Here is a 40,766-nt window from a genome sequence, read left to right on the forward strand (position 1 = left end):
GCACTGTATCCCCGGTGTGCAAGCTAAAGCCGTTATGAGCCGTTTCTTGCCGGTGAAGCCGGTAATTCAACGTGCTGCCGTCTTCTTTAACTACATGCAGCCTCAAGCCGTCATAGGACCCAACGACCGCTTCATACGGCTCCTTGCTCGGCGTCATCATATCCAGAACAATGGCGCCTGTAACGATGACAGACAAGATCGTGGTCAGAGTTCCTGTGACGAATAAGGGTACAGCAGTCGCACCCCCGCCAATCAGCAGCAGTACCGATAGAAATAACCCGAACATGGCATTTCCAAACGACAACATGAGGGGATGCCGCACTTTTACCTTGTGCAAGTTGAATGTCTCCTTTCCCTTCCTCCATTCATTCTTCCAATCAATCAGACCCGGCTCCGTAAGACCACAGGTCCGGTTACTCCAGTCCTCATTTAAATCGAATCGAACATTCTTTTTCCAGTTTAACGGATACTTTATGGAAAATACATACAAATCCGAGATTTTGAGTAGTACTACTTTCTGAATCCCTCTCGTCCAAACCTTCTCCACCTGCCCTCCTATGTGCAAAAAAACCTCCGCACCTTAAGGCGCGAAGGTTTAATGATCTTACAGCTGAGCGGTCAGCTCCGCAACGAATCTCTCCAGCATGCTGCGGTCCACGGAATCGAACCGGGCCAGCTGAGGGCTGTCGATGTCAAGAACACCGAGCAGCTCATCGTCCTTCACGATCGGCACGACGATCTCTGACCGGGAAGCAGCATCACAGGCGATATGGCCCGGGAACTGCTCCACGTCTTCGATCACCAGCGTCTCGCGGCGCTCGGCAGCCGTTCCGCATACGCCTCTGCCGAGGGGAATGCGGACGCAGGCCGGCAGGCCCTGGAAGGGTCCGAGCACGAGCTGCTCCCCTTCCAGCAAATAAAAACCAACCCAATTTATATCGCGGAGAAATTGGCCGAGCAGCGCCGAAGCGTTCGCCAAGTTCGCTGTGCGGCTCGTCTCTCCGTCAATGAGTGCTTTCAACTGCGCGATGACCAGATGATACTGCTCTTCGCGGGTTCCTTCATAAGTTGCGGTTTGAAACAAGAGGATCGCCTGCTTTCGGATGAACTTTGAATCTGGTACTAATTATAGCATACCCGATTCCCCGCCGGCCGGCTTATCTCCAATCTCCTCTTCGCCGCGGATATCGGCGCTTTTACGGCGGGCGACTCCCGTCTCGAAAGCAGCCGCTATTACGGCTTCGCGTACTTTCTTGGCTACGTTCGTATTGAATACGCTCGGTATGATGTAGAATTCGTTCAGCTCATCGTCCGAAACGACCGAAGCGATCGCTTTGGCCGCAGCCAGCTTCATCTGCTCATTCACCCGCGACGCGCGGCAGTCCAGCAAACCGCGGAAGAGACCCGGGAAGCAGAGTACGTTATTGATCTGGTTCGGATAATCGGAGCGTCCCGTCGCCATTACCCTTACGTAAGGTTCTGCTTCCTCGGGAGAGATTTCCGGCGTCGGGTTCGCCATAGCAAAGACGATCGGATCTGCAGCCATGCTGCGAATATCGTCCACTTTCAGGACACCCGGACCGGACAGCCCGATGAAGATATCCGCATTCACGATAACTTCGGAGAGCTCACCTTTCTCCCCATGAGGATTCGTGTGCCCGGCATACCAGTTCCACGGCTCGTAAGGATACTCTTCTCCGCGGACCAGTGCTCCTATCCGATCCACGCCGATCACATTCTTCACTCCGGCCGCAAGGAGAATCTTGGTGCAAGCGATCCCTGCGGCTCCGATGCCGCAGACGACCACCTTGCAATCCTCCAGCTTCTTCCCGGCAACTTTGACCGCGTTTAGAATTCCGGCGAGCAGGACGACCGCCGTGCCATGCTGATCATCATGGAAAACCGGAATATCGAGCTCTTCAATTAACCTTTGTTCAATTTCAAAGCAGCGAGGAGACGAGATATCTTCCAAATTGATACCGCCGAACCCCGGTGCAATCGCTTTCACAATAGAAATGATTTCTTCCGTATCCTGTGTGTTGAGACAGATCGGAAAAGCGTCCACCCCAGCCAATTGCTTGAATAGCATAGCTTTACCTTCCATCACCGGCATAGCGGCTTCAGGTCCGATATTCCCCAGACCCAGCACAGCGGTTCCATCCGATACAACCGCTACCGTATTTCTTTTGATAGTGAGAGAATAAGCCTTGGAAGGATCTTCATGAATAGCCATGCACACATTCGCGACTCCAGGCGTGTATACACGGGACAGATCATCGCGGTTTTTGATCGGTATTTTGGGCGTGGTCTCGATTTTACCGCCCAGATGCAGCAGGAATGTCTGATCGGACACGTTAACTACCTTCACACCGTCCAGCGCGTTCAACGCCTTGATGATCGCGTCGTGCTGAGTCTGGTCGCTTACATTAACGGTTACATCCCGGACCGTAGTCGTCTTCGTGGACCGGTTTACGTCGATTGCCACTACATCTCCGCCTGCATCGCCTATCGTGGTTGCAATTTGCCCAAAATTCGTACGTTCTTTGACGATTTCAAGACGCAAAATAATACTGGTGCCTCCAATAAAACCTGCCATAATCGTATCACTCCTACGGTAGTTTCTTTTAGACTAAACCATAATCGACAAGACCCTGCAGGCCTGTCTCTATTTCTCATCATAGCATAATTTAGAAGAGATTCCTTCCGGCTTACCTTTCTGTTCTTAAAAAGTCCGGAGCACTTCGGCCATCAAAGCCGTCCCTCTGCTAATTTCAGCAGCACTCAAATGACTGAACCCAAGGCAGGCTGCAGCTCCGTTACCATTGCCTATATAAGACGCCGCATCTCGCCAGATCACGCCCCGCCGACCGCACTCCGCCATAAAGGCTGCATAGTCGGAGGGGGCGCCCTTCCACCATCCGAATATGTGGATACCCGCCTCATTGGGCAGCCACTCGAACGCAGCCGACAAGGGCTCCAGCTCTAAGCGGAGCTGTGCCGCTTTGGCTCCGTAGATCCGCTGCATACGCCGCAAATGCCTTTCATAGGAGCCGCTGTTCATGAAAACCGCCAGTGCGCGCTGCTCCAGAAGAGCTGCCGGATGAGGCTCATACAGCTTCTTGGCCACTCTGAAAGGCTCTGCCAGCCAGTGCGGCAGCACCACGTAGCCGAGACGGAGCCCGTCGTACATCGTCCGCGAGAACGTGCCGATGAAGACGACGCGGTCCTCCCGGTCGAGCGCCTTCAGCGGCTCGATCGGCCGTCCCGCGTAGCGGAATTCGGTGTCATAATCATCTTCGATGATGATGCCCCCGCGCCTGCCCGCCCAGCGCAGCAGCTCCTGCCTGCGCGCAAGCGGCAGCTGGACCCCGGTCGGGAACTGCCGGCCGGGAGTGACGAACAGCAGCCGGGCTTCCCACGGCTGCGGTACAATCCCCTGTTCGTCGATAACGGCATCGACGGGCACCCCTCCCGCGGCCGCCGCAGCCCGCCGCGCTCCGCCGTACCCGGGCGATTCCACGATGACGGGATCGCCCGGGTTCACAAGCAGCTGCATCGTCAGCGCGATCGCCTGCATCGAGCCGTTCACGATCGCGATGCGATCCGGATCGGCATCGATGCTGCGGGAGCGCCGCAGATGCAGCGAGACCGCCGCGCGCAGCGCAGGATCTCCCAGCGGGTCCTGCAGAGGCCTGCTCGTGTAATCGCTGCTGCGCACCTGCTCGTGCAGGCAGCGGTTCCACGCCTGCCGCGGGAAGACAGCCGCGTCCGCGCCCGCCAGCTCGAACTCGATGCGCTCTGCGGGAGCAGCACCCATCTCTTGCAGGCTAGCGCCGACCGGTGCACCTGCATCGCCTGCATGTGCCTTACCCGGCTCACGAATCGCCTCGCCCAGCTTACTTCCCCAAACGGACAGATCTACCTTACTATTAGAAATAGAAGGAATTTTGCTCGGTCCACTCCGGTAAGCAACGAACGTGCCTTTACCCGGGACCGCTTCCACAAACCCTTCTGAAATTAACATTTCATACACTTGCGTTACCAGTCCCCGGGATACGCCATAAGTGCTTGCCGCTTCTCGGCTGGAAGGGAGTTTGGTCCCGTAAGTGAGCTTCCCCTCCATCATACTGTCCCGGAGCGCATGATAAAGAGCTTCGTTTTTATAAGAAAATTGTTGTGCATCCGGGTTAAATGGAATTAAAATTTTCACAGAAACCTCCAATGTCCCATACATTCCTCTCTGCAGCAGGAACCGGTTATCTCCTCATTGCCTGTTCTTACCTTCTCACAGCTTCCAGTCAGAAATCAACGCTGAATTGCCAAAGTCCCTGCAAATGCCTTATACTGTGGTCTGATTTGGGGTTCTGAGTACGAATCTTATAAAGAACAGCCAATGCTCCTAGCTTACATAGCTTGATTCGATCAGGTCTGCTCGCGGGTAAAGAGATACGACCGTCTGCCCGGCTTACTTCTTCTTAGTTTCCGGGGTGGCGGTTTCTGTCTGGAAACGGCTGCAAAGAAAGGAAATACGCCTGATGATTTTCTCTGGGTTACGGTTTAAAATACGATCGGCTGCGGACAGAATCCTTCTCTTATGGAGAAAGAACATCACAAAATCTCCGCGTCTTATACAAATGTATTCCCTGCTTGCCTGGGTGGCGCTTGCCGCCTTCATTCTCTCTTTCTTCTTAATGAAGGAGAGCCGGCTTTTGCTTTTTCAGGCACTCGCCGCTTTCTACGTCATTTGGCAGCTGTGGATCTTAGCACGCTCCAAAACACTCAGCTGGGGTGCCTACACAGGCTTCCTGCTTATAGGAGCATGGATTATCGCCCCGCTGAACACGATGCTCGTCTCCGTCATCTTCATGCCGCTGGATGCGGCCGCATTCGCCAGATGGAATGCAGCGCTCGTTGCGCCGATAACGGAGGAGATCATGAAGCTGGCTCCGCTTCTGCTTTTCCTGTGGATTTCCCGCAGAGCCACGTCTTTAAGCCTGACCGATTTTGCACTGATCGGCGGAGCCACCGGAGCTGGTTTTCAATGGGCCGAGGAAACCTTGATGAGACTGCAAGCCAATGCCGGACTGCTTAATCAGGACGAAGCTTCCGGCGGCTACCTGGTCTGGAAGCTCCTGCGCTTTCTTCCTTCCACCGATCAGGAGCTTGCCCTGTCCTGGGCCGGACACGCGGCGGCTACAGCGCTGTGCGCGCTGGGCATCGGTTTTGCCATCCGGCTGCGCCGGACCATCGGCTCATCGGCTTATGCGCTGCCCGTATTTCTGCTGCTATGGGCCATTGCCGATCACGCCGTACATAACGGCAGCCAGACGATATGGCTGAACGGACTGCACACGACACTCGGCAGCGGGTCCTCCATGAAAATCCTGTTCATACTCATGTTTATTGCCGCAATTATCCGGGATTACTATGACCTCAACCGTGTCCGAAACGGCCTGACACTCCTTCCTGATGAGACACGGCTGAAGCCGTCCGGTGAAATTTACCGCTCGGTGAAGGCTTTTCTTAACGGACCGGAACGTTATATCAGCCTCATCCGTTTCTACCGGACCCGCCGCAGAGTAGCTTTCACGCTGCTCTATGGCAAAAAAGAAGCCAAGAGGCGCCTCGGTAAGCTTCAAGACCGGATGAATACGCTGCAGTCCCTCGCTTCTGTCACCGGGGTCACGCTCTTAGGCGTGCTTAGTCTTACAGCGGTTGGTATGACGATCTTGGAAGCGGCGGCCGCCGGAGCGGGCACTGCAGGAACAGCTTGTGTGTCCTGCCTGCACAGCTCAGGCTCCATCTGGTGGAACAGTCAGTCGGGATGGGCCAAGTTAGCTTTCTTCTTCGGCGCGTTCATCCTATCCTGCTCCTTCTTCCCTTTCTGGAGTACGGCGGGAAGAGCATTCGCAGGAGAAAGGACAACTGCTGTTCAGAGCACCGGGGATGCGGATGGCGTTGCTTCTTCACTTACAGGCGGGATTGACTACATGCTGAATCATCCCCCGGCGCATGCAGCCGCGCTGGCTCTTAAGCAGGGAATGAAGCGTCTCCAGCAGTCTCTTCATCGTGATGAGACTGCCGGTACAGCCTCTTCCATGAGCAGTGAATTCGAAGAGGATCAGAGAGATCAAATGGAAGAACCTCTGGAAGATAACGGGACCTCCTCGACTAAAGAAAAGGAGAACGCATCGCCCGCTCCTGCACATGTTCTCCGCTTCACAACAGATCTTACCCGCAGTCATGTCCATGATGGCGGTATCACGCCTCCTGAGTCCGCTTCTCCTTTCCGAGGGAAATGGAATTTTCAAGGCCTGCACAACTGGGCGGAACTGATTCACGTGCTTGAGCGCGACAACTACACGCTTCTTACAGTAGAGGAATTACCGGAGAACGGGATTCGCAGGGTAGCGGTCCAGAGGACCGCGGATAATCCGGTGACGGGCGAAATTTTCACATCCGTCACTTACGGCAAAACGATCTATCCCAAGCATTACACCCCTGCTGAGATTGACCTGCTTGGTGAACGCGCTCTTAACAAATCTATTCTGGGCAATCGGCTGGAAGCTATAACCGACCCCAAGGGACAACTTCTCACCTATCTCTTCCGGGAAGAAGTTGTCGGGCCGGACGGGAAGATCATCGGTGTTGCAGGCAGAGTTCAGCCGGATACGCAGGGAAATCTGGCCGCGATTCATTCTCACTGCCCGTACAACCACCGCAAATCCGTGTCGTTCCGGGAAATCTCTAGTACGGATTATTAATGGACTGCGGCTGCTGCACGATAGCCGGACGTCCAATCGTCAAGTTTGATGCTTACAGCAATCAGCCCTGCCCGTGTTAATGGAAAGGAGTGTAACGGATGGAAATGAACATAGAGCTGCTTCGTCATCTTGCTCAAATCCACCGCCCCATTGATCCAGAAGCGGATGAAATGTGGCATTATATGATCCTCAACATGGAAGAAGATGCTCTGGACCCTGACGCTCTCCGCTCTGTAGCTGATGCTATGGAGCGTGAGTCTAACCGCGGAATCGGCTTTCGCGAGATCCAGTTCGAGCGCGTCACCGAACATCCCGAACTGATCGAGATGGAATACTACGAAGTGAATCTGGTCTGCTCACGAGAATCGCTTGCTGCGCATATCCGTAAAGTTCTTCTGCTCTACGATGCAGCAATGGAGTCCTGAGCGGCCTAAGCAAGGATTATAGAATCCTCTTATCCTAACGCGTCCGGCCTTCATTTCAGCATTTCCCCGCTGCCTGTAACCAGGCAGCGATTTTTTTAATTAACGAAGTGACGCAATCGGGCTATCAGTGCTATAATAGTTGCTAAAAGAAATTCCAAAACCCCGGAAGGATGGAACGGAATGAATCCCCTTGCTAAGCAGTTAAATGAAACGATCGAGAATGAAAATCCTTATGTGTACGCTATGCTGTCTTCACTGGGCAAGCAGATCTATTTCCCTAAAGTAGGCATTCTGAGCCAATCGGCCGAAGCCAAAGCCAAAGCCGGGAAATACAACGCGACAATCGGCACCGCCATTGAGAACGGCCAGCCCATGCACTTGAAGGTTATTCAGGACACGCTGTCCGCGTACGACCCCAAAGACATTTACGAATATGCGCCCCCAGCCGGCAAACCGGCTTTGCGTACCGCTTGGCGCAGCAAAATGATAGATGAAAACCCTTCGCTCGCCGGTAAAACATTCGGTGTGCCGATTGTGACCAATGCGCTGACACACGGTCTGAGCATTGCAGCCGACCTGTTCGTAGACGCTGGCGACAGCGTTATCATCCCGGATAAGAACTGGGAGAATTACGAGCTGACTTTCGGAATCCGCCGCGGCGCCGAAATGGTCTATTACCCGCTCTACAACGAGGAAGGCACTTTCAACGCCGACGGTCTCCGCGCGGCTCTCTTTGCCCAGCAGGGCAAAGGCAAAGCATTTGTCGTACTGAACTTCCCGAACAATCCGACGGGCTACACACCGAACCGGCAAGAAGGCAATGAGATCGTGTCTGCCATCCGCGAAGCGGCAGAAGCGGGCATCAACGTGGTCGTCGTAACGGACGATGCGTATTTCGGCCTATTCTTCGAGGATTCCCTGCAGGAATCTCTGTTCGGCCAGCTTTCCGACCTGCATGAGCGGGTGCTCGCTGTCAAAGTCGACGGCGCCACCAAAGAAGAGTATGTCTGGGGCTTCCGCGTCGGCTTCATCACTTACGCAGGTAAGAATGAAGCCATCCTGAGCTCTCTGGAGCAGAAGACGATGGGCATTATCCGTGCGGCCATCTCCTCCTGCTCGCACCCTGCTCAAACCTTCGTTCTGCGTGCGCTGAACTCCCCTGAGTTCCATGAGCAGAAGATGGAGAAATTCGAGATCATGAAGGGCCGCGCCAATAAAGTCAAAACTGTACTCGACAGCGGCAAATTCGACGAGTCCTGGGGCTATTACCCGTTCAATTCCGGCTACTTCATGTGCCTGAAGCTCAAGACCGTTCATGCGGAAGAACTCCGCCAGCGCCTGCTTGAGGCTTACGGAGTAGGCACGATTGCGCTGAGCGATACAGACCTGCGTGTAGCGTTCTCCTGTATCGAGGAAGAGAATATCGAAGATTTGTTTAACCTGATCCACCAAGGCGTCAAAGATTTGGAGAAAGCCGCGGTTAAATAAACAGCTCATCATACAAGGAGCACGTCATCTGGTTTTCATACCCGATGACGTGCTCCTGCTCTTTTACGGGAGGCCTGGCGTGCCTGCCACTACTATTAATTGAAACAAATTCGCAGCTGCCTGCCCTCTTTTATGGAAATGATATCCTGTTTGCCTACAGTTCATGCACGTTCACTTCACTGCGGATCAAAAAGCGGGCATTGGGCCCTGCCTGGCCGATCCCACGGGAGATATAGAACATTCCGCCCTCTCCTGTATGAAGTCCTTTGTAAATGCCGCTGGCAGCCAGCGGACCTTTATCGATAAACCGGAACAGAAAAGGGACATTAAACTGCATCCCGTGGAAATGCCCTGCCATCAAATACGTGTACTTGCGTTTCATGGCAAGAACCAGATTCGGATCGTGCGTCAGTACGAGAACGGGTTTCGTCCGGTCTGTTACGTGCCTGAAGGCTTGGGACACCCTGCTTTTCCTGCTGTCATAATCATCAATGCCCACGATATAGAAGCTTCCGGCATTCACCGATTCGTTGCAGAGCACGCGGATCCCTGCTTGCTCCAGAATCTCCACAAGTTTCTGGAGCTCTTCTCTGCGCAGCCGGTGATCGTGGTTGCCCAGCACGGCAAAAGTCGGAATGCCATGTGATCCGATGGCCTCCGCATAGCGCCGCACCTTGTTCAAATGCACGGCTCTTCTCGTAAAATCGCCCGTCAGAACCAGGAGATCCGGCTGTTCTTCATGAATGACCCTGCAAATTCTACCCGGGCGAATCCGGAGCTTCTCCACATGAAGATCACTAATTTGAAGCACCTTAATTCCCAGGCGCTGATCACAACGAACACGCTCTACTTTGAGCCACTGCGTAGGAAAAATCAGCAAGAAGTACATTGCGGCGGCGGTTAAAAGGAACCCTGCATATACATACACCATTTCCGTCATCCTGTTCATAAGGGGATTCCTTCACCATAGAACACGTTCAGGCAAACGTCAACTGTGAAGCCGCTGCCGGCATCATTCATGCAGCCTTGTCCAGACACGGGAATGCCATCCCCGCCTGCCTTGTACATTTAACTATTCGCGGCTATAATGAAAGAACATAATGGTAGTTTGTACCTACTTGATAGAGGGAAGGAGGATATAGAGATGAAACGTTGGGTTTTTGCTATCATAACGGTTGCGGCATTGGTATACTCATCTGGATTGGCCTACCCATGGGGTCCATGAGTCACTAAGAGGAGCGAGGCGGAGCCTGGTTCCTTTTTTTATTTTTGGAGGATACTATGATTACTTTCATCTTGTTGGCCGTCATTCTGACGGTCTTACTGCGAAGAAACCCTCTTACCCTTGTTGAAAATGTCAGCTTCAAATGGCCTTACCTGCTGCTGGGAAGCTTTGCCGCCCAACTGTTGATTTTCTTCATCACAACGCAGACAAACCGGACTTACCCCTACTTGACCGAAATCGCCATCGGGGCTGCCGTTGTATTTCTATGGCTGAACCGGCGCATTCCCGGAGTCGCTTTTATTTTCATTGGCGCCCTGTGGAACTTGACGGCACTTGTGATTCACGGCGGCCTCATGCCTGTGTCAGAGTCGGCACTTCAAATCGCGGGCTTGTCCGGGTTACCTGAACTTGAGCCCAGGCATCAGCTCATGTCTACTTCTTCTTTCGGATGGATGGGCGATTGGATTCCTTTCATCCGCAGAGTATTCAGCATCGGAGATCTCTGGATTGGAGCCGGCATTATCTGGTTCCTGGCCGGTAATTCGTTAAAGAGGGAAAAGAATGAAGGATAAAAATACCTATACTTCCCTGCTCGCAGTTGTCGGAGTCGCTGCGCTCGTCCTGGCGGCTGTTTTTATGGCAGAAGGAGCTTATGACCTGAAAATCCTGCTGCCGGTCGCCTTTATGGTCATCGCGTTCGAGCTCATGCCGATCAAGATGCCCAGCGGTGCTTATTACAGCGGCGTCACCATCGGCTTTACCATCGCATTGTTCAAAATGGGTTTATGCGCCGGTTCCTTCTTTATTACACTGAACACGGCTACCTTTTTCGTTATGCAGACAAGGCCTTTTCTGAGAATCCGCTGGTTCCGTTTTTTCACAACGCTTGGCATGTATTTCATCAGTTTGCTGGCCGCGTGGGGAGTAATAGCCCTGACGGAGCGTATGCCGCTGCTGGTCTCTATCATTTGTACGTTCCTCGCCTTCGAGGGCGTCAATCTGCTGCTGCGCACCGGTATTATCCGGTCGATCACACAGGCTCCCATTCCTGCCGGCAAAATGATTTATGAAGCAAGGAGCCTTCAGCTCGGGATTATCATTGCCTCCATTGTGCTTTATAAAATGCTGCTGCAGACCACTTATGAACTTTTTATCGTTGAACTCGTATTCACCGTCGTCGCGATTAAAATCATCCATTATTTTGTAGCCGGTTACGTCAAGCAAATTGACATCATCGAAGAGAGCAACCAGCGTTACAAAAGGATGGCCTATTATGATTCGGTAACCGGACTGCCCAACCGCGCGCTTTTCAACGAACGGCTGACAGACCACATTAACGAGGCAGAGCTTAACAACTCCAAGGTCGGACTTCTATTCCTCGATTTGGACCAGTTTAAAACGATTAATGACACCATGGGCCACTTAAGCGGGGACGTACTGCTCACTCAGGTTGCAGACAGATTACGGACTTGCATCGATGAAAGATATACCGTATCCAGGCTGGGGGGCGATGAATTTACGATAATCATTCAGGATATTGAAGAGTCGGAGGCATGCAAATGCATTCATGCGGCTGAAACGATTTTAAAATCCCTGAAGAAGAGGTTCTTGTTAAATGGAAAAGAAACCTTTATGACCCCGAGCATCGGAATCAGTTTGTACCCTGATCACGGAACTGACGCGGAGCAGCTGCTCAAAAATGCAGATACCGCTATGTATAAAGCCAAAGAATTCGGCGGAAACACCTATACCGTTTTCGTCCCGGATCACCAGGAAGCTGTCGAGAAAAAGCTGGTCTTGCAGAGAAACTTGCGCACTGCGCTGGAAAGGGACGAATTCTATGTCCTGTATCAGCCTCAGCTGGACTTAAGAAGCGGTACAGTGCAAGGGATTGAAGCACTAATCCGCTGGAAGAATGAAGAACTTGGCGAGGTTGCGCCTGCGGAGTTTATCCCGCTTGCCGAAGGAAGCCGGCTCATTCTATCGATCGGAGAGTGGGTTCTGCGTACCGCATGCGCCCAGAATAAGGCTTGGCAGGAGGAGGGATTTCCTCCTGTTAACATCTCTGTGAATTTGTCCTCTGTTCAATTCCAGAGCGAAGAACTGCCGGCAACGATCCAGCGTATTCTCCGGGAAACCGCACTGGATCCTAAGTGGGTCACGCTTGAAATTACCGAGAGCCTGCTCCTGCAGAGCAAATCGCGCACCATGCGGATGTTAAACGAACTGAAAGCGACGGGAGTCAGCATTGCTATCGACGATTTCGGAGTGGGATATTCTTCTCTGAGCTATTTGAAGGATTATCCCTTCGACTGTCTTAAGATCGACAAATCGTTTATACAGCACATGAACGAAGAACAAGGAGACGAGCTGATTGTCCGCACGGTCATCGGTTTGGCACACGGTCTGAATATGACCGTTATCGCGGAAGGAGTCGAGAATGAAGAACAGCTCCATTACCTTCATCAGCAGAGCTGTGACAGCATTCAAGGCTTTCTGATCAGCAAGCCGATTTCTCCCGATCAGCTCAGTAAACAATTATGGGTGGATCAGTCACTGGGCCGCAAGCTGCATTAAGCCGGTGCAGTCAAGTCATTAAGCCTTTGGCAACTAAACCCATAGCGGCATTAAGGTATAAGCAGGCAAAGAAGCCCTCCCGGATACAAGAATCATCCGGGAGGGCTTCTCTGTGCTGCTTGCCGGGTTATTCAACCTGACTTACCAGCCGTGCAAACCTGATTAATACAATGAGGATCCCGGCAGTAAATAAGCAGCTGCGGCTACAAGAGATGAAGCCCGCTGCCTGTTACTGCTACGATGGGATCGTTTACTTGATAACGATAGATTGGACGGTTTTGTCTTTGCCTTTCAGTTCAACCACGGTTGGCGGAACCAGCTTGTTGACATCACCTTGGATGGAGACGTTCGAGGCCACCTGATAAGTTGATTTCTGAACGGTTCCGTTCACATTCGTTGTGATCGTAATCGTCGCAATCCGCCCGTCTTTATTCAGGGTCATCGAATCAAAGAATCCGGTTGTAAGCAGCGTCCGGTCGGCCTCGGCCGCTTTGGTCACCTCAATGAATACAACCGTATTGTTATAAGAGCGCAGCTTAACCGTATCGCCACTCTGCAGTGCAGAGGCGTTTACTTTCGCTCCGTTGCGGTATACAAAAGCGTCGGGATGAAGCGCATACGTCTTCAGCGTCCCGTTCTGGTCAAGGACCAGCGTGTTCTGACTTACCGTCCCCGCTACTTTACCGACAGCAGTGTTCGGGTCCTTGTCAGGAATCTGAGTATCCGTACGGTCCAGAAGTGCGGCAAGCTGAGCGCGCGTTACAGGTGTGTTCGGGCGGAATGTGTTGTCTTCGAATCCGTCAATCAGCCCTTTCTCGACCGCTACGGCCACATAGCCGACGGCTCCTGCCGGAATCTGCTTCGCATCTTTGAAAGAAAGCTTCGTGTTTACTTTGGCTTTGGCCTCTGCATCAAGCTTCATAGCTTTGACGAGCAGAATCGTTGCCCAGAGGCGGTCAGCAGGCTTCGATGGCTGAACCATATCGTCACTTTCGGTAAACAAATCGTTCTCCAGTGCAACCGATACATATCCTACTGCCCAGCCGGGAATTTTATCCGCATCCTTGAAATTCAGCTTAGTGTTCTTCTCTTGATCGGATTCCGCCTGATCACGCAGCCCCATTAAACGAACGGCTGCTGTAATCGCCTCAATGCGGGTGATCGTATTGCGCGGCTTGAAAGAACCGTCTTCGTAGCCTTCAAATACACGCTTGGAAGCCAAGCTGGCGATATATTTGAGCGCCCATTCCACGTCACTTCCCTTGAGATCGTCGAAGTCCAGCTTGAGATCGCCGTCATCATACTTATCCCCGCGCTTATCGTCTTTCCAATCTTTGTTCCAGTCTTTGCTGCGGTCCTTATCTTTCTCTCTATTTTCATATTTCTCATGTCCGCCGTCACGGTCTTTCCCATCGGCAAATGCAGCCGAGCCTCCTCCAAGCGCAACCGCCAGTACAAGCGTCGAGGCAACCGTTTGTTTCAACTTCAACTTTTTCATCCGTAAAACACTCCTTTGTTGTTAGTAGATCCCGGCCCTGGCCTGGACCGGAAGAACCGTTTAACGCTTCGCGAAGTTGTTCGGTTTATACTATAGCAATTCTGCCGGGATCTCCGATTTGTGGGGGTCAAGAGGACATGCTTGGTAAAAATAAGCAACCCTCCCCTTTCTGCGCATAAAAAAAGCCTCACTCTACAAAAGAGTGAGACCGATAATGACATAAGCCGGATCAAACCGGACACCGCTAATATGAACGGCCCGGGGCAAATAAGATTCAAGCGGAAGATCTATCGGGGATACGGTAACAAGACTCAACGGCACGTTGATATCACGTATCTTGGTGCCCTTATGGGTTACACGGAGCTGGCTTCCCGTCCAATCCAGCTTAAACAGCATCGCCGCTCCAACCGGAACCCGGTCCTTCCATACTAAATTAACATTGGCTGTCAGGTCCTGCCCGTTCAATCGGAATTCCGCGCCTGTTATCTTAACATCCGGATTCGGAAGCGTTGCTTCTGCAATTCCTTTCTTGCCTAGTTGATTAATTTCATATTCGGATAGCCGTACTTCCGGCTTTTTGGTTCGCAGCAGGTCAATCGCCTGACTTTCAAGCGAGATTTCCTTGTAATTCAAATTAAGCGGCTGCTGCGGCTTTATATACGTAAGCAGCCCCCATCCCGCAAGCGCGAGCAATAAGGCCAGAATCAGCAGGGTAATCACGGTCCGCCGGATAACTTTCATAGTAACCCTCCTTGGAGTATGGAGTCTGCTAGCTTTACTTACCCCCAGTAAAGGAAATCAAAAAGCCGGTTCTTCATGAACCGGCTGTTGTCTGATCTAGGATGTGTTTACCGGTTTGCAGCGGTAAACGGGTCAGCCTTCGCCGCCCTCTTCCTGCTGCTTTGCTTTCAGCCACTTAGGCGCGCCCTTGTTCTTGCGCTCCTTCGCAGTTTCCGGCTTCCGTCCGCCAGCCTTCTTGGACGGCTGCTGCGCGTTGGACGGCGCACCAGGCTTGTCCTGGCGGCGCTGCGCTCCTCCGCTTCCAGCAGCTGCGCCCGCGCCGCGCCCTGCGACGCTGCGGCTTTCACCGGCGCGTCCGCTGCCGCCCGTACGGGCCGGACCGCGGCTTGCTTCACTGCCGCTCGTACGGGCCGGACCGCGGCTTGCTTCACTGCCGCCCGTACGAGCCGGACCGCGGCTTGCTTCACTGCTGCCGCGGCCCGGACGCTCGCCTTCGGCGGGGCTCCGGCGTCCGGCATCACGCGCGCCGGACGTACGGGCGCCGAAGCCGCCGCTGCGCGGCGCATCCGGGCTCTCGCTGCGGCGGAAACCTCCGCCGCGCGGTGCTTCGCCCGCGTCTACGACCTTGCCCTCATACATCTCCTTCTCGTCGATGGAGATGCGGAGCGACTTGCGGAACTTGCTGATGATGAAGCGTTCCTTCGGCGCTACGATCGAAATAACCGTGCCGCTGCGTCCCATCCGTCCGGTACGTCCGGCGCGGTGCAGATAAGATTCCGCATTCAGGGGCATATCCAGGTTAATGACGTGAGTGACCTGGTCAATATCCAGTCCCCGTGCCGCTACGTCCGTCGCAAGCAGCAGCTGGAACTTGCCGTCGCGGAAAGACTGCATCACATTCGCCCGCTGCTGCTTACCCGCTTCGCCGTACAGGGCATCTACGGACAAGCCGAGATGCTGCAGTTTGGACACGACGTCGGAGACATCCGCGGTTGCGTTGACAAACACCATTGCCTTCGGCGGGTTGTACAGACGCACAATTCTTCGCAGCGTATCGATCTTATCCCTCGCTTCGCAGTTAAACGCCAGATGCTCCAGCGTCGAAGCCGTCCGCTGATCCGGATTAATACGGATTTCAACGGGATCTGTCATCCAGGCATCTGCGGCTTCCGTAATCTCTGACGGAATAGTTGCCGAGAAGAAGAGGGATTGAGTGGAGCGCTGCAGAGCTTTAAAGATCGAGTATACTTCCTTCATAGAACCGAGCTCGAACACATGATCCACTTCATCCACGACAAGCGTAGCTACCTTATGCACGTTTAACTTCCGCGCTTTAATCAGCTCATTGATTCTGCCCGGCGTCCCCACCACAAGGTGCGGAGAGCTCTGCTTCAGCTTCTCGAGCTGACGCGAGAGCGCCGCACCTCCAATGAGAGCCTGGCAGCGGATCGGACCATCGCCGATCAGATCTTCGGCAACTCTCATGATCTGCATCCCGAGTTCCCGCGTTGGCACGATGATCATGGCCTGTACATGCTTAGCTGCAGGATCTATCTTCTGCAGGATGGGCAGCAGGAATGCCAGTGTCTTGCCCGTACCTGTCTGCGACTGCACGATAGCGTCCCGGCCCCCGAGAATAACCGGAATCGATTCGGCCTGCACAGCAGTCGGCTGGCCGATTCCCCGTTCTCCCAATTTTACCGTCCAAGCGGGGTCTATCTGCAGTTGTTCAAAAGTGTCGTACATGAAAAACCTCTTTTCTGTTCACCGTTGTTGTTTGTCTTCATTATACGTTACGAAGCGTTCTTGAACAAATTCCTTTCACTCAAACGCCAAAAGGATGGACTCTTACGGCTTAATTGCAGCCTGGCCCATCCCCTTATCCGGGATCAAAATTCAGTCTCTGTCACTTTGAAAATCCCATTCCTCCAGCAGCTTCTGCCGGATCGCTTCCCTCGCCCTGTATAGACGCTGCCGGATTACACCCTCCGTTACATTCATCTCCTCCGCCATTTCTTTGTAAGACATATTCTGAAGCCATTTCATAGCCAGAATCTGCCGATAAGCAGGTGTGAGCTGATTAACGTAATGGATGATCGCTTCCTGCATGAGCTTCAGCTCAACTTCTTTCTCAAGCGGGGTTGCTCCCGTTTCATAGGCCGGCGCGCTTTCTCGGACCGTGAGCGTAATTTCCGAATCGAGTTCATTGCGGTTGCGCTTATGCTTCTGCAAGTAGTTCAGCGTCACATTGCGGGTCAGCTTCTTCAGCCAGCTCTCATACTTATCGGTTTCTTTAAGCTGCGGAGCTTTGCGGATCGCCCTCAGGAACGACTCCTGAATAATATCTTCCACCAAATTGTGATCCTGCAAAATGAAATAAATGGATGGATATACCATGACGTGAAATTCCTTATATATTTTCTCCTGGAGAGCGTTATCCAGTTCATAGTAGTTCGATGTAAACAAATGAATCATGTGCTTGGACATGAGACATCCCCCTTATGTAAACCAATATTTCCTAAAACTCATATTAGGCTATCACAGGGGAGTTAACAATATTAAACTGCAAAATAATTGATTATTATCACAGAAAATAATAAAAAACTGCGATTTGGTGGGTTTCCTCCACGAAAATCGCTCAAAACGGAACTTCGACAGGAACATGAACCCTTTACGGCAGTTGTTTTTGAAGATTCATTCCTTCACATAAGAAAATAAAGGAAATTATTTCCCGTATTTATCCACTACTAATTTTTACATTTTCTTACGTTTTTCTTGAATCCACTGAAAAACTTCATCCAGCGCTTTTTCGTCCATTTCTCTCGGGAAACGGTGCTCCAATCCTTCGTAGAATAACTGCTTGTAATCTTTATCCGCCCTTTGGAGCGCATCCGCAAGCTTATGGGCATGCGAAATAAGGACCATCGGGTCCGCAGTGCCGTGCACAATCAGCACCGGCGAATCGATACGATCAGCCCAGCGGGACGGGGAGCGCCTGATGTATTCATCCGCCTGCTTAAGAGGGTGACCCACCACGCGTTTGAGCATACGCCGTAAATCTACCCGCTCCTCGTAGGTGTCGTGGAGATCGCTGACCCCGCCCCATACCACGACCGGACCGACATCCTCGCAGTCTCTTGCGGTGAGAAGCGCCATGATCGCTCCGCGTGAAAACCCGATCAGCGCGATCCGGTCTGATGCCACTTCCGGGAGCTTCCTCAGCATCAGCAGCGCATGGTATACATCATAGCGGTCTTCGCCCGCGAAGTCTTCCCGTCCCTCGCCTCCTTCGTTGCCTCGATAGAACGGGGCAAAGACAACATGCCCCCTCCGTGCCATCGAGATCACACGGCGGATCCGGACCATCCCGACGCCCCGGATCCCTCCGCGGCAATAAATAACGGCAGGAAGCGGCCCCTTCCCTTCAGGTACGGCGAGATAGCCTTTTACACGGAGTCCTTGCGCCGCATAAGTTACGACGTAGAGTGACACATTCCGCGCATGGCAAGACAGCAGCTGGCGGTCCAGCAGTTGTCCGTCTTTGAGCTTCTCCGACTTCGGTGCCGGCGTGCGCGCTGCCGGGGAAAGCGTACTTATTTGGTTGCCGGATTGGATGGAATCAGACATAATGACCTTGACCTCCTTGTGCCTGGAATCGGACCCTGCTTGGCCTCTTCTCTTATTTTCATTCCAAAAGGAAATTAATATGAATGTGAAATAGGTAACCACGGTTCTTTGCTGCCTGAACGTCAAACTCTGTAACAGCCTTCTGTATTAACATAAAGCCTGCAGTCCTCCTGCGAATCATACGAAGCGGACGTTAAGTGTGTTACAAGATCTGACAAACCACACAGATGACTTGAATAAAATGTCCGCCCCTCAGCCACAATAAACCGGAAATCCCTAATTAAGGAGCGAAGCACAAATGGCTAAAATCGCAGTTGAGGAAAGTTTAACGAGCATTAAACAGGCACTGGCGGACAACGGGTATGAGGTTACTTCCATCGAGCAGTCCCAAGATGCAGCCTGTCTGGTGATTTCCGGGCAGGACCAGAACATTATGGGCATTACCGCTGCCACTACCCCCGCACCCGTCATTAGCGCTCACGGACTAACGGACGAGGAAATCGTACAGGCTGTCAATAAGCAAACCGGTCTGCAGAGCTACTGAAGCGGGGCGGGCGGAGGATTCTTAAACCTCTGCGGGATATACAAAAAAAGCGATTCTCCGGACTTACGGGGAGCCGCTTTTTTATTTTTATTTTTTGTTCAGCAGACGTTGTGCGGACTTGTCCAGCAATCTGGGAAATAACGAGTACAGCTTCGTTCCCAGTCCCGCGATGAAGGGCAGGTCGATCTCCGCCCTGTTCTTCTCAACGGCCCGGACAATAGCTGCCGCAACGCGCTCAGGTTTGAGCATGAACCAGCTCACGTTCTTAACATAGGTTCCGCTGGGGTCCGCACGGTCGAAGAACGGCGTATCGATCGGTCCGGGATTAACCGCGCTTATATTCACTCCGCTTCCTGCAAGCTCTTGCCTTAGCGAGTTGGTCATGCCGAGGACGGCGTGCTTGGTGGCGGAGTACCCCGAAGATTTGGCGGAACCCATCTTGCCTGCCATAGAGGCTATATTGACAATATGACCGGAACGGGCTTGCAGCATCGCAGGCAGCACGGCTTTGGTGCAGCGGACAATTCCGAAGTAATTCACGTCCATCATCTCTTCGAAGCTGCTCAGAGGTGCATCGGTGAATTTCTCAAACAGGCCGAAACCCGCATTATTGATGAGGACATGAATTTGTCCGTACGTGTGCTCCACTTCGGCGAATACACGCCGGACAGCTTCCGCGTCCGTTACATCGAGACTGTACGCCCTGCAGCCGCCTCCCAGCTCTTCTGCCAGCTTCTCCAGCTTATCCGTCGAACGGGCCATAAGAACAGGCACAGCTCCGCGCTGTGACAGCAGACGCGCCGTCTGGGCACCGATGCCGCTTGACGCTCCCGTAATGACGACGACTTTCCCCTGAATGTTCATCTTATCCGCTCCATCCGTAATTATTCATAGATCCAGTATACCTTACCTCTGTAATGCGATTCAAAATGCGGGAGGCGGAACATCCGGACGATATTCCATCTTCTCTTCCGGTATAATGAATGGTGCTGGCGGCAGCCGTTTCCTTCCTACAAAAGAAAAAAACGGAGTGCTTCCCCTTGAAGCGTTCCGTTTTGCCTTTTTTACCAGCCCTCAGACATCGACATCATGCGAGGAGCACTTGAATATCCAGTTCGCCGATCCCGTCCATCAATAGAGGAACGGTAAGAGCCTTAGCTGCATCTGTGAGCTGAGGATCGGTGTCCCGGATGACCTTGGGCGGGGTGATATCTACCCGGATTCCCTGGTTGTACAAGATCGTGCTCGCATTGCCGCTGATCATGTTACCGAGTTCGGAGATCGCACTCTGGCCCATCTCGTCCATTTCGGTAAGCACGAACCCTCCCATCATGGCGGACACCATGCGTAAAGCGGTGCTTTCCTCTAATCCAAACCGGATGTCCCCCTGCATTTGACCGGTCATCCCGATATGAATCCATACGTAGCGTTCGATGAAGATAACTTCTTTGACTGACAGTTTGCCGGTAGTCGGACGAACATTCGCGACCTGCTCAATAACGATGAGCGCGGACTCCAAAAAAGGATTGATGTACTCCGCTTTCATGTGTCATTTATCCCCTTTGTTTACGAGTAGTAACGAAATGGATACTGGGTGCCTTCCAGGAAAATCAGGAGACATTGTCGATGGCTACGCCTTCCAGATTATCTTCCAGAACCGACCATTTACATGTTTCTACATTATAGCGAAAAAACCCGCCGGCGTATACTTCTTTCGTCCTATACTGCAAACAAAAGTACAACTAAGGTCCTAACAGCTTCTTGAATACCCGCCGCATACAAAGCACTCAGGACACGGGCCAAACTCCCCCTTCTACTTGTAGGCCAAAAGTTCGTTTGATACGATAGATCATGAGGTGAACACACACATGACTGCATTTTTGATTGATCTGGATGGAACGCTTTACAAAGGCCGCCAGCGGATTGAAGGGGCCGCCGCTTTTCTCGGCATGCTGGACAAGAAAGAAATTCCCTATCTGCTCGTTACGAATAACTCTACCCGTTCCCCGGTTCAAGTAGCCGGGCATTTGTCGGACATGGGAATCCGGGTACAGCCTGAGCGGATCTACACAACGGCCATGGCTTCCGTGAAGTATCTGCAGGAGCACGCTCCCGGCAGCCGGGTATACTGCATTGGCGAAGAGGGTTTGAGATTATCTCTGACCGAAGCGGGATTCGAACTGACGGAAGAACGGCCCGATTATGTCGTACAGGGGCTTGACCGTCACCTTACATATGACAAGCTGGCGGTTGCCGTCCAATCGATCCAGAGCGGAGCCCGTTACCTCCTGACAAATCCCGATCATCTTCTTCCAACAGACGGCGGATTTATTCCAGGCGCCGGGTCCATCAGCGCCTTAATCTGCAAAGCTTCCGGAGCCGTACCGGTCGTGATCGGCAAGCCTTCACCGATCATTATGAACTTCGCTCTCGAAAAGCTTGGCACACCGGCGCAAGAAACCTGGGCGGTCGGCGACAATGTCGTCACCGATATCGGCGGCGGAATAGCGGCCGGGTGCCGGACGGCGCTTGTCCTTACAGGTCTGGCAACCGCAGGCAACGTGAAGGAGCAGATTGCGGCCTCCGGCAATGAACCCGATTATATCAGTCAAGACCTTCTCCAGCTGTGGGAACATATTGTTTCGCTCTAAAGAATAAGCGGGCTCAATCGAGCCCGCTGTTTTTTATCCGTACACTCCTTGTGTGCATTCCTCTTCCGTTTCCTGCTATTGGAATCTCTCTCATGTTAAACTCCTGTAAAAGTCATCCTCCAGCATGGTTTTATTGGAATTTACTAGCAAGCATTCATTGATCTCTGATTACGCATCCTTTATAATATAAGAAACTATCTTTATCCGGATTCAAGTTATGATAAATTTTACTTATGATCGGAGACTGCTTAATGAATCTCAACCAATTGGAGACACTACTGACGATTTCCAAGACGATGAGCTTCCGCAAGGCAGGTGAACTGCTTAACTTGACGCAGCCAGCCGTATCCGCGCAGATCAGAAGCCTTGAAGAAGAATTCGGCACCATTCTAATCGACCGTAATCAGCCTGTTACGCTGACGGACAGCGGGAAGCTCTTTCTCGAGCATGCCGAGAGAATTCTGCGGACCGTCGAAGATCTCAAGCAGCGTCTTGCCGATTTGAGTCAGACCCCCCAGGGGCACATTCATATCGGGACGACCACTTCGATCGCGATGCAGATCCTGCCGCGGGTCCTGTTTTATTTTCAAGATCAGTTCCCGCTCATTAAAACAACGATTCACTCTATGACCTCTTCTCAAATTATGACAAGTGTGGACAACGGCAGCATTGATATCGGCATTTCTTATTTGTATGAGAAATACCCTTCCCTCGAAACGTCCGTTCTTTATTACGACACCTTTGAACTGATTGTAGCAAGCAGCCACCCACTCAGCCGTTACTCTCACATCTCGATCGAGAAACTCCGCAACCTGCCTTTTATTATGTTATCGCCTGAAACAGCAGGGCGGAGATTCGTAGATCAGGTGTTTAGGACATTCGATATCAACCCTCAAATCGTCATGGAACTGTCGAGCAGTGAGGAAGTGAAGCGGATGGTCGAACTTAATCTGGGTGCCGCTATTATTTCCAAACTCTCCGCCGTAAATGATCTTCACCATGGAACGCTCAAAATGGTCAAAGTCGATGAACTGGAAATGACGCACCCGGTCGGGGTCGTGTATAAGTCCGGGCGTTATCTGAATTCCGCCATGCATCAGTTTCTGCAAGATTTAAAAGGAATGCCTGAAACTCAATTTCTCGGTTCCGAATAGGAGGTTATTTATGAAATTTGATCTTCATACTCACAATGAACGATGCGGACACGCTACGGGTACCATCCGTCTTTATGTTGAAGCCGCCGTAGAGGCAGGGTTATCCGTCATCGGCATCTCCGATCATTCTCCTTACTTCTACAGCGAGCAGGATCAATTATTTCCAGGCATCGCGATGGCGCGCAGCGCTTTTGCCGGATATGTAGAGGAAGTACTGCGCCTCAAACGTGAATATGAAGGTACAATCGAAGTCCTGCTCGGGGTCGAGTCCGATTTTTTCCCCGAACATCTGGAGCTCTACCGTTCTTCCTTTGAACCTTATCCCTTTGATTACATCATCGGTTCCGTTCATCAGTCCAGCGGCGTCAGCATTTTCAACAAAAACCGCTGGAAGGGACTGGACGAGGCCGCACATATTCTACATAAAGAAACGTATTATGATTTGATTCAGCAGTCTGCCAGAGCCGGGTTGTTCCAGATCCTCGGGCATATTGACGCGATGAAAGGGTTCTACCCCGCTTTTTCCGAAATTCCTACTCCCAAAGTCGATGAAACGTTAAAAGTTATCGGTGAAGAAGACATCGCCATCGAAATCAATACGTCCGGAAAAACGAAAACAGTCGGCGGCTGGTACCCCTCGGATCTTATTCTCGAGAGAGCGCTCCATTACGGTGTAGCCGTTACCTTCGGTTCTGATGCCCATGTTCCCGAGCGTGTCGGAGATGAGTTCGAGCTGGTCAGTAAGCGGTTGAAAGAAATCGGATACAAAGAATGGTGCTATTTCCGCCAAAAAGAACGGATTAACGTCCCTCTCTAAAGCTGGAACCTGCCGGAACTTATTAAAGATAAAATAAACCGACCGGAATGAACCGGACGGTTTATTTGAGTTGACGATCAAAGTCCTATTGATAACGGTAACTGTTCACATGGTTTTGCTGTTGAGGGATGAAGGCGGTACCGTTGGTTTCCTGGGCGATCTGCCCGCAGATCTGAGTAACATGATGCATCTGCTGCACAGCATGCTGGTGCCCCTGCAAAGCCGTCTGAATGATCTGGACAGCGGCACGTTCCCGCTGGGCCAGCTGCTCCAGCTGTGCGGAGTTCTGCTGCTCCTGCTGGAGCAATTGCTGGTATACGGAACTGGCCTGCTGAGTTTGCACGATAAGCTGCTGTATCGTTTGCTGGCACTGTTGAAGTTGCTGGTTTATTTGATTGTTGTTCATCTTAGACCTCCATTAAGGTTATGTCGGAAAACGGACCCGTCATAGAATGCCCCGGGTCGGCCGAATTCATACAGGAGGTTATGAAATAAAAGGAAGGAACTATGTTTCCAGACAAAAAAAGCAGGCTTACCAACGGGGTAAGCCTGAAACGTTGTATATTAAAAAGGGGGTCTTGCTTATTATAATACCTCCCTTACATTATGAAATCGTAACAGGAATGTTTCATTTATGTAACAAAAATGAAAGCGCTATACTAAATTGATTATAAAGATGATTCCCCCGAAAGCCCACTTCCCCCATTGCGTGTTAGGGACAGTTGACGTATAATTCCAACAAACCGATTTCGAGAACACTGGAAAAATCGATTATCCCGTCTATGAAAGCAGGTAGCCCATGTACGATTATCATCATCTCCACCATGTCAAAGAACAGTCCACCTCCAAACGAACGCTTTGGATTACGCTTATGCTCACGTTATTCTTCACCATCGTTGAAATAGTCGGCGGCATTATGTCCAATTCTCTTGCGCTGTTATCCGACTCTGCACATATGGTATCCGATGTCATTGCGCTCGGTCTAAGTATGACAGCTATCTATTTGGCTACACGGGAACCGAACCCGCAATATACTTTCGGCTATTTGCGGTTTGAGATTATCGCGTCGTTCCTGAACGGCCTTGCGCTTGCGATTATTGCGGTCGGAATCTTTGTGGAAGGAATCCGCAGATTCCTGAACCCGGAACCGATCGATTTCAAGCTTATGCTGATCATCGCTTCCATCGGTTTCGTCGTGAATCTCGTCCTCACTCTCGTTCTGCATCACAGCGTTAAGGAAGAAGAAAATTTGAACGTCCAGAGTGCGCTGTGGCATTTTATCGGAGACCTTCTAAGCTCCGCGGGTGTCATTATATCTGCCATTCTGATTTATTTCACGGGACTGCTCTGGTTCGACCCCCTTATCTCCATGGTCATTGGCGGAATTATTTTTATCGGCGGGAGTAAAATCATTAAAGAGTCGTATCTGATTCTCATGGAATCCGTACCGCGCAAATTCGATCTCGAAGAAATCCGCAAAGATATCGGAGCGGTCGAAGGCGTCGAGGATGTCCACGAAATGCATTTGTGGGCGATTTCTACGGATCATTATTCACTGACCGCGCATGTATTTATTGATGATAATATTCAGCCGTTCTGCATTATCCTCGCCATTAATGAAACGTTAAAAGATAAGTACGGGATCTCGCACTCCACGATCCAAATGGAGCATGCGGGGATTCATCCCCACGGGGAATATGGCAGGGAATTTTTAAAGCACAAAGAAGAACAGCAGCTAATCGAATCGGATAACAAAGCTTAGGACCAACAATAATGGATGCTGACATTGGCAGACCGCGTCCCCCGGCCATTCAGACAGAGCTCAAAAAAGCAACCGTTTCTCGGGAACTTCGCCCCGGAGGCGGTTGCTTTTTTGGTCCGGGCCAGATAACGAGCCGGATGTTCCTCCCTCTCCTGTTTTTACAAGAATACGGATGCTCCCTTATAATAAAAGCAGTTCGAAGAAGAGATCTCACTTCACGGAGGTGCTTATATATGAATATGAAAGCTGTCGTTATCGAATCGTTCGGTGCACCGGATATGTTTACCGTTCAAGAAGTCTCTAAGCCGGCCGTTAAGCCCGGCCATCTGTTGATCCGCGTGGCTGCGAGCGGAGTGAACCCTATCGACACGCGCATCCGGCAGGGCCTGATGCCCAGTGTGGCTCCGGATACGCCGGCAATCCTGCACGGCGACGTCGCAGGCACCGTCGAGGCCATCGGAGACGGCGTGACGCGCTTCTCCCCCGGCGACGAAGTCTACGGCCTCGCAGGAGGCTTCAAGGGCTTCGGCGGCGCCCTCGCCGAATATATGCTTGCGGACGCCGATCTCGTCGCCCTCAAGCCCGCCTCGCTCTCCATGAGCGAGGCGGCGGCCCTGCCCGTCGTGGCGTTAACCGCCTGGCAGGGCCTCTTCGACCGCGCCCGGCTGCAGCCCGGGCAGCGGGTGCTGGTACATGCCGCGGCGGGCGGAGTCGGCCACATCGCAATCCAGCTCGCGAAGTGGGGCGGCGCCGAAGTGTTCGCGACAGCATCGAGCGAAACGAAGCTCGCGATCGCTGCGAAGCTCGGCGCGGACGGAGTGATCAACTACCGGTCGGAAGCGGTAGAGGACTACGTCCGCAGATGCACGGGCGGCAGCGGCTTCGACGTCGTGTTCGATACGGTTGGCCGTGAGAACCTCGACCGCTCCTTCGCTGCCGCAGGGACAGGCGGCCATGTCGTCGCCATTGCCGCACGTTCGACGCATGATCTGAGCCCTCTTCATGCGAAGGGGTTGACGCTGCACGTCGTGTTCACCGTGCTGCCCCTCCTTACCGGCGCCGGCCGCAAGCACCATGGCGAGACACTCGCGCGCCTCGCCAAACTGGCCGACGAAGGGCTTCTGCGCCCGCTGCTCGATGAGCGCAGATTCACGTTCACCGGTGCGGCCGATGCACACCGCCTCCTCGAATCAGGCGAAGCGATCGGCAAGGTCGTGCTCACGAACGATCTCTGACCAAAAAAGCGTCAGGACTATCCCGGGATAATCCTGACGCGTTTTATTTTTCTCTAGAGAATAGCTTAAAGCTTCACTTTCCCGTAATTGTACCCGGCTTTCGTCTCAAATGTGGGTATGCGATACCAAACAGGATTACAAGCACACCAGCCCACTGCAGCGCCGAGACACCCTCATGAAGCAGCACCGCCGACATAATAACCGCAACAGGAAGCTCTGCAGCTCCGATAATAGCTCCCAGACCCGTACCCAATTTAGGTATGCCATAATTAAAGCATAGCGTCGGGACCACAACACCCAGAATCCCTACAAGGAGCGCATATTTCCATAAACCTTCCCCAAGAGCCCCGTTCCATAGAAAGCTTGGTGTATGGTAAATGGATACGAGTATAAACCCGCCTAGGTTCATCAGGAAGGTCCGATTGAGTGCAGGAACCTCCGTGCTGACTTTACCGCTGAAATAAATGAAGCCCGTGTAGGTCACCGCAGACAGCAAACCAAGAACAACCCCCATAACCGGTAAATCCAAGGTGCCGACTCCGGCAATCCCCGAAGCCAGCACCGTCCCCAGGAGCAGCAGGACAATGGAGATCGCTTTCTCACGGCTGGGTCTCTTCCGGTTCAGAACCGCTTCAAGAATAACCCCCATCCAGGTAAACTGGAACAGCAATACGATGGCAATAGAAGCCGGAACTGTCTGCAAGGAATTATAATAGAAGATCCCCGTGAAGCCAGTCGTCAGGCCGACAAGCAGCAGCGCAATCCATTGGCGGGGGCTCATCTTCTTCCTGGATATCAACAGCACCAGCGCCAAGGAGATGAGAGTACCGAATAAATTCTGCGCTCCGACAACTTCTCCCGGTTCAAAGCCGGCCTCATAAGCAAATTTCACAATCGTAGAGAGCATTCCATAACTACAGGAGCCCAGAAATACAAGCAGAATCGCTTTCCACATTTTTTCTCCTCCTTTCTCTATCTAGTTGCAGTCGGAGAAAATAACTTCCCGCCAAGTCTAACCGGTTAACAGTTCCAAAACAAAAGCACTCCCACGCCTTAAACAGACGAGGAAGTGCCGTATTCTTTTTAAAGCGGCTAAGAACAGTCAGGCTTATCTGCCCAGCCATTTCTTAAACAGGTGCTTCGTCGTATCTTTATTCATTTCCGCAATGGAAGTGGTAAGCGGAATACCTTTTGGACAAGAGCGTACGCAGTTCTGTGAGTTACCACAGCCTTCGATACCGCCATCTTCCATCAGGGTATCCAGACGGTCATCCTTGTTCATTTCACCGGTCGGGTGAGAGTTGAACAAGCGCACTTGGGAAATGGCTGCAGGACCGATAAAGCTTGTCTTGTCGTTGACGTTCGGACATACTTCCAGACATACGCCGCAAGTCATGCATTTCGACAGCTCATAAGCCCACTGGCGTTTGGATTCCGCCATACGCGGCCCGGGACCCAGGTCATACGTACCGTCAATCGGAATCCATGCTTTCACTTTCTTCAAAGCGTTGAACATCCGGGTACGGTCGATAACCAAGTCTCTTACAACCGGGAAAGTACGCATAGGTTCTACGCGGATCGGCTGCTCAAGCTTGTCGATCAGAGCAGAACAGGCCTGGCGGGCTTTCCCGTTGATCACCATCGAGCAAGCGCCGCACACTTCCTCGAGACAGTTGGATTCCCAGCATACAGGAGTTGTATCCTGTCCGTCAGATTTCTTCGGGTTCCGCTGAACTTCCATCAGAGCGCTAATCACGTTCATGTTTGGACGGTAAGGAATCTCAAATTCCTCTTTATATGGCGCGGACTCGGGATTATCTTGGCGGGTGACGATAAACTTGACCGTTTTGCTAGCTGTTTGCACTTCGGCCATGATCAGTTCCCTCCCTCTTTCGCTTCTTTCTTTTTCTTCTTGTCCGTCGTGTAATCGCGTTTACGCGGCGGGATAAGCGATACGTCTACATCCTCATACTCGATAACCGGACCTTCAGGGGTCCACTTCGCTTTGGTCGTTTTCAGGAAGTTCTGGTCATCACGTTCAGGGAACTCCGGCTTGTAGTGAGCACCGCGGCTCTCGTTACGCAGAAGAGCGCCCAGCGTCATCGCTTCAGCCAGCTCAAGCATGTTCCACAGTTGTCTGGTGAAAGCTACGGTCGGGTTGTTCCAGCGGGCTTTGTCCATCATGCCGATGTTCATGTAACGCGCTTTAAGATCTTTGATCTTGGTAATCGTCTCTTCGAGCGTTTTATTATAACGGACAACAGTCATGGTAGAGTTCATCAGGTCGCCCAGTTCTTTGTGAATCACATAAGGATTCTCCGTACCGTTCATATTCAGCAGGCTCTCGTATTTCTCCTCGTGTCTTTTCTTCTCACGGTCAAAGATTGCGGAAGACATATCTTCAACGTGCTGGTCAAGACCTTGGATATACTCGATTGCTTTAGGACCCGCCACCATACCGCCGTAAATAGCGGATACGAGGGAGTTCGCGCCGAGACGGTTTGCACCGTGAACGGTGTAATCGCACTCACCGGCAGCGAATAATCCCGGTACGTTCGTCATCTGGTTGTAATCGACCCATAGACCGCCCATGGAATAGTGGACTGCTGGGAAGATTTGCATCGGAAGCTTACGAGGATCGTCGCCTGTAAATTTCTCATAAATTTCGATAATGCCGCCCAATTTAACATCGAGCTCTTTGGGATCTTTATGGGAAAGGTCCAGATATACCTTGTTCTCACCGTCGATGCCGAGCTTCAAGTCGTTACACACATGGAAAATTTCCCGCGTTGCGATATCACGCGGTACCAGGTTTCCGTATGCCGGATACTTCTCTTCAAGGAAATACCAAGGCTTACCGTCTTTATAAGTCCATACCCGGCCGCCTTCACCACGCGCAGACTCAGACATCAGGCGCAGCTTGTCGTCACCCGGGATAGCTGTCGGGTGAATCTGGATAAACTCACCGTTGGCATAATACACGCCCTGCTGGTAAACAGCACTTGCAGCGGTACCTGTGTTAATAACGGAGTTGGTTGTTTTGCCGAAGATAATACCGGGACCGCCGGTTGCCATAATAACCGCATCCGAAGAAAACGTCTGGATTTCCATGTTGCGCAGATCTTGAGCGGCGATACCGCGGCATGTGCCATCCTCGTCAATGACAGCGCCCAGGAATTCCCAGTGTTCGAATTTCGTTACGAGGCCCGCTGTCTCGAAGCGGCGTACCTGCTCGTCTAACGCGTAGAGCAGCTGCTGACCTGTCGTAGCACCTGCAAATGCCGTACGGTGATACTTCGTGCCCCCGAAACGGCGGAAGTCAAGAAGTCCTTCCGGTGTCCGGTTGAACATAACGCCCATCCGGTCCATCAAGTGAATGATACCGGGAGCGGCATCACACATCGCTTTGACCGGAGGCTGGTTAGCCAGGAAGTCACCGCCGTAAACTGTATCATCAAAGTGCTCCCATGTGGAGTCACCTTCACCTTTTGTATTAACCGCTCCGTTAATACCGCCTTGCGCACATACGGAGTGGGAACGTTTAACAGGAACCAGGGAGAAAAGCTGAACGGGCACCCCAGCTTCCGCTGCCTTGATCGTTGCCATGAGTCCGGCCAGACCGCCGCCTACGACAATTACTTTTGAATTAGCCATTGCTGTTCATCCTCCCAATCAATTTTCGCTCAGTACAGGAAGCTCCTGGAACTGCGGATCCATAAACGCCACGAGCGAAGCAATAAACATTGCTGCCATTGCTACAAACAGTACCATCCAAACAATAGATGAAATACGCTGCGCACGAGGTCCTACCGTAATACCCCAGCTTACAAGGAACGACCACATGCCGTTTGTAAAGTGGAAGGACGCCGCCAGTACGCCAATTACATACACAGTAAGCAGAACGGGATCCGTAACGATGTCGTGCATCGTTTGACCCAGACGCTCATGCTCGACGTTGCCGATCGCCACTTGAAAACGGGTCTCGAAGAAATGCCAGGCTACGAACAGGAATGTAAGAACTCCGGTAATACGCTGCCACAAGAACATCTGATTACGGAAATATCCATATTGACTGACATTGTTGCGGGCTGTGAACGCTACGTACAGGCCGTAAATGGCATGATACAGAAGCGGAATCCAAATGCCGAAGATCTCGAGTAAAAGTACGAGCGGCAAACTGTTCAGCCAGTTAATTTGGTCCACAAACGCTGCAGGTCCCTTAGTTGCTTCAAAGTTGGTCAGCAAGTGCTCAATCAAGAAAAAACCAACCGGAATAACACCAAGCAAGGAATGCAATTTGCGGTTAAAATAAGAATTCTTGCCCATTGGTAATGCGTCCCCCCTCAAATAATTCGCCTAGACATATATGTCTCGACAATTCCAGACAAAACCAAATTCAATTGTACTCCCCTGTCCGGGGACCGTCAACCGCCAAAAAGGCGCTTCCATCGCATAATCCTGCTTTCTTTTAGCGACAAAGACCTGAAATTTGTGTGAACAAGTGGTGACATATACATCGTACCTCTTTATCGCTTATAATGGAATTGCTGTTTTCTTATATTCATTATAATTTTTTTGCATATAGAGATGAAATTCGATCAACGGAGGTCAATCATGGAACATCTCGACGTCTTTGCGATTGTTGTCGAACAAGCCAGCCTCAATAAAGCGTCGCAAGTTCTGAACTTGTCTCAGCCCGCGTTGTCCCGCAAAATCATGAAGCTGGAAGAGCAGCTCGGAATAAAGCTCTTTACCCGCAAAGGCAAGCGCCTTGACCTCACCCGTGCCGGGGAGATCACCTATGAATACGCCTTGGAGCAGCGCCAGGACGAGCGCCGCTTCCTCCAGACACTGCACGAGCACAAGACGGCGGGGAGGCATATGAGCCTGACCATCGGAGCCAGCCTGACGACTCTGCAGACTACCCTGCCTGAGCTCATTACAATGTATTTGGCCGACTACCCCTATACCGATATGAAAGCTCTGACCGGTAAAACCCATGAAATCGTCATGATGGTCAAAGAAAAAAAAGTCGATATCGGACTTGTCGCTTCCTCAATCGACCAGCCCGGCCTGGCCTGTGAGCCGCTGTTCGATGACCATTTGTGCCTGGTCCTCCCCCAGGGGCATCCTTATTTGGAGCGGGACTCCTTAACAATTGCGGACTTGAACGGACTTTCTATGATTCTGTTCTCCAAAGGGACGTGGTACAGGGTCCTCACGGACGAACTGTTCCACCGTTATTTTATTTTCCCGGATGTCAAAATGGAGATCGATTCCTTCGAGGCGATCATGCGCCTTGTCGTCACCTGCCAGGCCGCTACCCTGCTGCCCAAATCCTATTTGCACGACAAGCATCAGGATCACAGCGGGCTATGTGTGCGCGAGCTTCCTGAACTGTTGCAGACGCCCAGGACGACTTCGCTTATTTTCGTAAAAGAAACCCATCAGAATGACGCAGTCACTCATTTTATACAAAAAGCCAAAGGGCATTTCTCCGGTGAAATATAAAACCGCGCCCATCCATTCAATTCTCATTGCATTGAGAATCCCCTATATAGATGAAGGAAAAATTCACCGTTCCTGAAAAACAAGAAAATTATCACACATTAAACTCAAGTAACGTAAATCTCCACCTGCATACCTGTCAAAAAGCCGTCTTCCCGTATGCATCGGGAAAACGGCTTTTCTAACGAATGGCCTCGCTCTCGAAATCATCAATCTGGTCTTTGCGTCCGATAACGACCATCACATCGTTCTCTTGCAGAATGTCGTCCGCGGTTGGCGCAATAATCATATCTTCCGATTTATTAATCGCGACAATACTGCAGCCGTATCTGGCTCTGGGATCAAGCTCTTTGAGCGTAAGCCCGGCAATCCGCTTCGATACGACAAGCTCCGCAATGGTGTAATTCTTCGACAGCTCGATAAAATCGAGGAGATTCGGGGATACGAGCTGGTGAGCGACGCGGATGCCCATATCTCTCTCCGGGAAAATAATCCGGTCCACGCCGATTTTCTCGAGCACTTTGCCGTGCTGATCGGTCAGAGCTTTGGCCACAACAGTTTTGACCCCAAGCTCTTTGAGCAGGATCGCTGCCATGATGCTTGCCTGGATGTTGTCGCCGATCGCCACAACGGCACAATCGAAATTGCGGACGCCAAGCGAGCGGAGCACCTCTTCATCGGTAGCATCCGCCACCACACTATGAGTGAGAATGTCACTCATCTCATCGACCTTCTCCTCGTCTCTGTCGATGCCGAGCACTTCATGGCCTAGTTCTGTTAGTTCTTTGGACAAGCTGGAGCCGAATCGTCCGAGCCCGATAACTGCGTATTGAATAGATGATGCCATCTTCTTTTATCCCCTAACCTATCGTGATTTTACCTTCCGGATACCGGTACAATTCTTTTTCTTTCTTTGGCTGTAATGCATAAGCAAGCGTGAGCAAGCCCAGCCGGCCTGCGAACATCGTCAGCGCGATCGTGACCTTCCCGAAAATCGTCAGCTGTGTCGTTAATCCAAGTGATAAACCCACCGTGCCGAATGCGGAAACGACTTCAAACAAGATCATCAGAAAATCGTGATCCTCCGTCGTCGATAAGAGCATCGTAACGAGAATTACGAATAACAGGGCGAACATCGTCAAGGTAATGGCTTTGAAAATCCGGTCTTTACCGAGCCGGTTACGGAAAAACACAATATCCTGTTTGCCCCGGACCATGGCGATAATCGCTCCTACAAGTGTAGTGAACGTCGTTGTCTTGATACCGCCCCCCGTAGAACCCGGCGAAGCTCCGATAAACATGAGAACAATAATAAAAAATTGCGTAGCCTGACGCAGTGCGGGCAAATCCAGGGTATTCGCTCCCGCCGTACGGGGCGTAACGGACTGGAACAGGGAGGCGAGCAGCTTTCCTCCGAGTCCAAGAGATCCCAGTGTCTTTGCATTCGAATACTCGAAGATAAAAATGACGAGAGTGCCCAGTGCGATTAAGATTCCCGTTGCGCTGAGCACAAGCTTGGAGTGAAGCGAGAGTCTTTTCTTACTGGGGTATTCGATCAGATCCGAAATGACAATAAATCCGATGCCGCCGAGTATAATAAGAGAAACAGAGACCATATTGATGACAAAATCATCGGCATAGGCGGTGAGGGAACTAAACTTGCCCGTGACCGGGCCGAACAAATCAAATCCCGCATTGTTAAAAAACGAGACGGCATGCCAGATGCCGTAGTAAAGCCCTTTGGCGAAGCCCAGGTCCTGCGACCACCGCAGCGTAAATAACACAGCGGCGATTCCTTCAATCGTCATGGAATAAATCAGTACCTTGCGGAACAGGCGGACAATGCCCTCTACACTCCCCTGGTTAAGCGCCTCCTGCAGCAGCAGCCTTTCCTTCAGTGAAATTTTCTTGCGCAGAATAAATGCAAACAGCGTGGCCATACTCATAAATCCGAGTCCGCCTATCTGGATCAATAAGATGATGACGATCTGCCCGAAGAGTGTAAAATGGGTCCCGGTATCCACAACGACGAGTCCGGTCACGCAAGTTGCCGAGGTCGCTGTAAAAAACGCATCAATGAAAGACAGGGCCTGTCCGTTCACTGAGGATACAGGCAGCATGAGCAGCAGCGTGCCAATCAGGATAATACCCGCAAAACCAAGCACGAGAACTTGGGGCGGCTTGAATTTCACCTTTTTCAACAAGACGGGTTCCTCCTAAAAATGCTAACGCAAAAAAGACACTGGAAACCCACTGCCTTTCGGTATGGTTCCTGCTCTTCGCCTACGAGGTTAGCTGTCGGATTCGGATGTACAGGCACCCTATTCGCCCCGGCCCTTTCGGGCTTCCCGGCAAAATTCACCCCATGGATATGGTTCCCCCGCTTTCCTATGGAAATTCGGCGTATGAAATTATCGAGCTTGAGAATCATCAGAATTATATATCTGTTATTCAACGAATACAATTCGCTTTTATCCTGGTTTTGGAGGGGGAAAAGGCCTGAATCTACTTACAGCTAACTGGCAGACATCATTTGGCATCCTTGCATAAACTATGTTACGTTTAGAAAAACACGAGATTGCGGAGGCTTGCCTATGAGAAAAACAAGAGTTGACAGGTCCCTGCTGCTGTTAGCCGGAATCGGTATCATTCTGTATATCGCCGCTTTACTGGCATACAACCTCAGCTCAGATCCTTCGGAAACCGCTCCGGCAGATGCAATGAAGAGAATAACCAAAGCCCAGGCGGCGGAATCCGCGGCACACTGGCTGCAGCAGCAGGAATTAGCAGCGCCCGGAACCTCGTTAGATACCTTCGTCGTCTATCAATCAAATAAAGACATGAGCGGGTATCTGGAGAAGGAGAAGCTTCAGAAGACCTACAAAGATACATACGGCAGCAAGCTGCCGCTGGATTTCTACCGCGTTGAAGCCGCGGAGAAATCACCGGGGAGCAAACGGTGGGCGGTGGATATCCATCGCGAGACTAAAGCCGTACTCGGGTGGAAACAGCTTCAGGCGGGCACAGCGGTGCAGCAGGGCTCGCTCTCTGAGGCGGAACGGCTCTCCCTTGCGCGCAGTGCCATATCTTCGCTCGGCTATGAGCCGCAAGGATTCCGGCAGCTTCCGGGGGAAGCGGGCTCTCCCGGCCAGCTGGTATTCAAGCGGACTCAAGACCCCGTCGGCAAGGCTGCGATGGAGATCACCATACAGCTGGAAGGCAGCCGCGTTACCGCACTCCAGCAAGGCTTCGATCTTCCCCAGTCGTATTCTTCCTGGCTTAAACAGCAGAATGATGCCGCTGCCTTCATGACAAAGATTTCACTATGGGGAAACGGCCTCATGGCACTGGCCGCCCTGGCCTATACAATCGTAAGGCGCAGAACGGTTCAATTTGGCCGGGGAGTGCTGTTAACGGCTGTTTTTATCGTCATTTACGTGATGAATAATATCAACTCGTACCCGGCATACAAAACAATGAGTCCCATGACGTCAGACGGTCAGGACACGATGGCGGCCTTGCTTCTCATGAACTTCGTGACGCTGCTGATGGGCGCAGCCGTCTACTTCTCCTTTGTTGCCGGAGAAGGCTTGTGGCGGCGTGCAGGGAAGAGCCTGTGGCCCCGCTGGAGCGAAGAAGACTTTGGCCCGCACGTCAAACGAAGCATGCTCCAGGGTTATCTTCTCTGCCTGTTCCTGCTGGGGCTTCAGCAGGTGCTCTTCCTGATCTTCGAGAGAGGACTCGGGGTCTGGTCCATCAACGATCCGTCCACCTCGCCCGAGAATCTGCTCCAGCCCGGCTTTCTGCCTCTCATGGCATGGGCGGCGGCCATCTCGGAAGAAGCGACATTCCGGCTGCTCGGAATCGCTCTCTTCCTGACGCTATTCCGCTTCCGGCTGCAATGGCTGGCGGTGCTGATTCCCAGCCTGATCTGGGCCGCCGGGCACACGGCCTATCCGATCTATCCGGTATACACCCGGCTGATCGAGGTAACTCTGCTCGGCGTGGTTTTCGGAATGGCTTTCCTGAGATACGGCCTGCTCACCGTAGTGTTCGCCCATACCGCAATGAACAGCATTCTCATGGGCTTGACCCTGCTGACGCTTGGTCCGGAGAGTGAGCCCCTGCTGGGCATCGTCTACATCTGGCTGCCCGCTTTAATCGGCTATGCCGCTTCCTGGCTGCACAGCAAAAAAAAGAAGCCGCCTAGTTCTGCGGCTCCCCCTCCACTTCTCCCCTGAGGGATTGAAGAATAACTTCGGCAAGCTTCTCGCCGATTCCAAGAGGCCTAAAGTCTTCGACTGCGGCCTCTTTTATTTTTTTAACCGAACCGAAATGCTTCAGGAGCAGCTTCCTGCGCTTCTCTCCGATTCCCGGAATAGCGTCCAGCTGGGAGACGACCATCGACTTCGCGCGGCTTTCCCTATGGAACGTAATGGCGTAGCGGTGGACCTCATCCTGAATCCGGTGGAGCAGGTAGAACTCCTGGCTGTCGCGCGGAATCGGCACTACCTCCGGAGGATCGCCTGCCAGAAGCATCGCCGTCTTATGCTTGACGTCCTTGGAGAGGCCGCATACGGGCACGAACAAGCCCAGCTCGTTCTCCAAGACGTCGACTGCGACGGATATTTGCCCCTTCCCTCCGTCGACGATGATCAGATCGGGAAGCGGAAGATTCTCCTTCAGCACCCGCTCGTAGCGGCGGCGTATCACTTCACGCATGGACTGGTAATCGTCCGGTCCCTTCACGGTCTTGATCTTGAACTTGCGGTACTCCTTGCGGTCAGGCTTGCCGTCGGTGAAGACGACCATCCCCGCAACCGGGTCGGAACCCTGGATGTTCGAGTTGTCAAACGCCTCAATCCGGCGCACCGGACCGGTCCCCAGCCAGCTGCCGAGCTGCTCGACAGCCAGTACGGTCCGCTGGGCGTCACGCTCGATCAGCCGGAATTTCTCTTCCAGACCGACACGCGCATTGTCGGTCGCCATCTCGATCATCTGCTTCTTCAGCCCGCGCTGAGGGAAGTAGACCTTCACCTTCAGCCAGCTCTCCAGAGCCGCCTTGACGTCCTTCTGGTCGCTGTCGGAAGGCCCGGCCGCGGTGTGCAGATCCGCCTCATTCTCGGCAGCTGCATGATCTGCGAGCTTCGCGAGGGCCGCTTCCCGGCCGCTTCTTCGCCCAGCGTCTTCCAAGCTGCGACCCAATACTCCTGACGCAGGTGGAATGCCTTGCCCGGCACCCTCAGCGGCTTCTGGCAGCGCCGCGGCATCCGAAGAATCCGCAGGTTGTACGGCTGCTGATTCCACCGGCAGAAGAGCGTCTGCAGCGGCTTGCGAGCGACCCGGCAGGAAGATCTCCTTGGGCAGCGCCGGGTTCTCGCTGTACACTTGCATGACGTACGACACGAAGTCGTCGTACTCGTCCCCGTAGAACGGGAACATCGTCACATGCCGTTCGATCAGCTTCCCCTGCCTCATGTACAGAATCTGTACGCACATCCAGCCCTTATCCACGGCATAGCCGAAAATATCCCGGTCGACCACGTCGGTCGTCGTGATTTTCTGCTTCTCCATCACCGCATCGATGTTAATCAGAAGATCGCGCAGTTCCTTGGCGCGCTCGAAGTTCAGTTCTTCAGCCGCGGCATGCATTTTGGAGGAAAGCTCCTTCTTGACCTGATCGTGCCCTCCGCTCAGGAAACGCACGATTCCCTGCACCATCTCTTCGTTCTGCTCCCTGGTTATATCATGCACACAAGGAGCGAGACACTGCCCCAAATGATAGTAAAGACAGACCCGGTCCGGAATCGTCTTGCACTTGCGAAGCGGATACAGACGATCCAGCAGTTTCTTCGTTTCCTGGGCCGCAAAAGCATTCGGATAAGGTCCGAAATATTTCCCTTTGTCCTTAATGATTTTGCGTGTAACTTCCAGACGCGGCTGCTCTTCACTTGTGATTTTGATATAAGGAAACGACTTGTCGTCTTTGAGCAGCACATTATAGCGGGGATAGTGCTGCTTGATCAAGTTGCACTCCAGAATGAGCGCCTCGATGTTGCTGGACGTTACGATATATTCGAAATCGCGTATTTCCGATACGAGCCTCTGCGTCTTACCGTCATGGCTCCCGGTGAAATAAGAACGTACGCGGTTTTTAAGTACCTTGGCTTTCCCTACATAAATGATTTTACCTTCGGTATTCTTCATGAGGTAGCATCCGGGTTTATCCGGCAGCAGCGCGAGTTTATTGCGGATAAGCTCCTCGCTTTCCTCACGGGTCCTGATGTGGAGAGGTCCCTCTCCCCGTTCTTCCGTCACAGCCTCTCCCTCCCTTACTTAACGGCTTCCTTGCCTGCTAACGACAAAAAAAGCTCTTTTCCAGCATAGCAGAAAAAGAGCTTTTTCTCATTCATTATCCCATCAAATCTTATTGATGGCGGGAAAGTACATTCTTGAGCGCGTCTTTGGACTGGAAGCCCACGACTTTATCAACCGGCTGGCCGTTCTTGAATACGATCAGGGTCGGGATGCTCATTACGCCAAAACGGGAAGCGGATTCCGGATTGTCATCCACGTTCACTTTTGCAATTTTGAGGTTAGTATCTTCCTTGGACAGCTCTTCAAGCACAGGTGCTATCATCTTACAAGGTCCGCACCATGGTGCCCAGAAATCAACAAGAACCGTTCCTTCTGCTTCTACTTCACCTTTAAAGGATTGGTCCGTTACGTTTACGATCGCCATGATTTCTTCCTCCTTAATAATCTAAAAGTTCATCGAAATCCTCAGCGGATCCGGATATGTCAACATGTAAAGTATACCACAATACGAGTCTTTTTCAAACGAAGCCACCCCCCAGTAAAAAATGGCAGTTCACTTTTATGTTACAAGTTTGTCACGGATTCCAGTTTAGGATGCTTTACAAGTTTCTTGAAAAATGGGTATACTGGATCATAAGCCTAAATCTGCACTTTTAAGCGGATAAGCAAGGAGGAACATGCGTGAGTGATCCTAGAATTCATGTAAATGAAGAGCCCCGCAACGATTTTATGGATGTCGCCCTTGGTTTTGGCGGATTCTTCATCGTTCTGATGGGTATCTTCACCATTGGAGTCATTATCAAATTGCTGGTGGGCTGATACAGAGCTAAGAAGGAAACCTGCTGCTATGCGGACAGGTTTTTTTCTTGCGTTTTGCACGCTATCGCGCGCCTGTATTGAACATCAACTCACAATGGAAAGCATCATTTGGGACCTAAGCTCCCTTTAAGAAGGATTTTCCAATAGACATGTAGAAGAATAGCTGGGGGCAACATGTCCCATAACAGATAGCAGCAAACTCGAAGAAAATGGGGTGCCCTTCTTGATTCAATTGTCTGACAAAAGATCACAGCAGGTTTGTTTTACCGGGATTACCGAGAAAGATTTGCAGTTGCTGAAGTCGCATGAAACGGCTTTCAGAGAAATTGTGGATGTCATGGTCGAAGAACTTTACGATCAGTTGGTTAAAGAGCCTGCCTTAAAACAAATTATTGAGCGCCACAGCACACTGGACCGTCTGAAGAAAACGCAAGCCGACTATTTTCTTTCAATGACAGCCGGTGTGATTAACGAACGATACATTGAAGATCGTCTGATTGTCGGAAGGGTGCATTCGCGCATCGGTCTCACTACAGACTGGTATCTCGGCACTTATATGTTATATCTGGATCTGTCCCTGGTTCATTTCCGCCGGATTATGCCTGATGGGCCCTGGATGGAGATCGTACATGCCTTGACCAAGATGTTCAACCTTGATTCCCAGCTCGTCCTCGAAGCTTACGAGAAAGACGAGAAGGCTCAAGTCCAGAAGCTCGCGGATGATCAGGCTTTGATGCTGACCGGCATCAACAAAGCGGTACAAGACCTCGCTTCTATGATGGTCGAACTGAGCAGCAGCAGCCAGATGGTAGCGGAGACAGCTATCTCCACCGCCGAATCCCAGGACAAATCCCATCAACTGCTCCAGCAGCTGAATGAAGAAGTAACCCATATTGAAGGCATGGGATCCCTGATGAAGGAAATTTCGGATCAGACCCATCTGCTCGGCCTTAATGCGGCGATCGAAGCTGCACACTCCGGCGAATACGGCCGCGGATTCGAAGTCGTCGCCAACGAAGTGCGTAAGCTGGCCTCGCGTTCGCGGGAATCTCTGGAGCTTATCCAAGACAAGCTCGAAGCCATCAACGCGATTCTGGATAAAGTTCACTCCGAGTCGGAGCAAACGACCAACTATGCGCGTACGCAAGCGGCAAGCTCAGAGGAGCTGACTTCCTTCGCCCAAATGGTGGAGCGTGTCACCCATGAACTTGAACAGCTCAAGAAGTAATTCTTCTACACATACAAATATACTGGCCGCATGCCGGACACATACAGTCTGCCCGCCGAACGATCCGGTGCGGGTGGACTGTTTTAGTTGGACGGATTTAATTCCGCCCGGCCGCATTCAACAAAGAACCGCCGGGAGCACCCCGGCGGTTCCAGCCTGTAGACAAAGTTCCGTAAGGAGCAGGGTCTACAGGCTTTTTTATCGAATTAGTAAGTAAAACGGTGAGCCGAGGTGTAAAAAATGCTGAGTAAGAGCAATAACGAAGGTCGCTTTCAAGTTTCCGTTCATTCCTTGGACGAGTTAGTCCCTAAGCATCATTTAGTACGTAAAATCGAGAATGCCATCGACTTCTCTTTCATCTACGATCTGGTTCGAGACAAATATA

The 40,766-nt window shown here is 51.9% G+C and carries 36 protein-coding genes and 1 riboswitch (1 of these 37 only partly in view); of the genes, 15 read left to right on the forward strand and 21 right to left on the reverse strand.

The annotated features are described in order from the left end of the window. From EDM21_RS00280 to pdxR, 4 genes are all read right to left on the reverse strand, one after another. Positions 1-337: the 5' portion of a hypothetical protein gene (locus EDM21_RS00280; RefSeq protein WP_157331809.1), read on the reverse strand. Its footprint begins 134 nt before the window's first position; 337 of the gene's 471 nt are visible here — the first part of the coding sequence; it begins with the start codon at positions 335-337; its stop codon lies off the left edge, out of view. 267 nt (positions 338-604) lie between these two features. After that, positions 605-1,084: a GAF domain-containing protein gene (locus EDM21_RS00285; protein WP_157331811.1), complete on the reverse strand. Its 480-nt coding sequence runs from the start codon at positions 1,082-1,084 to the stop codon at positions 605-607. Between the two features lie 42 nt (positions 1,085-1,126). Then, positions 1,127-2,596 carry an NAD-dependent malic enzyme gene (locus EDM21_RS00290; RefSeq protein ID WP_157331813.1) on the reverse strand — a complete coding sequence of 490 codons (1,470 nt, stop codon included), beginning with the start codon at positions 2,594-2,596 and terminating at the stop codon, positions 1,127-1,129. 126 nt (positions 2,597-2,722) lie between these two features. Further along, complete coding sequence (gene pdxR / locus EDM21_RS00295; RefSeq protein ID WP_166541752.1) at positions 2,723-4,210, reverse strand: MocR-like pyridoxine biosynthesis transcription factor PdxR; 1,488 nt, start codon at positions 4,208-4,210, stop codon at positions 2,723-2,725. 499 nt (positions 4,211-4,709) lie between these two features. On the opposite strand from pdxR, the gene EDM21_RS00300 reads away from it, so the two are divergent. The 3 genes from EDM21_RS00300 to EDM21_RS00310 all read left to right on the forward strand — a co-directional run bounded on the left by EDM21_RS00300 (position 4,710) and on the right by EDM21_RS00310 (position 8,677). Further along, the gene (locus EDM21_RS00300; RefSeq protein ID WP_235917955.1) at positions 4,710-6,764 is read left to right on the forward strand and encodes a PrsW family glutamic-type intramembrane protease; all 2,055 of its coding nucleotides are present in this window, start codon (positions 4,710-4,712) and stop codon (positions 6,762-6,764) included. Positions 6,765-6,862: 98 nt separating this feature from the next. Continuing rightward, complete coding sequence (locus EDM21_RS00305) at positions 6,863-7,189, forward strand: hypothetical protein (protein ID WP_157331819.1); 327 nt, start codon at positions 6,863-6,865, stop codon at positions 7,187-7,189. Between the two features lie 180 nt (positions 7,190-7,369). Beyond that, on the forward strand, positions 7,370-8,677 hold the full coding sequence (locus EDM21_RS00310) for an aminotransferase class I/II-fold pyridoxal phosphate-dependent enzyme (RefSeq protein WP_157331821.1): 1,308 nt from the start codon (positions 7,370-7,372) through the stop codon (positions 8,675-8,677). A gap of 154 nt (positions 8,678-8,831) precedes the next feature. Here EDM21_RS00310 and EDM21_RS00315 read toward each other — a convergent pair whose 3' ends face one another. Next, positions 8,832-9,626 carry a metallophosphoesterase gene (locus EDM21_RS00315; protein WP_235917957.1) on the reverse strand — a complete coding sequence of 265 codons (795 nt, stop codon included), beginning with the start codon at positions 9,624-9,626 and terminating at the stop codon, positions 8,832-8,834. A 332-nt stretch (positions 9,627-9,958) separates the two neighbouring features. Between EDM21_RS00315 and EDM21_RS00320 the strand changes: the two genes are divergently transcribed. Then, positions 9,959-10,474: a DUF5317 domain-containing protein gene (locus EDM21_RS00320; protein ID WP_157331823.1), complete on the forward strand. Its 516-nt coding sequence runs from the start codon at positions 9,959-9,961 to the stop codon at positions 10,472-10,474. Further along, positions 10,464-12,479, forward strand: coding sequence for a putative bifunctional diguanylate cyclase/phosphodiesterase (locus tag EDM21_RS00325; protein ID WP_157331825.1), 2,016 nt, complete (start codon positions 10,464-10,466; stop codon positions 12,477-12,479). Before EDM21_RS00320 ends, EDM21_RS00325 begins: the two co-directional genes overlap by 11 nt. Positions 12,480-12,729: 250 nt before the next feature. Here the strand turns inward: EDM21_RS00325 and EDM21_RS00330 are convergent, their stop codons facing one another. The 5 genes from EDM21_RS00330 to EDM21_RS00350 form a co-directional block, all read right to left on the reverse strand. Continuing rightward, complete coding sequence (locus EDM21_RS00330) at positions 12,730-13,977, reverse strand: S-layer homology domain-containing protein (protein ID WP_157331827.1); 1,248 nt, start codon at positions 13,975-13,977, stop codon at positions 12,730-12,732. Positions 13,978-14,169: 192 nt separating this feature from the next. Continuing rightward, positions 14,170-14,718 carry a hypothetical protein gene (locus EDM21_RS00335; protein ID WP_157331829.1) on the reverse strand — a complete coding sequence of 183 codons (549 nt, stop codon included), beginning with the start codon at positions 14,716-14,718 and terminating at the stop codon, positions 14,170-14,172. A 132-nt stretch (positions 14,719-14,850) separates the two neighbouring features. Next, the gene (locus EDM21_RS00340) at positions 14,851-16,464 is read right to left on the reverse strand and encodes a DEAD/DEAH box helicase (protein WP_157331831.1); all 1,614 of its coding nucleotides are present in this window, start codon (positions 16,462-16,464) and stop codon (positions 14,851-14,853) included. Between the two features lie 150 nt (positions 16,465-16,614). Continuing rightward, positions 16,615-17,205, reverse strand: a complete 591-nt coding sequence (locus EDM21_RS00345) for an RNA polymerase sigma factor (protein WP_068773961.1) — start codon at positions 17,203-17,205, stop codon at positions 16,615-16,617. A gap of 267 nt (positions 17,206-17,472) precedes the next feature. Next, a complete protein-coding gene (locus tag EDM21_RS00350) occupies positions 17,473-18,345 on the reverse strand; it encodes an alpha/beta hydrolase family protein (RefSeq protein ID WP_157331833.1) in 873 nt (290 codons plus the stop codon). Between the two features lie 298 nt (positions 18,346-18,643). Here EDM21_RS00350 and EDM21_RS00355 point away from each other — a divergent pair, with 298 nt between their 5' ends. Next, entirely contained in the window at positions 18,644-18,889 is a 246-nt protein-coding gene (locus tag EDM21_RS00355) for a YkuS family protein (protein WP_068773959.1), read from the forward strand. A gap of 87 nt (positions 18,890-18,976) precedes the next feature. Here EDM21_RS00355 and EDM21_RS00360 read toward each other — a convergent pair whose 3' ends face one another. Together EDM21_RS00360 and EDM21_RS00365 are read right to left on the reverse strand one after the other, a co-directional pair. Further along, positions 18,977-19,753: an SDR family NAD(P)-dependent oxidoreductase gene (locus EDM21_RS00360; RefSeq protein WP_157331835.1), complete on the reverse strand. Its 777-nt coding sequence runs from the start codon at positions 19,751-19,753 to the stop codon at positions 18,977-18,979. Positions 19,754-19,976: 223 nt separating this feature from the next. Further along, positions 19,977-20,435, reverse strand: a complete 459-nt coding sequence (locus EDM21_RS00365) for a chemotaxis protein CheX (RefSeq protein WP_157331837.1) — start codon at positions 20,433-20,435, stop codon at positions 19,977-19,979. Between the two features lie 322 nt (positions 20,436-20,757). On the opposite strand from EDM21_RS00365, the gene EDM21_RS00370 reads away from it, so the two are divergent. From EDM21_RS00370 to EDM21_RS00380, 3 genes are all read left to right on the forward strand, one after another. After that, a complete protein-coding gene (locus tag EDM21_RS00370; protein ID WP_157331839.1) occupies positions 20,758-21,540 on the forward strand; it encodes a TIGR01457 family HAD-type hydrolase in 783 nt (260 codons plus the stop codon). 251 nt (positions 21,541-21,791) lie between these two features. After that, positions 21,792-22,694 (forward strand): LysR family transcriptional regulator, encoded by a 903-nt coding sequence (locus EDM21_RS00375; RefSeq protein ID WP_157331841.1) that lies wholly within the window; start codon positions 21,792-21,794, stop codon positions 22,692-22,694. A gap of 10 nt (positions 22,695-22,704) precedes the next feature. Beyond that, the gene (locus tag EDM21_RS00380; RefSeq protein WP_157331843.1) at positions 22,705-23,511 is read left to right on the forward strand and encodes a histidinol-phosphatase; all 807 of its coding nucleotides are present in this window, start codon (positions 22,705-22,707) and stop codon (positions 23,509-23,511) included. Between the two features lie 85 nt (positions 23,512-23,596). Here the strand turns inward: EDM21_RS00380 and EDM21_RS00385 are convergent, their stop codons facing one another. Beyond that, positions 23,597-23,917: a hypothetical protein gene (locus EDM21_RS00385; RefSeq protein WP_235917959.1), complete on the reverse strand. Its 321-nt coding sequence runs from the start codon at positions 23,915-23,917 to the stop codon at positions 23,597-23,599. Between the two features lie 393 nt (positions 23,918-24,310). Between EDM21_RS00385 and EDM21_RS00390 the strand changes: the two genes are divergently transcribed. Together EDM21_RS00390 and EDM21_RS00395 are read left to right on the forward strand one after the other, a co-directional pair. After that, positions 24,311-25,273 (forward strand): cation diffusion facilitator family transporter, encoded by a 963-nt coding sequence (locus EDM21_RS00390; RefSeq protein ID WP_157331845.1) that lies wholly within the window; start codon positions 24,311-24,313, stop codon positions 25,271-25,273. A gap of 239 nt (positions 25,274-25,512) precedes the next feature. Continuing rightward, positions 25,513-26,508, forward strand: coding sequence for a zinc-dependent alcohol dehydrogenase family protein (locus tag EDM21_RS00395; RefSeq protein ID WP_157332587.1), 996 nt, complete (start codon positions 25,513-25,515; stop codon positions 26,506-26,508). Between the two features lie 73 nt (positions 26,509-26,581). Here the strand turns inward: EDM21_RS00395 and EDM21_RS00400 are convergent, their stop codons facing one another. The 4 genes from EDM21_RS00400 to EDM21_RS00415 all read right to left on the reverse strand — a co-directional run bounded on the left by EDM21_RS00400 (position 26,582) and on the right by EDM21_RS00415 (position 30,834). Continuing rightward, entirely contained in the window at positions 26,582-27,463 is an 882-nt protein-coding gene (locus tag EDM21_RS00400) for an EamA family transporter (protein WP_157331847.1), read from the reverse strand. Positions 27,464-27,616: 153 nt separating this feature from the next. Further along, positions 27,617-28,381, reverse strand: a complete 765-nt coding sequence (gene sdhB / locus EDM21_RS00405; protein ID WP_068773950.1) for a succinate dehydrogenase iron-sulfur subunit — start codon at positions 28,379-28,381, stop codon at positions 27,617-27,619. Positions 28,382-28,383: 2 nt separating this feature from the next. Further along, positions 28,384-30,162, reverse strand: a complete 1,779-nt coding sequence (gene sdhA, locus EDM21_RS00410; protein WP_068773949.1) for a succinate dehydrogenase flavoprotein subunit — start codon at positions 30,160-30,162, stop codon at positions 28,384-28,386. Between the two features lie 18 nt (positions 30,163-30,180). Then, positions 30,181-30,834, reverse strand: a complete 654-nt coding sequence (locus tag EDM21_RS00415; RefSeq protein WP_157331849.1) for a succinate dehydrogenase cytochrome b558 subunit — start codon at positions 30,832-30,834, stop codon at positions 30,181-30,183. Between the two features lie 288 nt (positions 30,835-31,122). Here EDM21_RS00415 and EDM21_RS00420 point away from each other — a divergent pair, with 288 nt between their 5' ends. Further along, positions 31,123-32,019, forward strand: a complete 897-nt coding sequence (locus EDM21_RS00420; RefSeq protein WP_157331851.1) for a LysR family transcriptional regulator — start codon at positions 31,123-31,125, stop codon at positions 32,017-32,019. Between the two features lie 178 nt (positions 32,020-32,197). Here the strand turns inward: EDM21_RS00420 and EDM21_RS00425 are convergent, their stop codons facing one another. Together EDM21_RS00425 and EDM21_RS00430 are read right to left on the reverse strand one after the other, a co-directional pair. Next, complete coding sequence (locus EDM21_RS00425) at positions 32,198-32,863, reverse strand: potassium channel family protein (RefSeq protein ID WP_157331853.1); 666 nt, start codon at positions 32,861-32,863, stop codon at positions 32,198-32,200. A 13-nt stretch (positions 32,864-32,876) separates the two neighbouring features. Further along, positions 32,877-34,220, reverse strand: a complete 1,344-nt coding sequence (locus tag EDM21_RS00430; RefSeq protein ID WP_157331855.1) for a TrkH family potassium uptake protein — start codon at positions 34,218-34,220, stop codon at positions 32,877-32,879. 62 nt (positions 34,221-34,282) lie between these two features. Then, positions 34,283-34,430, reverse strand: a riboswitch (cyclic di-AMP (ydaO/yuaA leader). A 180-nt stretch (positions 34,431-34,610) separates the two neighbouring features. On the opposite strand from EDM21_RS00430, the gene EDM21_RS00435 reads away from it, so the two are divergent. Beyond that, positions 34,611-36,257 (forward strand): CPBP family glutamic-type intramembrane protease, encoded by a 1,647-nt coding sequence (locus EDM21_RS00435; RefSeq protein WP_157331857.1) that lies wholly within the window; start codon positions 34,611-34,613, stop codon positions 36,255-36,257. Here EDM21_RS00435 and uvrC read toward each other — a convergent pair. Both uvrC and trxA read right to left on the reverse strand, forming a co-directional pair. Beyond that, positions 36,223-38,334, reverse strand: a complete 2,112-nt coding sequence (gene uvrC, locus EDM21_RS00440; protein ID WP_166541753.1) for an excinuclease ABC subunit UvrC — start codon at positions 38,332-38,334, stop codon at positions 36,223-36,225. The two genes, EDM21_RS00435 and uvrC, sit on opposite strands and share 35 nt — an antisense overlap. 109 nt (positions 38,335-38,443) lie before the next feature. Beyond that, entirely contained in the window at positions 38,444-38,758 is a 315-nt protein-coding gene (trxA, locus tag EDM21_RS00445) for a thioredoxin (protein ID WP_157331859.1), read from the reverse strand. Positions 38,759-39,015: 257 nt separating this feature from the next. Between trxA and EDM21_RS00450 the strand changes: the two genes are divergently transcribed. Beyond that, positions 39,016-39,153: a YqzM family protein gene (locus EDM21_RS00450; protein ID WP_157331861.1), complete on the forward strand. Its 138-nt coding sequence runs from the start codon at positions 39,016-39,018 to the stop codon at positions 39,151-39,153. Between the two features lie 214 nt (positions 39,154-39,367). Next, positions 39,368-40,381 (forward strand): globin-coupled sensor protein, encoded by a 1,014-nt coding sequence (locus tag EDM21_RS25295; protein ID WP_338043901.1) that lies wholly within the window; start codon positions 39,368-39,370, stop codon positions 40,379-40,381. The last annotated feature ends 385 nt before the right edge of the window (positions 40,382-40,766 follow it).

It is taken from the genome of Paenibacillus lutrae, from assembly GCF_009757775.1.
In the GTDB taxonomy this organism is placed as follows: Bacteria; Bacillota; Bacilli; order Paenibacillales; family NBRC-103111; genus Paenibacillus_F; species Paenibacillus_F lutrae.

Excerpts from the sequence above, each read along its gene's own strand:
- EDM21_RS00290 (WP_157331813.1), bottom strand. The coding sequence starts at position 2,596 with ATGGCAGGTTTTATTGGAGGCACCAGTATTATTTTGCGTCTTGAAATC.
- EDM21_RS00305 (WP_157331819.1), top strand. The coding sequence starts at position 6,863 with ATGGAAATGAACATAGAGCTGCTTCGTCATCTTGCTCAAATCCACCGC.
- EDM21_RS00310 (WP_157331821.1), top strand. The coding sequence starts at position 7,370 with ATGAATCCCCTTGCTAAGCAGTTAAATGAAACGATCGAGAATGAAAAT.
- EDM21_RS00315 (WP_235917957.1), bottom strand. The coding sequence starts at position 9,626 with ATGAACAGGATGACGGAAATGGTGTATGTATATGCAGGGTTCCTTTTA.
- EDM21_RS00320 (WP_157331823.1), top strand. The coding sequence starts at position 9,959 with ATGATTACTTTCATCTTGTTGGCCGTCATTCTGACGGTCTTACTGCGA.
- EDM21_RS00325 (WP_157331825.1), top strand. The coding sequence starts at position 10,464 with ATGAAGGATAAAAATACCTATACTTCCCTGCTCGCAGTTGTCGGAGTC.
- EDM21_RS00330 (WP_157331827.1), bottom strand. The coding sequence starts at position 13,977 with ATGAAAAAGTTGAAGTTGAAACAAACGGTTGCCTCGACGCTTGTACTG.
- EDM21_RS00335 (WP_157331829.1), bottom strand. The coding sequence starts at position 14,718 with ATGAAAGTTATCCGGCGGACCGTGATTACCCTGCTGATTCTGGCCTTA.
- EDM21_RS00340 (WP_157331831.1), bottom strand. The coding sequence starts at position 16,464 with ATGTACGACACTTTTGAACAACTGCAGATAGACCCCGCTTGGACGGTA.
- EDM21_RS00345 (WP_068773961.1), bottom strand. The coding sequence starts at position 17,205 with ATGTCCAAGCACATGATTCATTTGTTTACATCGAACTACTATGAACTG.
- EDM21_RS00350 (WP_157331833.1), bottom strand. The coding sequence starts at position 18,345 with ATGTCTGATTCCATCCAATCCGGCAACCAAATAAGTACGCTTTCCCCG.
- EDM21_RS00355 (WP_068773959.1), top strand. The coding sequence starts at position 18,644 with ATGGCTAAAATCGCAGTTGAGGAAAGTTTAACGAGCATTAAACAGGCA.
- EDM21_RS00360 (WP_157331835.1), bottom strand. The coding sequence starts at position 19,753 with ATGAACATTCAGGGGAAAGTCGTCGTCATTACGGGAGCGTCAAGCGGC.
- EDM21_RS00365 (WP_157331837.1), bottom strand. The coding sequence starts at position 20,435 with ATGAAAGCGGAGTACATCAATCCTTTTTTGGAGTCCGCGCTCATCGTT.
- EDM21_RS00370 (WP_157331839.1), top strand. The coding sequence starts at position 20,758 with ATGACTGCATTTTTGATTGATCTGGATGGAACGCTTTACAAAGGCCGC.
- EDM21_RS00375 (WP_157331841.1), top strand. The coding sequence starts at position 21,792 with ATGAATCTCAACCAATTGGAGACACTACTGACGATTTCCAAGACGATG.
- EDM21_RS00380 (WP_157331843.1), top strand. The coding sequence starts at position 22,705 with ATGAAATTTGATCTTCATACTCACAATGAACGATGCGGACACGCTACG.
- EDM21_RS00385 (WP_235917959.1), bottom strand. The coding sequence starts at position 23,917 with ATGAACAACAATCAAATAAACCAGCAACTTCAACAGTGCCAGCAAACG.
- EDM21_RS00390 (WP_157331845.1), top strand. The coding sequence starts at position 24,311 with ATGTACGATTATCATCATCTCCACCATGTCAAAGAACAGTCCACCTCC.
- EDM21_RS00395 (WP_157332587.1), top strand. The coding sequence starts at position 25,513 with ATGAAAGCTGTCGTTATCGAATCGTTCGGTGCACCGGATATGTTTACC.
- EDM21_RS00400 (WP_157331847.1), bottom strand. The coding sequence starts at position 27,463 with ATGTGGAAAGCGATTCTGCTTGTATTTCTGGGCTCCTGTAGTTATGGA.
- sdhB (WP_068773950.1), bottom strand. The coding sequence starts at position 28,381 with ATGGCCGAAGTGCAAACAGCTAGCAAAACGGTCAAGTTTATCGTCACC.
- sdhA (WP_068773949.1), bottom strand. The coding sequence starts at position 30,162 with ATGGCTAATTCAAAAGTAATTGTCGTAGGCGGCGGTCTGGCCGGACTC.
- EDM21_RS00415 (WP_157331849.1), bottom strand. The coding sequence starts at position 30,834 with ATGGGCAAGAATTCTTATTTTAACCGCAAATTGCATTCCTTGCTTGGT.
- EDM21_RS00420 (WP_157331851.1), top strand. The coding sequence starts at position 31,123 with ATGGAACATCTCGACGTCTTTGCGATTGTTGTCGAACAAGCCAGCCTC.
- EDM21_RS00425 (WP_157331853.1), bottom strand. The coding sequence starts at position 32,863 with ATGGCATCATCTATTCAATACGCAGTTATCGGGCTCGGACGATTCGGC.
- EDM21_RS00435 (WP_157331857.1), top strand. The coding sequence starts at position 34,611 with ATGAGAAAAACAAGAGTTGACAGGTCCCTGCTGCTGTTAGCCGGAATC.
- trxA (WP_157331859.1), bottom strand. The coding sequence starts at position 38,758 with ATGGCGATCGTAAACGTAACGGACCAATCCTTTAAAGGTGAAGTAGAA.